The following is a 57,671-nucleotide window of genomic DNA, read 5'->3' as shown; positions in this document are numbered from 1 at the left end:
CGATTCTAACAACTGGCAGGATGCTCCGGATGGCATCGACAAGACCGGTTATCGTGTCTGGCGTTATGTGACAGAAAACACGATTCCTTCTCCGCGCAGACAAATGAACGGTATTTCGACCGGTATTGTATTTAAAGGACATATTATCGCTACAGATAATAATCCTGTCGTGAGAGCTGCTATGGCACAAAGAGAACCTCTTTATGTGTACAACAATGCATTGTATATTCAGAGTATGTTCGCAGATTTATCGGAAAACACTGCCGTTAAGAATGAGTATAATGCAGTGATGGCTGCAGCTGGCAACGGCAAGCCAACGGATAAGATGTGGACGGACCACGGTTTTACTATCTACACACCCAATAACAACGGTGAGTATGAAGTGTTTTACTATTATTGGAACCGTCACAACAACAACGGAATGCCTGCAGAAATGGGCATCATGGAGTTTGCTGTGGTCCGCAACAATGTTTATAAATTGTGCGTAGACAAGATTTCCATATTGGGACATCCCACAGATCCGGGCAAAGATCCTGATCCGGTAGATCCGAACGAGCCGGACGAAAACAGTGATGTATACTTCACAGTGTCTGTACAAGTGTTGCCATGGGTAGTTCGCGTCAATAGCATCACATTTGATTGATTAAAACAATGCAAAGTAGAAAACAAAATATAATTTCAAGACTTATGGCTGCGGTGTTTGGTGCCGCAGCTATGGGGCTTGTTTTTTCTTCGTGCGAACGCATCTACGAGGATCTTGATCCTTGTCCGCATGGTGTGTCGTTACGCTTTATCTACGATTATAACCTGGAGTTTGCCAACGCATTCCCGAACCAGGTAGATTGTCTTACTTTGTTTATTTACGACGAAGAAGGCAACTACGTAGACCGCCGTATCGTCACAGGCGCCGCATTGCAAAATGAGGACTACCGGATGCAGCTCGACTTGAAGAAAGGCACATATCGCTTTGTGGCCTATGGTGGATTGGCATGTAAGGAGAAAACCTTCTCGCTGCTTCAAGAGCCTGACGCCGGAAGCAATTATACCGATCTGCGGGTAGAAGCCGACTGGCGTCGCGTCGAGTCTGATCTTCCTGAAAAGCGTAAATTGCATGATATGTTTTGGGGTGAGCTCACTCTTGCCACATCCGACCTTTATCAGAAAGGGGTGGTGAAGATGATGAAGAACACCAACAACATCCGTATCGTATTGCAACAAATGAACGGTGAACCGGTGGATGACAAAGAGTATGAGTTTGAAATCACCGACGACAATACTTTGTTTTCGTATGACAACGACTTGCTTCCGAATGGTCCGGTCACCTATACCCCGTGGTCGCAAGGACAAGCTTCGACGGGAGTCATTGAAGGAAACAAAGAGGAAGTGGTGGCTTATGCAGAGTTTTCCACGTCGCGGTTGATGACGAAGAATAGTCCGAAGATGATTATCAAGCGTAAAGCAGACGGAAAGGAAGTGGTCAACATCCCTTTGATTAATTATCTGTTAATACTCAAAAGTGATCATTTTGCCGCGATGCCCCCACAGGAGTTTTTGGACCGGGGATATTACTGGTCGATGATATTTTTCCTTGATTCAAGCCACGAGTGGTTTAAGGTGACTATAAAAGTAAACGATTGGGTAGTCAGAGTCAATAATATAAAATATGAATAAATTCGTATATATTATCCTATTCAGTTTCGTTGTCTGTCTGTTGTCTGCTTGCGGCAGTGACAAAGAGGAGATGAGCCGATTCGGTGGCGATGATGATGCGGTGTGGGTAAATCTCGATATCAATGTTTCGCTTACAGATGTGATGCATTCGGGCATTACCCGCGCCGAAGGCGACGGATACGAAGATGCCGCCAATGGTTACGAATTGATGAGCACACTGCGCATCATCGTAGTGCGTCCTGATAACACTGTAGAAGAAAACCGGTTTATCTCTTTCCGGGATGTCCTGCAACATTATGGGGATGAACGCTTCAAAGTGCGCGGCAGGGAAACCAAGCGAGTTTATCTGTTTGCAAATGAAAACTCATCAATAGACATCCAGTCGGAAGACGGGGTTCGGATCCGGTTGAAAGACGAACTGGAGCGGATTAAAAAAGGAGATGCGTTTCCAGTAGAGAAGATCGGCAAGCTGATGGTAAAGCTGGATGAAGGCAAACAACTGGAGGTGAAACCTAACTATGTGCCCATGAACGAATGTCATACGGTGGAGGTGGGAGAGACCGACCGGAAAGCTGATTTGTTCATCATAAGAGCTGCTGTCAAATACTCATTCTATGTCAAGAATGAAAGTTCGCTAGACAAGACTGTCACGGGATATTCCGTTCATAATATGGCAAGACAGGCATATCTCTTGCCACGAGGTGTGAGGTATCGGGACGTAGAGGGAAGCGACGGGACAATTTATAAAGAAATTGAAGCATTTGAGGTGCCCGAAACGGAATATTATACCTATCGCTTTAATGCCAGCTACTCTTTGCCAAAAAATAAAGAGATCACCCTGTCGCCTTCCTGCTATTTTTTGGAAGGCAAACACGTGTATGAAGATGAAGGAGGAGCGGACGAGAAGAAAAACTATTCGGTAAGCCTTTGGGTAGACGGTGCGGAGCTGAAAGGCTTTTTGGAGAACGTGCCCCAATTGCCGCGTAATACGCACGTAAAAGTATACATTACCATTAAAGATACAAGCACGGACTGGAAGGTAGATGTGCGTCCATATACCGAAGTCACATTAGATCCCGATTTCGGGCTATAACCAACGAAGAGAGGATTTCCTTAAAATAATTTTATGCAGGAAAATATGAAACGAAATATTCTTTATAGTCTTACGGGTATGCTGATATTTGTTTTGGCTGCCTGCACGGACGATTGGTTCAACAACAGATACGAACAAATGCCCGAAGGGGAAACCGACGTAAATGCAACGGTAGAGTTTCTTCCTCTTCGCCCGGCTTTGGACGTAAAGACACGCACAGCAGGGGATGCCATCAAAGACATCAACAACCTGTGTGTGCTGCTGTATGATAAAGAAGGAACCCTAACGAAAGTATATTACCTCCTTCCCGACGGTTCTGCTTCTACAGAAGGTAACGACGGTTCTTTCAAGGTGAAAGATGAAGACCGCACAAGCGACGACGCAGAAGGGGGGCCAACCGCAGAAAGCCGGACCCAGCAAGCCTCATTCCGATTATCCGGGGTGCCTTACGGCAATCATTATATATATGCAGTGGCCAATATGGGAAATCTGATGAAAACATCTCATTACCCTGCCATCAGGACTAGGGAAGGACTGAAATCTATCGGCCTGGCATGGCAGGCAGAGAACTGGGTGTCGACGGAAGACGGTGCAAAAAGCAAAGCCATCGCCAACAACCAGATGTTCGGTCATTTCACCACGCTGCCGGATGCCCCCACAGGAGCCAACCGCAATACGGAAGATGCGCTGGTAGCCATCAACAAGAAAGGTATGACGCTGCATGCATGGATACGCCGCGCAGCCTCCAAAGTAACTGTTGCATACGATGCAAGCGCGTTGAAAGAAGGGGTTTTCATTTACCTGAAGTCGGTGCAGATTAAAGATATTCCGACTCATTGCTATTTGGGAAAAGACAATAAGGTGGGAGCGGAAGATGAAGGATATGACTTGCCCTTTCCTGCAAAGGGAGAGGATATGCCTGACGGAGAGGTGATCAAATACTACGAAGGAGATACGGAACCGACAGTGTTTGATGCATCCTATCCGGTACGTTTGTCCACTGGTAAATCTTATTATCCGTGGCCTGTTGAAGAAAACGGAGTGTTGCACAAAAAAGGACACGAAGAAACTGCCGACGCCTTGTTTTTCTTCGAAAATATGCAAGGAAAAGGCCCCAGCAAATTGCAGGATGCCGATGGTAATGGAGAACTGGATCATCCCGGATTGCCGGGAGATAATATATTATATCCCGATTATCTGCCGAAAGATGACGTGCCTTATGGCACTTACATCGAAGTAGATGCTTATTACGTTTCCGTCAACCCTGAAAAAGTGGGGAGCGGGAATATCAAATATCGTTTTATGCTTGGAAAAGATGTAAAGACCGACTACAACGCCGAGCGTAACCATCATTATAAACTCACACTGAAATTCAAAAACTTCGCGAATGATGCCGACTGGCACATAGAATATCAGGAGCCGGAACCGGGTATTGAGGTGCCGAATCCTTATTATATATCTTATCTGTATAATCATTCGATGATGTTGCCGCTGAAAGTCAGAACAGGAGGACGTAAACTGGGTAAAATAGAGGCAAGGATTGTAGACAATCGATGGGGCCCCTATAATGCATTAAAAACTTTCGATTATTACGATAAGATGGATATAGCTAATGCCAACCCGTGGAATGGTTTTCTGTCCCTGCGTGCGACCAAGGATTTGGTTATAACCGGAACAGCTCCGTATATTGAAACCTCCAACCAATCTTATTATGAAGAGCATAAAAGAGGAGAACGCACATATCCCATCGGAGATATTACAGACGAAGAGGAACATAGTTTCTTTGGTGAAGCAGGAGAGGAAAAAGACGGAGAATACAAAGTAAGAAAAGAAGGTGATAGCATATATCATATGCTGCTTCCTATGTACACCCGCGCCAAACAGCTAATTAAAGCAACCGCATATACTGGGAATAATCCCTATGTGGCCTATCAACGCAGATCGGAAGTGGAGATAAAAGCGACGTTATTGAATCCGGACGGTACAGTATGGAAAACGATTTCTACAAATTCTTCCGTTACAAACTCCGCCAAAGGGAATGAAAACCCTGTTATTTATCAAGTGCGTCGTATTGTCAACCCCAAAGGAATTTGGCGCAGCCATGACAATGACGCAGGATTCGACGTACTATTGAAACGATTACCTCAAGAGAATGGAACAAAATTTGAGGTATTCGCTTCCGAAGGTCCGTGGAAAGCCTATGTGGTTTGTGGGGATAAAAGCTTTATCAATTTAGGTGTCGGCAAGAAACATAGCGAAGTAAGCAACGACACCGTTTATGGGAAAACCGGTTCGAATATAGATTTCAGAATTGACTTTAATGGCGGCTGCGGAGAGAATGAAAATCGATATGCCATCATACGGGTAGAGTATCACAACTATACTTGCTACCACTTGATATTTGTACGTCAAGGAGATGCTCCCGATGCATTGATTGATGGAGGGACCGAATGGCATGCGCGTAACATGAAGACTAAAGATACAGAAACCGCTTCTCCGCTGGAAGAAGGTTCGTTGTTCAAATGGGGTAACATGACCGAGCCAATCGACGCGGTCAATAATAAGACCCCGGGGCCATATTGGATAAACGTTACACCAGAATCTTTCCAAGGGCCAGGAACCCAAAAATTAACCATTGCAGGCACAAGTGGAGAAAAGGCATGGGGAGAGATAAAACCTGTAAACGCGCCGTCGGACGACAAGAGTGGTTTCGATGCTGCGTTTGTCGATTCATCGCAGCTTCCTTCAAATACAAGAATTGCTTCTTATGATGATTTTAAAGCATTATATGACCATATAGACATCAAACAAGGATATGGTATACTGTATGGAGATGGATCGACAAGTACTGAAGATGATATAAACGACGCGTACGGTTATGACTACAATCATACAAAGCGCGGAATGCGTGGTTGTTTTGTCTACAATCAACAAACCGGAAAAAGTCTGTTCTTTCCTATTGGAGCTTCTGGATATGGACATAGAAAAGAAAAAGATGCCAAAGGCGCGGGCACATTAAGATATGCAGCAACTCGAGCCGAACGATTCCCCAGTGGATGGCTTAGCGAGAGCTACCCCGTGGGTGTCGCGGGCGCTCCTCTCTTTTATGACGTATATATGCGTCCCGGAGCAATCTACTGGTTGAGTCATTATGTAAAGGCTGAAAAGCCCGGAGATGGGAATGCAACCGGATGGGATTTCAATTACTTTACTTTTGATTTCTATCCCATCACCCGTAGTTCAACCGGCGGTGCACAAGATGCCTGCTTCGTACGATGCGTAGAAGATAAGTAGAATAAGATGCATAATGTAGAATAAACGTGAGTTCGACATATCGAACTCACGTTTATTTATATAGAGTACTAAATGATAGGAATCTTTTTCCCGTGTGCGATAACGTAAACGCAAAAAATAACAATTTATTATGTAGAAAAAGTTGGGGGAATGCTTCGTAGTTCATAAATAATGATTAAATTTGCCGCGATTTGTAATGCGGAGTTTGCAAAATGACGAATAATACTATAAAGCATCTAGGTATTGTGGAAAACATACAAGGTTCTCATCTGTTGGTGAGGATTGTCCAGACATCGGCTTGCGCGGCTTGTAGCGCAAAGGGGCATTGTTCCTCGGCGGATAGTAAGGACAAAATCATAGATATTATAGATACCGCGGCTTCTTCCTATCAGGTGGGAGAGAAGGTGATGGTGGTCGGCGAAACGTCGATGGGCATGATGGCAGTGGTATTGGCTTTCGTACTTCCTTTCGTACTTCTTATATTTTCATTGTTTCTTTTGATGGCGTGGATAGAGAATGAGTTGTATGCAGCACTTCTTTCTCTGGCTGTCCTTATACCTTATTATTTCGTTTTGTGGCTCAATAAAACGCGACTCAAACAACAATTTTCATTTACTATAAAACCAATAAATAACTAAAAACATTATGAATTTGATTCTGATTGCAGTGATTTCATTGGGAGCTATAGCGCTCGTGCTGGCCGCTATTCTTTATGTGGCTTCCAAGAAATTTGCCGTGTATGAAGACCCGCGGATTGCTCAGGTGGGAGAAGTGCTTCCCCAGGCTAATTGTGGTGGATGTGGCTATCCCGGTTGTAGCGGCTTTGCCGACGCTTGCGTCAAAGCCGGTTCGCTGGATGGTAAATTCTGCCCCGTAGGTGGACAACCTGTCATGGCACAAATTGCTGATATCCTCGGACTTGCAGCCGGTGAAGCTGAACCGATGGTAGCAGTGGTAAGATGTAACGGAACGTGTGCCAATCGTCCGCGTACCAACCAATATGATGGTGCGAAGAGTTGTGCTATTGCCGCTTCGCTGTATGGTGGGGAAACGGGATGTAGTTACGGATGTCTGGGGTGTGGTGACTGTGTGGCGGCTTGTCAGTTCGATGCCATCCACATGAATCCTGAAACGGGACTTCCGGAAGTGGATGAAGCGAAATGTACCGCTTGTGGCGCTTGTGTGAAGGCTTGCCCGAAGGCGATCATCGAAATCCGTCCGCAAGGAAAGAAGTCACGCCGCGTGTATGTCTCTTGTGTGAATAAAGACAAGGGAGCGGTGGCACGTAAGGCTTGTACAGTGAGCTGTATCGGCTGTGGCAAGTGTGTGAAGACTTGTCCGTTCGAAGCTATTACGCTGGAAAACAACTTGGCTTACATTGATCCGAACAAGTGTAAATCTTGCCGGAAATGTGTGGAAGTTTGTCCGCAGAATAGCATTGTCGAGTTGAATTTCCCGCCACGGAAACCGAAAGAAGAAGCTCCGGCTGCTCCGAAACCGGCTGCTGTTTCTAAAGAAGCGGTGGAGACTCCTGCATCGGCTGCAAAAGTGGAAACTCCTGCTGCAAAGGCTACAGAAGCTCCGAAAGTAACAGAATAATAACAGAAAAAAATACAGAACTGTATGTTAAAGACATTTTCAATTGGTGGAGTTCATCCACACGAAAATAAATTGTCGGCACATCAACCTATTATCACAGCGGAAGTTCCTGCAAAGGCTGTTATTTTGCTGGGGCAGCACATCGGTGCGCCTGCAAAACCGGTTGTAGCAAAAGGGGATGTGGTAAAGGTAGGCACACGGATTGCCGAACCTGCCGGCTTTGTTTCGGCAGCAATTCACTCTTCGGTCAGTGGTAAAGTGGCGAAGATTGATACCATAGTCGATGCCAGCGGTTATGCGAAACCTGCCATCTTTATTGATGTGGAAGGCGACGAATGGGAAGAAACAATCGACCGTAGCACCACACTGGTGAAAGAGTGTGAACTTTCCGCAGAAGAGATCGTGAAGAAGATTGCCGATGCCGGAATCGTAGGTCTGGGCGGTGCTTGTTTCCCTACACAGGTGAAACTTTGTCCTCCTCCTTCTTTCAAGGCTGAATGTGTGATTATCAATGCCGTAGAGTGTGAACCTTATCTGACTGCCGACCATCAGCTGATGCTGGAACACGCGGAAGAAATTATGGTGGGTGTTTCTATCCTGATGAAAGCGGTGAAAGTGAACAAGGCATTTATCGGAATCGAAAATAATAAGCCGGATGCTATCGAACTGATGACCAAAGTGGCTTCTAGCTATGCAGGTATCGAAGTAGTGCCCTTGAAGGTGAAATATCCGCAAGGAGGTGAAAAACAACTGATTGACGCGATTACCAAACGTCAGGTGGCGAGCGGTGCATTGCCTATCTCTACGGGAGCAGTCGTGCAGAACGTGGGAACAGCATTTGCCGTTTATGAAGCTGTACAGAAAAATAAGCCGTTGTTCGAACGTGTGATTACCGTGACAGGAAAGTCGGTTGCGAAACCTTCCAACTTCCTGGCTCGTATCGGTACACCGATGAAACAGTTGATTGATGCTTGCGGTGGTCTGCCCGAAGATACGGGTAAGGTGATCGGTGGCGGTCCGATGATGGGTAAGGCGCTCGTAAATATCGAGGTTCCTACTGCGAAGGGCAGTTCCGGTATCCTGATTATGAATCAGAAGGAAGCCAAACGCGGCGAAGCTCAAACCTGTATCCGTTGCGCGAAGTGCGTGAGTGCCTGTCCGATGGGACTGGAACCGTACTTGCTCGGAGCTTTGTCCGAAAACGGAGATTTTGAAACAATGGAAAAAGAAAGAATCATGGATTGTATCGAGTGCGGCTCTTGCCAGTTCACTTGTCCTGCCAACCGTCCGTTGCTCGACTACTGTCGTCTGGGCAAAGGCAAAGTTGGTGCTATGATTCGTGCACGTCAAGCTAAAAAATAATGAATATGGAAAATAAATTAATCGTATCACTATCGCCCCACGTTCATGGCGGAGACAGCGTACAGAAAAATATGTATGGCGTGCTGATCGCACTGATTCCGGCTTTTCTGGTGTCTCTCTATTTCTTCGGACTGGGTGCCCTGATTGTCACGGCTACTTCCGTTGCAGCTTGTTTGTTCTTCGAATGGGCGATCGGGAAATATTTAATGAAGAAACCTACCACCACCATCTGCGACGGCTCTGCCATCATCACAGGTGTGTTGCTGGCATTCAACTTACCGTCTAATCTTCCTATCTGGATTATCATTCTGGGTGCACTGTTTGCTATTGGTGTAGGCAAAATGTCTTTCGGCGGATTAGGCTGCAATCCTTTTAATCCGGCACTGGCAGGACGTGTGTTCCTGTTGCTTTCTTTCCCGGTGCAGATGACCAGCTGGCCGGTAGTCGGACAGTTGACTGCTTATACGGATGCTACCACCGGTGCCACTCCGCTGGCATTGATGAAACAAGCGATTCATGCTGCAGATAAGAGTGCGGCTATGGATGCTTTAAACCAGATTCCGGATGCATTGAGTTTGCTGATCGGACAGAATGGCGGATGCTTGGGTGAAGTGAGTGCATTGGCTCTATTGATCGGACTGGTTTATATGCTCTGGAAGAAGATCATCACCTGGCATATTCCTGTGTCTATCCTGGCTACCGTGTTTATCTTTGCAGGTATCATGCACCTGGCAGATCCGGAAAAATATGTTTCTCCGGTATTGCAGTTGCTCTCCGGTGGTCTGATGCTGGGTGCTGTCTTTATGGCAACCGACTATGTGACTTCTCCGATGAGTAAGAAAGGAATGTTGATTTATGGTGTATGTATCGGTCTGCTGACGGTTGTCATCCGTCTGTTCGGTGCTTATCCCGAGGGTATGTCGTTCGCCATCCTGATTATGAATGCGTTCACTCCGCTGATTAACACCTATTGTAAACCAAAACGCTTTGGGGAGGTAGCGAAGAAGAAATGAAAAAGTTAGAATCATCTTTAAAGAATATGTTGCTGGTACTTACGGGCGTGACTGCTGTCTCCGTAGCGTTGCTGGCTTATGTAAATGAACTGACAAAAGGCCCCATTGCCGAAGCGAATGCGAAGACACTGAACGAGGCTTTGAAAAAGGTTCTTCCCGAATTTACCAATAATCCGGTAGCGGAAAGCGATACGATCTTCAGCGAGAAAGACGGAAAGAAGAACGTTGACTTTATCGTTTATCCGGCTAAGAACGGCGAAGAACTTGTAGGAACGGCCGTCGAAGCTAAATCAATGGGATTTGGCGGCGAACTGAAAGTGTTGGTAGGCTTTAACGCCGAAGGTAAAATCTATAATTACTCGTTACTCGCTCACGCAGAAACTCCGGGACTGGGCTCTAAAGCCGACAAATGGTTTGGAGCATACGATCCTGCCAAGGGGGAACAGGCTGTGTCTCACGAAGAGAGTAAAAAGTCTATTTTGGGGATGAATCCGGGTGAAACTCCGTTGACTGTCAGCAAGGATGGGGGAGCGGTGGATGCCATTACAGCTTCTACCATTACTTCACGTGCGTTTCTGAATGCTGTAAATGCTGCTTATCAGGCTTATAAGGCCGAAGGTGGTGAGGTGAACGGTGTCAGCGGTGCTTCTCAAAAGGCTACAGGTGCAGACGCTGCTACGGGAGCTACGATAAAAGTTGAACTTACTGATTCGGTCAGTGCTAAATAAGAAAGGAGACAGATATGAATAACTTTAAAGTAATGATGAACGGGATTATCAAAGAGAATCCTACGTTTGTACTCCTGCTCGGTATGTGTCCTACATTGGGTACGACTTCGTCGGCCATCAATGGTATGGGTATGGGACTTGCTACCATGTTCGTTTTGATCTGCTCGAATGTGGTGATCTCTTTAATCAAGAACCTGATTCCGGATATGGTGCGTATCCCGTCGTTTATCGTGGTGATCGCGTCTTTCGTAACCTTGCTTCAAATGGTAATGCAGGCATACGTGCCTGGACTGTACGCTACGCTCGGACTTTTCATCCCGTTGATTGTAGTGAACTGTATTGTGTTGGGACGTGCCGAAGCCTTTGCTGCCAAGAATAACGCAGTTGCTTCTATGTTCGACGGTATCGGCATGGGACTTGGTTTCACCATTGCCCTGACATTGCTGGGTGCTGTCCGCGAATTTCTGGGAACCGGTAAGATTTTCGATCTGACCATCATGCCGGAAGAATATGGAATGTTGGTATTTGTATTGGCTCCGGGTGCTTTCATCGCTTTGGGATATCTCATTGCGCTGATTAACAGTTTCAAGAAAGCCTAATTCAATTAAATAAGAAAAGAATATGGAATATATATTGATATTTATTTCGGCAATCTTTGTAAACAACATCGTGTTGTCGCAGTTCCTGGGTATCTGTCCGTTCCTGGGCGTATCCAAGAAGGTGGAAACTGCGATGGGTATGAGCGCTGCAGTTGCTTTCGTGTTGACCATCGCTACCATCGTTACCTTCCTGATTCAGAAGTTTGTGTTGGATGTCTTCGGGCTGGGATATTTGCAGACCATTACGTTCATTCTGGTCATTGCCGGATTGGTGCAGATGGTGGAAATCATTCTGAAAAAAGTATCGCCTGCTCTGTATCAGGCTTTGGGCGTGTTCTTGCCTTTGATTACAACCAACTGTTGTATTCTTGGTGTGGCTATCCTGGTGATTCAGAAAGACTACGACTTGCTGACAGGTGTTGTGTACGCGTTTTCTACGGCCATCGGCTTCGGTCTGGCATTGGTGCTTTTTGCCGGATTGCGCGAACAGATGAGTCTTGTGAAAGTTCCGAAAGGAATGCAAGGCACTCCGATTGCTTTGATTACCGCCGGTTTGCTTGCTATGGCATTCATGGGATTCTCCGGCGTGGTGTAAGGATTTACAGTTGATAATTAAATAGGGGATTGGAAACTCTGCTGTATGGCGACATACAGCAGAGTTTCCAATTCTTTTTTATACCTGATTGCCACCAAATCGTACCTAAATTACTTTTCAGCAAATAAAATTGTGGCAAATTATTGCTATTCCATTTTATTTCCATACATTTGTAACTCAAACAATAATAAGCCGAGAAACTAACCATTTTTATAAAGTATATGAAAGAAAGAATTTTAGTAACAGGCGGGACAGGATACATAGGGTCTCATACTGTTGTAGAACTACAAAACAGTGGATATGAAGTAATCATCATCGATAATTTATCAAATTCAAGTGCTGACGTTGTTGACAATATAGAGAAAGTTTCCGGTATTCGCCCAGTTTTTGAAAAGCTGGATTGCCTGGACTTTGCTGGTCTTGATGCAGTATTTACAAAATATAAAGGAATTAAGGCGATCATTCACTTTGCAGCGAGCAAAGCAGTAGGAGAATCGGTACAGAAACCGTTGCTTTACTACCGTAATAACCTGGTTTCTTTGATTAACCTTCTCGAACTGATGCCAAAACATGGAGTAGAAGGTATTGTGTTCTCTTCTTCCTGTACAGTATACGGCCAGCCGGATGAACTGCCGGTAACGGAAAAGGCTCCGATTAAGAAAGCGGAATCGCCATACGGAAATACGAAACAGATCAATGAAGAGATTATTCGTGATACGGTAGCTTCAGGTGCTCCGATCAATGCGATTATGCTGCGCTATTTCAATCCGATTGGTGCGCATCCTACGGCATTGCTGGGTGAACTGCCTAATGGGGTTCCTCAAAACCTGATTCCATATCTGACCCAAACCGCCATCGGTCTCCGTGAGAAACTAAGTGTGTTTGGTGATGATTATGATACACCGGACGGTTCTTGTATCCGTGACTTTATCAATGTCGTTGACTTGGCTAAAGCCCATGTGATTGCTATCCGTCGTATCTTGGAAAAGACACAAAAAGAAAAAGTGGAAGTGTTCAATATCGGTACAGGACGTGGCGTTTCTGTATTGGAATTAATAAATGGCTTTGAAAAAGCCACCGGCGTAAAATTGAATTATCAGATTGTCGGACGTCGTGCAGGCGACATTGAAAAAGTTTGGGCGAATCCGGATTTCGCAAATCAGGAACTGGGTTGGAAGGCTGTAGAAACTTTGGAAGATACTTTACGTTCTGCATGGAACTGGCAGCTGAAACTCCGTGAAAGAGGGATTCAATAAAAGAGATTTGTTTTAAAATAAACATAAAAGATTAAACAAATCGTGCATGCGATTTGTTTATCTGATGCTAATCGACCTGAAGCTGTTTATGAGTATGCGAATATACGTAAATGGTACTTATGCCTCCCCGGCATAGACAGGAAAGATTGCATAGTAGTTTTGTCGTGTTTTATTTTGTGTTTGTGTTGTGACGGTACTACGACGTGAGTCGTGGTACCGTTTTTTTGTTCGCCCAGTATGGGCGAACAAAACTATGTTTATAGCTTTCCTTTGAAACAGAAAACGTCGCTTTCTCCCATTGTTTTCGGTAAAGAAGTTCCGGGGGCGAACAGTCCGAACACTGAAGAGCCGGAGCCGCTCATGGAGGCGTAGATCGCTCCTTGATGATAGAGTTCTCTTTTAATTTCCCCAATAACGGGATGTTGCGGGAATACACTTGCTTCAAAATCATTGATTAGGATATCCTTCCATTCTGCAACTGGACGCAGGATTGCCTCTTTGACCGGATATTCCGGGCGGTGCGGGTGGATATTTGAAAAAGCTTCCCGGGTAGAAACGAAAACGTTCGGTTTGACAATCATGATTTGGTAACCGCTTAATGAAAGCTCGATTGGTGAGAACAGGTTTCCGATCCCTTCGGCATAGGTCGGCTTGTTTTTGATAAAGAAAGCGCAGTCCGCTCCCAAAGTGGCGGCATATACCTCCAGCTGCTCTTCGGATAATTCCAGCTGAAAATGATCGTTGAGCAACTTTAGCATAAAAGCGGCATCGGATGAACCGCCCCCCAGTCCGGCTCCCGAGGGAATATGCTTATATAAATGAATTTCGACAGGGGGAAGATGAAACTCCTTATCCAGCAATGAATAGGCCTTTGCCACCAGGTTGTCTTCCGGATTGCCGGCTATCTCCATGCCATACTGGTGGAGGGTAATCTTCTTTTCTGTTTCAGAAGAAGTACGGATTTCGAGAGCGTCCTCGAGGGCTACCGGATAGAAAACGGTTTCCAGATTGTGATATCCGTCCGGGCGTTTTTCCGTGATGGAAAGTCCCAGGTTTATTTTGATATTAGGAAAAGCGAGCATTTGATTTATGATTTATGAATTATGATTTATGGGTTGCTAAATTGCGATGTTGTGGCAAAGATACTAAAATCTTCATTTTTCTTTATTCATTCTTCATTATTATATTCTATCTTTGTCGTTCCGATTGGAAAAAGCCTGCCAATGGAAGCCATCCAATCATAAATCATAAATCAAAATTCATAAATCATAAAAGTTTTTCATGGCCGAACAGAAAAGAAATACCCGCAATACAAAGTCTACTAAGGTACAACCGGTAAATGATTATGGACGTATTCAGCCACAGGCACCTGAACTGGAAGAAGCAGTTCTGGGAGCTTTGATGATTGAAAAGGATGCTTACTCATTGGTGAGTGAGATTCTTCGTCCCGAATCTTTTTACGAACACCGGCATCAGTTGATTTATTCTGCTATCACCGATCTTGCGGTGAATCAGAAACCGGTGGATATTCTGACTGTAAAGGAACAACTTAGCAAACGCGGAGAATTGGAAGAGGTGGGAGGCCCGTTCTATATTACTCAATTGAGTAGTAAGGTGGCTTCATCAGCGCATATTGAGTATCACGCTCGTATTATTGCACAGAAATCTCTGGCGCGTGAGCTGATTACGTTTACGAGCAATATCCAGAGTAAGGCGTTTGATGAAACGCTGGATGTGGACGACTTGATGCAGGAGGCGGAAGGTAAACTTTTTGAGATTTCGCAGCAGAATATGAAAAAGGATTATACGCAGATCAATCCGGTGATTGACGAAGCCTATAAGCTGATTCAGAAGGCTGCGGCGCGAACCGACGGTTTGAGTGGTCTTGAGAGTGGTTTTACAAAGCTCGACAAGATGACTTCCGGTTGGCAAAATTCCGACCTTATCATTATTGCTGCACGTCCTGCGATGGGTAAGACCGCCTTTGTCCTTTCTATGGCTAAGAATATTGCTGTCGATTATCGGAACCCGGTGGCGTTGTTTTCTCTTGAAATGAGTAACGTTCAGCTGGTGAACCGTTTGATTGCGAATGTTTGCGAGATTGAGAGTGGAAAGATCAAGAGCGGACAGTTGGCTGGTTATGAGTGGCAACAGTTGGACTATAAACTGAAGAATCTGATGGATGCACCGCTTTACGTGGATGATACTCCGTCTCTGTCTGTATTTGAACTTCGAACGAAAGCGCGTCGTCTGGTACGTGAACATGGAGTGAGAATCATTATTATTGACTACCTTCAGTTGATGAATGCGAGCGGTATGGCGTTTGGTAGCCGTCAGGAAGAGGTTAGTACCATTTCCCGTTCGTTGAAAGGACTGGCGAAAGAGTTGAATATTCCGATCATCGCACTGTCGCAGTTGAATCGTGGTGTGGAAAGTCGTGAAGGTATTGATGGTAAACGTCCGCAGTTGAGTGACCTTCGTGAATCGGGAGCCATCGAGCAGGATGCCGATATGGTGTGCTTTATCCACCGTCCGGAATACTATAAGATTTATCAGGATGATCGTGGTAATGACCTGCGTGGTATGGCGGAGATTGTCATCGCCAAGCATCGTAATGGTGCGGTAGGCGAGGTGTTGCTCCGGTTTAAGGGAGAATTTACCCGTTTCTCCAATCCGGAGGACGATATGGTTATCCCGATGCCGGGTGAGCCTGCCGGGGCTATGCTAGGATCGAAAATGAATACAGGTAGTGCAGGTTCCGTACCTCCTCCCGCGCCTGATTTTGCGCCACAGACAGACAATCCGTTCGGAGCACCGGGGGATGGACCTTTGCCGTTCTAGTTGCGTCCCTGTGGTGAAATAACGCGCAATTTTTTATCAAACCTTCTCGGTCAACCGAAAAATCTTATTAACTTTGCGAATCTTTTTGAGAAACAATAAAAAATTAAGTATATGAATATCTCTTATAACTGGCTGAAAGAGTATGTCAACTTCGACCTGACGCCCGATGAAACGGCTGCTGCGTTGACTTCTATCGGCTTGGAAACAGGTGGTGTAGAAGAAGTGCAAACCATTAAAGGTGGTTTGGAAGGACTTGTGATTGGTGAAGTGCTGACCTGCACGGAACATCCTAATTCTGACCATTTGCATATTACTACTGTTAATCTGGGAGACGGTGAACCGGTACAGATTGTTTGTGGTGCCCCGAATGTGGCTGCCGGACAGAAAGTGGTGGTAGCTACTTTAGGTACGAAACTTTATGACGGTGACGAATGTTTTACCATCAAGAAATCAAAAATCCGTGGGGTAGAATCTACAGGTATGATTTGTGCTGAAGACGAAATTGGGATCGGTACGGATCATGCAGGTATCATCGTATTGCCGGAAACTGCTGTTCCGGGTACGCTTGCCAAGGATTATTATAATATCAAGAGCGATTATGTACTGGAAGTGGATATCACGCCTAACCGTGCGGATGCCTGCTCTCACTATGGGGTAGCTCGTGACCTGTATGCTTATCTGATTCAGAACGGTCGTCAGGCAACTTTACAGCGCCCGTCAGTGGATGGCTTTAAAGTGGAAAACCATGACTTGAATATCGAAGTGAAGGTTGAAAACAGCGAAGCTTGTCCGCATTATGCCGGTGTTACTGTGAAAGGTGTAACGGTGAAGGAGAGTCCGGAATGGCTGCAAAACAAATTGCGCCTGATCGGTGTGCGTCCTATTAATAATGTAGTGGATATTACGAACTATATCGTTCATGCTTTCGGTCAGCCGTTGCATTGCTTCGATGCCGGAAAGATTAAAGGCAATGAAGTGATTGTGAAAACAATGCCCGAAGGTACTCCGTTCGTTACGTTGGATGAAGTGGAGCGTAAGTTGAACGAACGCGACCTGATGATTTGCAACAAGGAAGAGGCCATGTGTATTGCCGGCGTATTCGGCGGACTGGACTCCGGCTCTACGGAAGCTACGACAGACGTATTCATCGAAAGTGCTTATTTCCATCCTACATGGGTGCGTAAGACGGCTCGTCGTCATGGCTTGAATACGGATGCTTCTTTCCGTTTCGAACGTGGTATCGATCCGAACGGCGTGATTTATTGCCTGAAACTAGCTGCTTTGATGGTGAAAGAACTGGCTGGCGGTACGATTTCTTCTGAAATAAAAGATGTATTCACTACTCCTGCACAGGATTTTATCGTCGATCTTGCTTACGAAAAAGTACATTCTTTGGTAGGTAAAGTGATTCCGGTAGAGACAATCAAGAGCATTGTGATCAGCCTGGAAATGAAGATTACCAATGAAACGGCAGAAGGACTGACACTGGCTGTTCCTCCTTATCGTGTAGACGTGCAGCGTGATTGCGATGTGATTGAAGATATTCTTCGCATCTATGGATATAATAATGTGGAAATTCCGACTACGCTGAACTCCAGTCTGACTACAAAGGGGGAGCACGACAAGTCGAATAAATTGCAGAACCTGATTGCAGAACAACTGGTGGGTTGTGGATTCAATGAAATTCTGAACAACTCACTGACTCGTGCTGCTTATTATGATGGGTTGGAGGCTTATCCGTCCAATCACCTGGTGATGTTGCTCAATCCGTTGAGTGCTGATCTGAACGCTATGCGTCAGACTTTGCTGTTCGGCGGACTGGAAAGCATTGCTCATAACGCCAATCGTAAGAACGCTGATTTGAAATTCTTCGAATTCGGTAACTGTTATTATTTCAATGCTGACAAGAAGAACGAAGAGAAGGTACTGGCTCCTTATTCGGAAGATTATCACCTGGGCTTGTGGGTAACCGGTAAGAAGGTTTCCAACTCATGGGCGCATGCGGATGAGAACAGTTCGGTGTATGAATTGAAGGCTTATGTAGAAAATATATTGAAGCGTCTGGGACTGGATTTGCACAATCTGGTTGTCGGTAATCTGACAGACGATGTTTTTGCTGCCGCACTCTCTGTCAACACAAAGGGCGGAAAACGTCTTGCTTCTTTCGGTATTGTAACTAAGAAGTTGTTGAAAGCATTTGATATCGACAATGAAGTATATTACGCCGACTTGAACTGGAAGGAATTGATGAAAGCCATCCGTTCTGTGAAGATCAGCTACAAGGAAATATCCAAATTCCCTGCTGTGAAACGCGACTTGGCATTGTTGCTTGATAAGAATATACAATTTGCTGAAATCGAAAAGATTGCATACGAAACAGAGAAGAAGCTGTTGAAAGAAGTGGAACTCTTCGATGTATATGAAGGTAAGAACCTCGAAGCGGGTAAGAAGTCGTATGCGGTGAGCTTCCTGCTTCAGGATGAAAACCAGACTTTGAATGATAAGATGATTGATAAGATCATGTCGAAACTGGTGAAGAACCTGGAAGATAAACTGGGTGCCAAACTTAGATAAACTTAAAATTGTCATTATTAAAAATATAAACCAATGGGAAGAGCATTTGAATATAGAAAGGCCGCTAAACTGAAAAGATGGGGCCACATGGCTAAAACTTTTACAAGACTGGGTAAACAAATCGCTATCGCTGTAAAGGCAGGCGGTCCGGAACCAGAAAACAACCCGACGCTGCGTTCGGTGATCGCTACTTGTAAGCGTGAAAACATGCCGAAGGATAACATTGAACGTGCTATCAAAAACGCAATGGGTAAAGACCAGAGCGACTACAAGAGCATGACTTATGAAGGATACGGCCCTCACGGTATTGCTGTGTTTGTAGACACATTGACAGACAACACAACTCGTACGGTGGCTGATGTTCGTTCGGTATTTAATAAGTTCGGTGGCAATCTGGGTACAATGGGTTCTCTTGCGTTCCTTTTCGACCACAAATGTGTGTTCACTTTCAAGAAGAAAGACGGATTGGATATGGAAGAACTGATTCTCGATCTGATCGACTATGACGTGGAAGATGAATATGAAGAAGATGATGAAGAGGGAACAATTACTATCTATGGTAATCCTAAGAGCTACGCCGCTATTCAGAAGCATTTGGAAGAATGTGGCTTTGAAGATGTCGGTGGAGACTTTACTTATATCCCGAACGACTTGAAAGAGGTTACTCCGGAACAACGCGAAACATTGGATAAGATGATCGAACGTCTGGAAGAATTTGATGACGTGCAGACTGTCTATACCAATATGCAACCGGAAGAGGGGGAAGAGTAAAGTAAGGTTATGGAATATGTTTATAAGACCCAGGGAACTTGCAGCACGAATATCGAACTGAATGTGGAAGATGGAGTGGTGAAGGAAGTTGCTTTCTGGGGAGGATGTAATGGTAACCTTCAAGGTATTTCCCGCCTTGTGAGAGGAATGAAGGTGGAGGAGGTGATCGCAAAACTTGAAGGAGTGCGTTGTGGTGGCAGGCCGACATCTTGTCCCGATCAATTATGTCATGCATTGCATGAGATGGGATATTGATTGATCTTCATTTATGTAAATTATATATTGATTTGTGACCTCTGGCAATTGGTTTGTCGGAGGTCATTTTTTTTGCAGAAAGTCCTTATTTCCTTTTCTCGAGTAGTCCTTACTCAATCCTTTTATAATAATGTCCTCATAATTAGTGTATCATCTGTGTTCATAGGTCATCTACTTATTGGTCGGTATTTTGAACTAAAATTGATTCTCACTCGTTATTTATAAGTATATTTGTACTGGATAAACTATTATGCAAAAATGAAGAATATTTTTCAAGACTTAAGACGGAAAGATCATAAACGCTATCTGGGTGGACTGGATGTTTTTAAATATATTGGTCCGGGGCTGCTGGTTACTGTAGGATTTATTGATCCGGGAAACTGGGCTTCTAATTTCGCCGCCGGTTCCGAATTCGGCTATTCCTTGCTTTGGGTGGTTACCTTGTCTACCATCATGCTGATTGTCCTTCAGCACAACGTTGCTCACTTGGGAATCGTTACCGGACTTTGCCTTTCGGAGGCGGCCACTAAGTACACCCCTAAATGGGTGTCACGACCTATTCTTGGCACAGCAGTACTGGCGTCAATCTCTACTTCCCTAGCGGAAATTCTGGGAGGTGCCATCGCGTTGGAAATGTTATTGGATATTCCTATTATATGGGGAGCTGTATTGACTACGCTTTTTGTCTCCATCATGCTTTTCACTAATTCGTATAAAAAGATAGAACGTTCCATCATTGCGTTCGTTTCTGTTATCGGGCTTTCATTTATTTATGAGTTGTTTCTGGTGGAAATAGACTGGCCGGCTGCAACGGCGGGGTGGGTGACTCCTGCTTTCCCGAAAGGTAGTATGCTGATTATCATGAGTGTGCTGGGAGCGGTAGTGATGCCTCATAATTTGTTTCTTCATTCGGAGGTGATACAGAGTCACGAGTACAATAAGAAGGATGATGTTTCTATTAAGAAGGTATTGAAATATGAGTTGTTTGACACTCTTTTCTCAATGATTGTCGGTTGGGCGATTAACAGTGCCATGATTCTGCTGGCGGCCGCCACTTTCTTTAAGAGCGGTATTCAGGTAGAGGAACTGCAACAGGCTAAGTCTTTGCTCGAACCTTTATTGGGAAGTAATGCGGCAATTGTATTTGCATTGGCATTGCTGATGGCGGGTATTTCGTCAACTATTACGAGCGGAATGGCGGCAGGTTCTATTTTTGCAGGTATTTTCGGCGAGTCTTATCATATCAAGGACAGTCACTCGCAGGTGGGAGTTCTCTTGTCTTTGGGAATTGCCTTATTGCTGATTTTCTTTATTGGAGATCCGTTTAAAGGATTGATTATTTCGCAGATGGTACTTAGTATTCAATTGCCTTTCACCGTGTTCTTACAGGTGGGACTGACGTCTTCCCGAAAGGTGATGGGTGATTATGTCAATAGCCGTTGGAGTACGTTTGTGTTGTATTCGATTGCTATTATTGTTTCGGTACTGAACATTATGCTTTTGTTTTCATAAAATGAACATGAACTTATAAATATAGAATGATGAAGATTATTACTTATAACGTGAACGGACTACGTGCTGCCGTATCTAAAGGGTTACCGGAATGGCTGGCACAGGAGAATCCTGATATTCTTTGTCTGCAAGAGACGAAACTGCAACCGGACCAATATCCGGGAGAAGTGTTTGAAGCATTGGGCTACAAGTCTTATTTGTACTCGGCACAGAAGAAGGGGTACAGTGGAGTGGCCATACTTACCAAGCGGGAACCAGACCATGTGGAATATGGGATGGGAATGGAAGCATACGATAATGAAGGACGTTTCATCCGTGCGGACTTCGGAGACTTGTCGGTAGTCAGTGTTTATCATCCTTCGGGAACGAGCGGGGATGAACGTCAGGCCTTTAAAATGGTGTGGTTGGAAGATTTCCAGAAATATGTGATGGAGTTGCAGAAGTCTCGTCCCAATTTGATTCTTTGCGGTGATTATAATATCTGTCACGAGCCGATTGATATTCATGACCCTGTCCGGAATGCGACTAACAGCGGTTTCCTTCCTGAAGAACGGGAATGGATGACGCGTTTCCTGTCTGCGGGATATGTGGACTCTTTCCGTACGCTTTGTCCGGAGAAACAGGAATATACCTGGTGGAGCTATCGTTTTAATTCGCGTGCCAAGAATAAAGGCTGGAGAATTGATTATTGTATGGTCAGCGAGCCGGTACGCCCGCTGTTGAAACGGGCGTATATCTTGAATGAGGCCGTACATTCCGACCATTGTCCGATGGCTCTGGAAATATTATAGAATGGTAATACTCAATTTACGGGTGTCTCCTCCGTCGCGAAACTCGCCGAGGTAGACGCCTTGCCATGTACCTAAGTTCAAACGGTGGTTTTTGATGGGGATGGTGACCGAGCTTCCTATCAGGGAGGCTTTTATATGGGCACTCATATCGTCAGGGCCTTCAAGGGTATGGATGAAGTAGGGAGCACCGTCGGGAACGAGTTTATTAAAAAACGTCTGAAAGTCATGCCGTACGTCCGGGTCTGCATTTTCGTTGATAGTCAGTCCGGCAGAAGTGTGTTTGATAAAGACTACCAGCAGACCGCTTTCAGGAAGTGGGGGTAGCTGTGAGACAATATCGCGCGTGATTAGATGAAATCCGCGCGAATAATGAGGTAGTTGGATGTCAAATGTTGTAGCCATATATATTTTAGCTTTTTAAAATTTGGATGGTGGATTCAGATCCACATACGGATCTTTGACGGCTGATTCCATCATCGCGTTGATTGTGATTCCTGTATCTTCTTTATAATTCCTTCTTTTGTTCCATTCACGTATGTCCTTGAGAGTGACATCACGTTTCTTTCTGTTTTGAGGGAAATTACTCTTTTTTTTCCTATCGGCATATTCATCCTTTCTGGCTGCGCTCATCATAGCTTGGATGGCAATGGCTGTCGATTCTTTATATGAAATAGTTTTGTTCATATTTTCTTTTTTTTGATTTTAATCTTTACGCCCTATCCGGTACAAAGATACTTTTTTATACTTTTGCACAAAATAAAAATGCAAAATAGTTTATGGAAGATAGAATACAGAAAGCAGTGGAGCTTTTTAGGAGTGGATATAACTGCTCACAGTCGGTGGTAGCGGCTTTTGCGGACATGTATGGATTTACACAGGAACAGGCATTGCGTATGAGTGCTTCTTTTGGCGGGGGCATCGGACGAATGCGTGAAACGTGTGGAGCTGCCTGCGGCATGTTTCTGGTGGCAGGCTTGGAAACCGGTGCTACGGAAGCAACTGACCGGGAAGGTAAAGCTGCCAATTATGCGGTAGTGCAAGAACTGGCGGCTGAATTTAAGAAGCGTAACGGCTCGCTGATTTGTGGCGAATTGTTGGGATTAAAGAAAAAAGAGCCCGTCTCCACTATTCCGGAAGAGCGTACTGCTCAATATTATAGCAAGCGTCCCTGTGCAAAAATGGTTGAAGAAGCGGCAAGAATTTGGTCGGAATATCTCGAAAAGCATCCAAAATGAGCTCCTAAAATGCTTTTTTATTACAAAAACGGTAAAAAAGTGCTCAATAAAGTGTTATATAACATAAAAATAACTATCTTTGCCTCCGAAATAAAATCTGAAAGTCTTTATGGCTGGAAAGATTTTAAGCATGTCTAACTAAAATTGCAAAGCAAATGTTGAAAGAAAAAGCTGGTGTAATTGCAGGTACTATCTGGAATGCACTGAACGAAACAGAAGGAATGACTGCCAAGCAGCTTAAAAAAGCAACTAAATTGGTTGACAAAGATCTGTTTCTCGGCCTTGGCTGGTTATTGAGAGAAGACAAAGTCTCTGTGGAAGAAGTTGAAGGTGAACTCTTCATCAAATTGATCTAAGCGAGTAACTCACTTAAGCAATAAAAAAATGCGTTGGTACATAATCATAATGTTATCAACGCATTTTTTTTTATTCCGCCATTTACGTATCTTTGCACACCAAAAAGATAAAATAATAAGAATTCAGAATGAAGAATATACGCAACTTTTGCATTATTGCTCATATTGACCACGGTAAGTCGACTTTGGCTGACCGTTTGTTGGAGTTTACACATACCATTCAGGTGACTTCCGGGCAGATGCTTGATAATATGGATCTGGAGAAGGAAAGAGGGATCACTATCAAGAGCCATGCTATCCAGATGGAATATACTTATCAGGGTGAAAAGTATATCCTTAACTTGATTGACACCCCGGGACATGTGGACTTTTCGTATGAGGTATCGCGTTCTATTGCTGCGTGTGAAGGTGCGTTGCTGATTGTCGATGCTTCCCAGGGAGTGCAGGCGCAGACGATTTCAAATCTGTATATGGCCATTGAGCATGACCTTGAGATTATTCCGGTGATTAATAAATGTGACATGGCGAGCGCCAATCCCGAAGAAGTGGAAGATGAGATCGTTGAATTGTTGGGCTGCAAACGGGAGGAAGTAATCCGTGCGTCCGGCAAAACGGGGATGGGAGTGGAAGAGATACTGGCGGCTGTGATTGAGCGGATTCCTCATCCGGAAGGAGATGAAGAGGCTCCGTTGCAGGCTTTGATTTTCGATTCTGTATTTAATTCTTTCCGCGGAATTATTGCTTATTTCAAGATCGAAAACGGTATGATTCGCAAGGGAGACAAGGTGAAGTTCTTCAATACGGGAAAAGAGTATGACGCCGATGAAGTAGGGGTGTTGAAAATGGATATGGTGCCTCGTAACGAACTTCGTACGGGAGATGTAGGATATATTATTTCCGGTATCAAGACTTCCAAAGAGGTGAAAGTGGGAGATACCATTACGCATATTGCCCGTCCGTGTGAAAAGGCTATTGCCGGTTTTGAGGAAGTGAAGCCGATGGTGTTTGCCGGAGTTTATCCGATTGAAGCGGAGGATTTTGAAGATCTCCGTGCGTCTTTGGAGAAGTTGCAGTTGAATGACGCGTCTTTGACTTTCCAGCCGGAATCTTCGTTGGCTTTGGGTTTTGGCTTCCGTTGTGGTTTCCTCGGATTGCTCCACATGGAGATTGTGCAGGAGCGCTTGGACCGTGAGTTTGATATGAATGTGATTACTACGGTGCCGAACGTTTCTTACCATATATATGATAAACAAGGTAATATGAAGGAAGTGCACAACCCCGGTGGTATGCCTGACCCGACCATGATTGACCATATCGAAGAGCCGTATATCAAAGCATCTATTATTACTACTACCGATTATATCGGTCCTATCATGACGCTTTGTCTGGGTAAACGTGGTGAATTGATTAAACAGGAATATATCTCCGGTAACCGGGTGGAAATCTATTATAATATGCCTTTGGGAGAAATTGTGATTGACTTTTATGATAAGTTGAAGAGTATTTCCAAAGGGTATGCTTCGTTTGATTATCATCCGAATGGTTTCCGTACTTCTAAACTGGTGAAGTTGGATATTCTCTTGAACGGTGAGCCTGTGGATGCGCTTTCCACTTTGACGCATATTGACAATGCTTACGATATGGGACGCCGGATGTGTGAGAAGTTGAAGGAACTTATTCCGCGTCAACAGTTTGATATTGCCATTCAGGCAGCTATCGGAGCGAAGATTATTTCTCGCGAAACCATTAAGGCGGTTCGTAAGGATGTGACCGCGAAGTGTTATGGTGGCGACGTGAGCCGTAAACGTAAACTGCTTGAAAAACAGAAAAGAGGTAAAAAACGAATGAAACAAATCGGTAACGTGGAAGTGCCACAGAAAGCCTTCCTCGCCGTACTGAAGCTGGATTAAAAAACACTGCCGCAAGCAATTTTTCAGAGATATGTTCTGAACAAATTGACTTGCGGTTAGTTTTTAATACACCAGGTGATTGCCTTCTGTCTGCAGAGCTTTCCTTGGCAATCACTTTTTAGGAACAAACAACTATAAATATGAGAAAAGTTCTGTCTTTTTCGGGCTTCCTGATGCTGGGGCTCGTCGTTTCGCAATTCCTGCCGATGATGGCAGGGGATGGCTATGGAGCTGTTAAATCCATATCGAATGTATTGCTCTATGTATGCCTTAGTTTTATAATGATTAATGTAGGCCGTGAATTTGTTCTTGATAAGACACGGTGGAAAAGTTACGCCCAGGATTATTTTATTGCCATGGCTACGGCTGCTTTGCCGTGGTTTATGATTGCCATTTATTATGTGTTTGTATTGCTTCCACCCGATTTTTGGAATAGTTGGGAAGCCTGGAAGGAGAATTTGCTGTTGAGCCGTTTTGCCGCACCGACATCAGCCGGTATTTTGTTTACAATGTTGGCGGCTATCGGGTTAAAGTCCAGTTGGATTTATAAGAAGATACAGGTGTTGGCTATTTTCGATGATTTGGATACGATTCTTTTGATGATTCCTCTTCAGATTATGATGATCGGGCTGCGCTGGCAGTTGATTATTGTGGTGGTGATTGTGTTCCTGTTATTATCGATCGGCTGGCAAAGGCTGAATAAGTACGATTGGCGTCAGGATTGGAAGGCTATCCTCTTTTATTCAATAATCATATTTTTGGCTACTCAAATTCTTTATCTAGGTAGTAAGGAATTGTATGGGGAGGAGGGAAGTATTCATATTGAAGTCCTGCTGCCTGCATTTGTGCTGGGTATGATTATGAAACATAAGGAACATGACACGCCCGTGGAACGAAAGGTGTCTACCGGAATCTCATTTTTCTTCATGTTCCTGGTGGGGATGAGTATGCCGCATTTTATTGGTGTGAACTTTGCGGAGACTCATGCAGGTGCTTATTCCGTCACCGGTTCGCAGGAGATGATGTCGTGGGGGATGATTATGTTTCATGTAGTGATTGTCTCTTTATTGTCGAATATAGGAAAGCTTTGCCCGATGTTCTTTTACCGTGACCGGAAATTAAGCGAGCGACTGGCTCTTTCTATCGGTATGTTTACCCGTGGTGAGGTAGGAGCCGGAATTATTTTCATAGCGTTAGGGTATAACTTGGGTGGGCCGGCATTGGTAATTTCTGTTCTTACCTTGGTACTGAATCTGATTTTGACAGGAATTTTTGTACTTTGGGTCAAAAATCTTGCTTTAAGGAGTTATACTAATTAGAAAATTCTGTATATTGCAAAACTAATATTATAAAAACATTTCGTTATGACTATTTTGCGGACTATGCGGAACTTCTCGTCTATGAATATCACGGCGAGTATTCTTTTATTCCTGGCTGCTATCTCGGCAGCCATTATTGCGAACTCTTCTGTGGCTCCGGTATATCAGGAATTTTTGTCGCATGAACTTCATTTACAGATAGGAAATTTTAATTTGCTTTCGCATGGTGGGGAAAATCTGCGAATGATTGAGTTTATCAATGATGGTTTGATGACGATTTTCTTTTTATTGGTTGGACTGGAAATCAAACGTGAGCTATTGGTAGGTGAGCTTTCCTCTTTCCGTAAGGCGGCGTTGCCTTTCATTGCCGCTTGTGGTGGGATGTTGTTGCCTGTGATGATCTATTCGCTTATTTGTGTTCCGGGTAGTGAAGGCGGACATGGACTCGCCATTCCTATGGCTACGGATATTGCTTTTTCATTGGGGGTGTTGAGCTTATTAGGTAGCCGTGTGCCGTTGAGTTTGAAGATTTTTTTGACTGCTTTTGCGGTAGTCGATGATATCGGGGGAATTTTGGTGATCGCTCTTTTTTATAGTTCACATGTTGCCTATGGTTATCTTTTGGTAGCTATACTCTTTTATATTTTACTTTATTTTATAGGAAAGTATGGAACGACAAATAAGGTATTCTTCTTGGTGATTGGGGTGATTATCTGGTATTTATTTTTGCAATCCGGTATTCATAGCACTATTTCGGGAGTTATTCTTGCTTTTGTTATTCCCGCTAAACCTCGTCTGAATGTAGGGAAGTACATCGAAAAAATTCGTCATACCATTGCCGATTTTCCGGCAATGCAATCTGAAAGCATTGTGCTGACTAATGAGCAAATAGCCAAGTTGAAAGAGGTCGAATCGGCTTCCGACCGTGTAATTAGTCCGTTGCAGTCATTAGAAGATAATTTGCATGGAACAGTCAATTATTTGATTCTTCCTCTTTTTGCATTTGTCAATGCCGGCGTTGTGTTTAGTGGGGGAGGCGAATTAGTGGGAGCTGTCAGTATTGCTGTTGCTGCCGGTCTGTTACTGGGAAAATTTATTGGAATATATTTCTTTACCTGGCTGGCTATAAAAATAAGATTGACTCCCATGCCTTTAGGGATGACCTGGAAGAATCTTTCCGGAGTTGCATTGTTGGGAGGTATTGGCTTTACTGTATCACTCTTTATCGCTAATCTTTCTTTTGGGGTAGACTATCCTGTATTATTGAATCAGGCCAAATTTGGTGTATTGACCGGAACCGTACTTTCCGGCTTACTGGGATATGTCGTACTTCGGATTTCGCTTTAATCTGTCGATTCATCGTCTCCATCATCTATCGGAAGAATTTTCATGCTTTCTTCATGTGGCAATTGTTCAACTTGGCGGAGTTTTCGTTCGATAGCGCGAGTCCGCTTACCCATTACTTCTTCTAGTTGGTCGCCGGCATTTTGAAGGTTTTTCTGTACTTTTTCGAGTAGTCCTCCGAATTTGCTGAATTCTGTTTTTACAGCTCCTAATACCGTCCAAACCTCTCCCGTTCGCTTTTGAATAGCTAACGTGCGGAATCCCATTTGCAGGCTATTTAGGATAGCCCCTAGTGTAGTAGGTCCTGTGACAACTATTTTGTAATCTTTTTGTAGAGTTTCTACCAGACTTGTTCTTCGGATTACTTCGGCATAAATGCTTTCAAAAGGCAGAAACATAATGGCGAAGTCTGTGGTAAAAGGAGGATCTACATATTTGTCGTGAATGTCTTTCGCCATTTTTTTGATGGTTGTTTCCAATTGCTTGCCGGACGATTCTATCAATGCAGTATCTCCTGCTTCAAAAGCATCATAATATTGTTCGTACACATCTTTGGGAAATTTAGCGTCGATAGGCAGATAGACGGTGCTGTTCGCATCATCCTTTCCCGGAAGTTTGATTGCGAACTCAACGAATTCGGTTCCGCTTTTCTTGGTTTTTACATTAGCGTCGTATTGTTCCGGACTCATCATCTGCTCTAATAATGCTCCTAACTGAACTTCGCCGAATGTACCACGCATTTTTACATTGCTCAACACCTTCTTTAATCCGCCTACGTCTTGAGCCAGAGATTTCATTTCGCCTAGTCCTTTCTGCACATTCTCAAGTTGTGAGCGGACAATTTCAAATGATTGGCCAATGCGTTCGTTCAATGTCTTTTGCAATTTTTCTTCCACCATTGTCCTCATGTCATCCAACCTCTTTTCGGTCGATTTAATCAATGATTCCTGTTGACGGGCCATCATATCGAATTTCTGACGCTGCAGCTCTCCGTTAGTCAACATATTTTTATGCAATACGTCTTGCAATTGCTGCATATTCTGATTCAGCGTTTGAGTCATCTCCAGGCGGAGTTCCCGGATGCTGCGATTCAGTTCTTCGCGATTCTCCTGCATTTGTTGACGCAAAGCTGTTTGCAGTTGTTCCGCTTGCGTTTGATTATTACCTTTTGTAAGTGACAGTATTAGTAAGACTATCACTAATGCGGCAACAACGATAAGTAAAATTAATTCCATTAATAAGTAAGAATTTCGTTTCCGTTTTCAGTAATCAGAATCATGTTTTCCCATTGGGCGGAGGGGAGTCCGTCGTCGGTGCAGACAGTCCATCCGTCGGCATCATCTATAAAGACTTCGTAGGTTCCCATGTTAATCATGGGTTCGATGGTAAAGGTCATTCCCGGTACGATCATCATGCCTGTACCCCGTCGGCCGAAATGCTCTACGTCCGGTTCCTCATGGAATTGCATCCCTACGCCATGTCCGCAGAGATCACGAACTACGCTGAAACCGTTCTTTTCTGCATGTTCCTGGATGGCTGCGCCTACATCACCCAGTTGTTTCCAGGGTTGTGCGGCGGCAATACCTATTTCCATGCACTCTTTGGTGACTTGTACTAATCTTTGCATGTCAGGATTGACATCGCCAATCATAAACATACGGGATGCATCGGAGAAATATCCTTTGTAAATGGTAGAAACGTCCACATTGATAATGTCTCCGCTTTTTAGAATCTCATTTTTGTTGGGAATACCGTGACAAACCACGTCGTTAATGCTTGTGCAGACGCTTTTGGGAAATCCTTCGTAGTTGAGTGGGGCAGGGATAGCGCCGTGGCTGGTGGTGAAATCATATACCAATACATCAATCTCTTCGGTGGACATTCCTTCCCGGATATTTTCTGAAATGTAATCCAGCAGTGCTGTATTGATTTTTGCACTTTCCCGGATGCCTTCCAGTTGTTCGGGGGTACGGAGTACTTTACGCGGTGGAAGTTTGTAACCTTGTTTTCTGTATTTCTGTATTTTTGCTTCTACTTCTGCCGGATAATTAGAGGGGGTAAACCGGAATCCCTTGATAAAGTTCTTCATTATGATAGCATATTTAATCGTATGACAAAGGTACGAGAATAAATGGAAAATATGCTTTCTTGCTTTCTAAAACTTTTCGATCCTCAATTATCAATAGGATTTACCATTCGTATGAAACGCTAACTTGAGGTATCCATTCCCATCTTTTTCGTATAGCATTATATTGGTATTGCATCCCTGTTTTGATTTTCCAGTTTTTATTTATTTTGAAAACGACATTACTTCCCAATTTGGTTGGTTCCACTTCGGAGGGGAGTCCTCGGTATCTTCGGGTATCGAGGTTTTGTGAACCATATATATCGAGAGACCATCTGGAGGATAATTTATATTCCATTTGGCTTTGGATATGGAAATGATTGGAATTTTCTGCAAAGTCGCTTTTACTATGCAGAATAAGATTCTTGTTTATTCTTAGCCAGGAATAAGTGGGTAAAAAGGTGGAACCTGGCTTTTGGAACATCTTGTATGTGTGAATAGAAGGTTTCGAAAAGATTGTGGAAGATTTTAAAGTGGGTAGTGTGGGATCAAAATCTACAAATGGTTTTCGAGAGTACATTTTTTGCTCTATTTTTTCGATAAGCTTTCTGTTTTTCTTGATTTCCTGATCGGATTCCAACATTTGCTGAAGTCTCAATGAGTCCTGTTTGCTCCATTCTTGCCCTGTTGCGGATAAGGGGAACAATAATAAACAAAGAATATTCAATTGATATTTCCGAATGTCCATACACTGTGCTAGTAAAGTTTATTGTATGGACGGTGAAAAACAGGATATGCTGCTTTGAACGATTAGTGAATAGTAATTATTTCACATAATATGGGAATACTTTTCTTTTGTTTATGATAATTTTCTAGCTTTGAAAACCGGTTGTATCTTCTGAATTTCCGATTCAAAGCCAAACCAGTAGCCATGTCCTTCTTCATCGACAGGGAGGAAACATAGTCGTAGATTTTCGCGGTATGCACCGTATACTACTTCCCAACTTTCAGGAGGTAACTGTCTTTTGGTTCTTACTTTTTCTGCCGGAGCTTTTTTTAATGACATACCTGCTTCTATCCATGCAATACTGACTTGTGTCAGGTAGTCGGGATAATGATTCTTGCAGAAATCATAAAGGATTAATCCTCTTCTTTCCAGGCTAAGAGGAGTGTCGATGACATCTGTCCGGACCAGATGGTCGAGTAGGTCATGTATGAAATGGGGGTTCTCCAAAATTAGTATACGGGTGATATTTCGCCAGGTAGGAGTGTTATAGAAACCGTCTAACAGGCGTGACAGATAATGGGCTGTTTGTAACTCATCTACCGTGATTTCACGGGTTTGAAGTACTTCGTATGGAGGAAGTGGAGAATACTGTATACCTAATTCATCCGCTCTTCTTCGCATTTCGGTGCCCGGAAGTAATTTCAGAGATTCCAGTTGGATTTCTCCTGCGCCATACTCGGTTAAGGTACGGACGTCGTCGAAAATCTCTGATAGATGGTAGAGTGGGAGTCCGGCTATCAAGTCGGCATGAGTTTCCATGTTTTCAAGTGAACATAGATAGTGGAGTCCGGCCAGAGCATCGGAGAGTTTTCCTATTCTTCGACTTTGTTCAAGCACGTTTTCCCGAAGGCTTTGGATACCGGCTTCCAGGTGCAGCAGACCTTTAGGCAGAGTGGTTAATTCCTGTTTGAGTTCATCGGAAAGTAGTGCCGGATGAATTTCCAGATGGAAACAGATGTCCGGGTATTCGCGGAATAAGTTTAATAGCTCTTTTGCCCGTTTATTATTGTAATTGAAAGTACGATCCAGTACTCGCACGTTTTTGATTCCGTGTTCGTGTATCACGTCGAGACGTTCTTTGATTGTTTCGAGAAATAAGGTACGAACCGGCTTTTCACCTCCACTGACACAAAAAGCACAGGTGTTAAAACATCCCCGGGTAGTTTCTAACTGTACAAATGGTTTGCTCCAATTGAAGAAACGGCTTTTTTCGGGAGGAACCAATTCAGAAAAGTTCATGACACGGGCAAGTCCGTTGTCCTGATATTCTCCTGATTCATTCAGGTAACAAAGTCCTGTGATTGATTTCCATTCCTTTCTTGGCTGATTCCACACTTTTAACCATAATGGAAATACTTCTTCGCCTTCTCCGCGAAACACTCCGCTTACAAATTTGTTCTTATATAAGAAAGCTTCATTATCTCCTAAAAACTCGGGACCTCCGAGTATAACACAGCAGTGAGGTAGTAATGCTTTTGCGCGTGAAACGATGTGCAGGAGTTGCTCATGATTGAATAGCCAATTGGTAGCTGCAATGATATCCGGTTGATGGCGGTAGATTTGGTTGACGACACTGCCGGTGTTTTCATTGATCGTGGCGGAAACCGTACACCATTCAATGTCTGTATTATTTGCTATTTGGGCATGTAAGGCAGGTAATGCCAACGAAGAATGAGCGTACGAACTATTTAAATCAAGCCAAAGAAGTTTCATGCGGAAATTTTAATATTATCTTCGCAAAGGTACAAAAAACTTGTGGCTTGTGATGTATAGTAAATAAAAAACGCTAATTTTGTATTAATAAACGCAATAAACTAGAGAATTATGGAAATGATAAAGAGATATGCGGGTATCTTGATGATGCTGACTTTATTGGTTGGCTTTACTTCGTGTGAAAGTGAAGACGAGACAGAATTTAATCTGCCTGGTGAGTGGTATACGAATGAAGAGATTGATTTCGGGGCATATACCTGGGGAAGAGGTACGCTTATGACTTTTAACGCGAGAAATCAAGGAACAATTGGTTCTGCCGGTGATCCGAATTATTTGGTTTTTGAGTGGAGATGGATTGATGGAGGATATAATTCAATGGAATTATATTTTTATGGTGATGGCACTTATGCCTATATTTGGGGTGCGGAAGCTACCGATAGAACTTTTAGTGGAACATGGTATAATAATTGGCGGGATTTTAGGGATAGAATAGATGGACAACCATTCTATATGCGTCGTCAATAAAACAGTGATAAAGATTAAAAATAAAGCCAGAGTCAATCATGATTCTGGCTTTGTTTTTTGAATATAGGAATTTATTTTTTCAAAAACAACTTCTTAAATTCCGCCGGATAAGGCGTCTCGAACTCCATTAAATCTCCCGTTACCGGATGATAGAAACAAAGTTTGAAGGCATGGAGTGCCAATCGTCCGATAGGGTTGGGAGAATCTTCTCTTCCATATCTTCCGTCGCCGATAATAGGATGGCCTAAATCCTGCATGTGTACACGAATCTGATTCTTTCGGCCAGTTTCCAAATCGAGTTCCAACAGAGAATATCCGTTAGCGCGTTTGATTGTCTTATAGTGGGTAATAGATTTTGATCCACCGTCATCATATTCACTGGAACTTACGTAAAGCGTTTTATCAGTCAGCCAGGAAACGACCGTATCATAGTCTTTTTCCATACTACCTTCCACTACGGCTACATATCGGCGGTCGGTCACTATCTCATGCCAGTTGTCGCGTAGCGTCCGCTGCGTTTTTTCATCTTTGGCAAACATCATCAAACCGGAAGTATCTCTATCTAAGCGGTGAACGATAAACACACGGAATTGACGTCCGGAGCGTTGCACATATTCATTCAGTATCGTGTAGGCAGTGCGCTCTTTCTGACGCTCCGTATTGACGGATAGAAGTCCTTGCATCTTTTCGACGACAATGATATAGGCGTCTTCATATACAATCTTCAGCAATCTGTTATTAAATTCTTTCTTTCCCTTTTGCTTGCTGATTTTCACTTTCATGCCTGCTTCAAGGGGAAAGTTGAATTGCGTGGTTATCACATTATCAACAAACACGACCCGCTTGCTTAACAACGATTTTAATTTCGTGCGACTTGCATCCGGCATCTTGGCAGCCAGGAACTCCATTAATTCCATGGGCTCTTTGACTGCATAATTGGTATATTGAGCACGTGCTTTTTCAGCAGGAGTTCTTCTAGGTCTTTTTTTCATTTCTTTTTTCTTTTGAGAATTTATTTTTCACCACAGATTACACAGATTAACACAGATTTTTATTACTGATTATTATAATCTGTGCTAATCTGTGGTGAACTCTTTATCGAAGTTCCAGCAACACCACATTTTCTACGTGGTGAGTGTGAGGGAACATATCTACGGGTTGAACAGCCTTCACCTTATACTTTTCATCCAGTAATTGCAGATCCCGCGCTTGAGTAGCAGGATTACAACTAACATATACAATTCGTTTCGGTTCCGCAAACAAAATGACATCAATCACATCCTGGTGCATACCGGCACGGGGAGGGTCTGTGATGATTACGTCGGGGCGCCCATGCTGATTGATGAAATCCTGCGTCAGCATATCTTTCATATCACCGGCATAAAAAATTGCGTTCTTGATATCATTGATTTCTGCATTCACCTTTGCGTCTTCAATAGCTTCCGGCACGTATTCGATACCGATCACCTGACGGGCTTGGCGTGAAACGAAATTGGCAATTGTTCCTGTTCCTGTATAAAGGTCATATACCAGTTCGTTTCCTGTTAATCCGGCAAAGTTACGGGCTATCTTATATAAATTATAAGCCTGTTCCGAGTTAGTCTGATAGAATGATTTCGGGCCAACCTTGAAACGCAAGCCTTCCATTTCTTCAAAGATGTGGTCTTTCCCTTTAAATACGTGAACGTCCAAATCGTTGATGGTATCGTTGCACTTATTATTAATAATGTATAGAAGCGAAGTGATTTCGGGGAAAGAGTCCGCTACGAATTGGAGTAATTGCTTGAACAGTTCCATTTCGTGATCTTCTGTAATCTTGCAAATGACGATTACCATCAGTTCCCCTGTGGAAGATGTGCGTATAATCATATTCCGCAGCATACCTTCCTGTGTGCGCAGATTGATGAAAGAATAATCGTGTTCGTAAGCGTAGTCACGTACTGCGTTCCGGATGCGGTTGGATATATCATCCTGCAACCAGCATTTCTCAATAGCCAGTACTTTGTCGAATGCTCCCGGAATGTGGAAACCTACCGCATTCATCTGATCGTATTTCACGTCCTGACGAACTTCCTCGTTTGTCAACCAGCGCTTATTTGAAAAGGTGAATTCCAGTTTGTTTCTGTAAAACTCCGTTTTGTCAGAACCGAGAATCGGAGAAATCTCGGGAAGTTCGATCTTTCCGATACGTCTCAAATTATCTTCCACTTGCTTTTGCTTATATCTGATCTGCTCTGAATAGGGGAGCACTTGCCACTTGCAGCCACCGCATACGCCATAATGTTGGCAGAAAGGAACAGCGCGATTGGGCGACAGCTCGTGAAACTTTACCGCTTCAGCTTCGGCATATTTATTCTTTTTACGCTTGATTTGCAGGTCTACAACATCACCCGGCACTACATAAGGAACAAAAATCACTAGGTCGTTTACTTTTGCTATGGCTTTTCCTTCGGCAGCCACATCCATGATTGTTACCTTCTCCAATAAGGGAAGCTCTTTTTTCTTTCTTGCCACTTTTACACCAGTCTAATAATTACTTTGCAAAAGTAGGTATTTTTTTTGGAAAAAATTCGGGTATACAGAAATATTCCGGATTGTAATGTCGAAATTGCATTTTGATAGAAAGTTTTTTCGCAAAAAGTTTTCAAGTTTGCGAAATATCCTTAGATTTGCGAACAGAAAAAAGTCATAATGTAACTTTAAACACAATATTATGGATAAAAAAAGAGTTTATACCTTTGGTAATGGTCAGGCAGAAGGAAAGGCTGACATGAAGAATTTGCTCGGTGGTAAGGGAGCCAACCTTGCTGAAATGAATTTAATCGGAATTCCTGTCCCTCCCGGATTCACAATAACTACAGATGTTTGTACGGAATACAATACGTTAGGACGTGATAAAGTGGTTGAGTTGCTGAAAGATGAAGTTGTAAAAGCGATCGCTCATGTGGAAGCGTTGATGAAATCTAAATTCGGTGATGTTGAAAATCCTTTGTTGGTATCTGTACGTTCCGGTGCACGCGCATCTATGCCGGGTATGATGGATACGATCCTGAACCTCGGATTGAATGATGAAGTGGTGGAAGGTATTATCCGTAAGACGGGTAATGCACGTTTTGCATGGGACTCTTACCGTCGTTTCGTACAGATGTACGGTGACGTTGTGTTGGGCATGAAGCCTACCAATAAAGATGATATTGACCCGTTCGAAGCTATCATCGAAGAGGTGAAGAAAGCGAAAGGGGTAGAACTGGATAACGAGTTGAAAGTGGAAGACTTGCAGGAACTCGTAAAGAAATTCAAGGCCGCTGTAAAAGAACAGACCGGAAAAGATTTCCCGACTTGTGCATACGAACAACTTTGGGGAGCTATCTGTGCTGTATTTGATTCATGGATGAATGAACGCGCTATTCTTTATCGTAAGATGGAAGGTATACCTGATGAATGGGGTACAGCTGTCAATGTACAGGCTATGGTGTTCGGTAATATGGGTGATACATCGGCTACAGGTGTTTGTTTCTCACGAGATGCCGGTACAGGCGAAGACCTTTTCAATGGTGAATACCTGATTAACGCACAAGGTGAAGATGTAGTGGCAGGTATCCGTACTCCACAGCAGATCACTAAGATTGGTTCTCAACGTTGGGCTGTATTGGCTGGCGTTACCGAAGATGTTCGTGCTGCGAAATTCCCTTCAATGGAAGAAGCAATGCCGGAAATCTATAAAGAACTGGATGCTCTCCAGACTAAACTGGAAAATCATTATAAAGATATGCAGGACATGGAGTTCACCGTACAGGAAGGTAAACTCTGGTTCCTCCAGACACGTAACGGTAAGCGTACAGGTGCTGCCATGGTAAAGATTGCTATGGACTTGCTCCGTCAGGGTATGATCGACGAAAAGACTGCTTTGATGCGCGTGGAACCGAATAAACTTGATGAATTGCTCCACCCTGTATTCGATAAGGATGCTTTGAAGAAAGCCAAAGTGTTGACCCGTGGTCTTCCGGCTTCTCCGGGTGCTGCAACCGGTCAGATCGTATTCTTTGCTGATGACGCTGCCGAATGGCATGCTGCCGGTAAACGTGTGGTGATGGTTCGTATCGAAACTTCTCCGGAAGACTTGGCCGGTATGGCAGTTGCCGAAGGTATTCTTACGGCTCGTGGCGGTATGACTTCTCACGCGGCTGTTGTGGCTCGTGGTATGGGTAAATGCTGCGTATCGGGTGCAGGTGCATTGAACATTGATTATAAAAACCGTACGGTAGAGATTGATGGTGTGTTGCTGAAAGAAGGTGACTATATCTCTTTGAACGGAAGTACAGGTGTAGTATATAATGGTAAGGTAGAAACGAAAGCTGCAGAGCTTTCCGGCGACTTTGCCGAATTGATGACACTGGCTGATAAATATACTCGTTTGCAGGTACGTACCAATGCGGATACTCCTCATGATGCGGAAGTTGCACGTAACTTCGGTGCAGTAGGTATCGGCCTTTGCCGTACAGAACACATGTTCTTCGAAGGCGAAAAGATCAAAGCAATGCGTGAAATGATCCTGGCGGAAAATGCAGAAGGACGTCGGAAAGCATTGGCTAAGATTCTTCCATATCAACAAGAAGACTTCAAAGGTATCTTTAAAGCAATGGCTGGTTGCCCGGTAACCGTTCGTTTGCTTGATCCTCCTTTGCATGAGTTCGTTCCTCACGATTTGAAGGGACAGCAAGAAATGGCGGATACGATGGGTGTAAGCCTGCAATATATCCAGCAACGTGTAGAATCACTGTGTGAACATAACCCGATGTTGGGTCACCGTGGTTGCCGTTTAGGAAATACTTATCCTGAAATTACTCAAATGCAGACACGTGCAATTTTGGGTGCTGCATTGGAACTGAAGAAAGAAGGAGTGGAAACTCATCCGGAAATCATGGTTCCGTTAACCGGTATCTTGTATGAATTCAAGGAACAGGAAAATGTGATTCGCTCAGAAGCTAAGAAATTGTTTGAGGAAGTAGGAGATAATATTGACTTCAAAGTAGGTACAATGATTGAAATCCCGCGTGCTGCTTTGACTGCCGACCGTATTGCTTCTTCTGCCGAGTTCTTCTCGTTCGGTACAAATGACTTGACGCAGATGACCTTCGGTTATTCTCGTGATGATATAGCTTCTTTCCTTCCTGTTTATTTGGAAAAGAAGATTTTGAAAGTAGACCCGTTCCAGGTTCTCGACCAGAATGGTGTGGGACAGCTGGTACGTATGGCGACAGAAAAAGGCCGTGCTATCCGTCCGGATTTGAAATGTGGTATCTGTGGTGAACATGGTGGTGAGCCTTCTTCTGTGAAGTTCTGTCACCGGGTAGGTTTGAACTATGTTAGTTGTTCTCCATTTAGAGTGCCGATTGCCAGACTGGCGGCGGCGCAGGCAGCGATAGAAGGATAGTCAAATACGCTGGTTAGGTACTTAACTATCTGATAAATAGGCTGTAAATACTTGTGAAAGTATTTGCAGTCTATTTTATTTTAGATTATCATTGATTTTTAGTTGGGATTAATAGTATTTCTCTATTCCGCCAAATCCTCTGATTTTTTTATTTTCTTTCGTTTTATTGATAAAGTTGTTTAATCGCTTTTCAAATTCTTCAGGTCGTTTTCTGGCTGCTTCAATGTATGCAATTCGGATACGTTTATATGCGTCGGAAAAATGGAGATAATTTTCCCAGATTGTCTTATCTTCCTTCAATCTTTCAATTATATCATTGGGGAAAATGAAAGGATCAGACAATACATTTCGTATTTTATCTTCAAATTTGGGGTGTATCATTTTATTTTCCAATAGCCACTTAAGTCTTTCTTTGTTAGCTTGCGAATAGGTACTTTTAGGGTTTCTGGGTGTGAAATGCTGAATTTTATGTTCTTTGTCGAGCGATTTTATTGTACTGTCAATCCACTCGAAACAAAGAGCTTCTTCAACAGCGTCGTTGTATGTGATACTTTTTTCGCCTGAAGATTTGCTGGGAAATACAAACCAAACTTCATTGGCAGTCTCAAAGTTGTCATTCAACCACTTTCGCCAATCTTTTCTGTTCTCGAAATACTTTATTTCTATTGACATAACAAATCGTTTAAACTAACTTTTTATTGCCTTTACTTTCATAATAACGAAGCATTTTACACTATACAATGTCAGTCAAGCGCGTCTGTGTCTGATGGCTGAAAGGCTTACCACCCGTCAAAGATACTAAATCTTAAAGAAACAGTCCTCATTTACTTCTTAAATCCTTTGGCTTATTATGGTATGACGACACTCACTACATGTAATATATTTGAATAAGAATCGATAGCAAGAATTTTGTGTTGCTATATAATATGATGTACAGAGTCTCCGTTAAACATTTATTTGGTGTTTATTATAAAAAACTAACTAAATATTTGTTTGTTCATAAAAACTGCTTTACATTTGCACCCTAGAAATCAATCGACCGAATTGGGGTCTAACGTTTAATTTAAAAAACAAAGAAAATGAAAAAGGGTTTATTATTGGTAGTTGTGATGTTAGCAACTATCGCTGTAAAAGCACAAGACATTTACGTAGGCGGATCTTTGAACGTTTGGCGTAACAGCACAGGCAACACTACTTCTTTTAAAATTGCTCCGGAAATCGGATATAACTTTAATGAAACATGGGCGCTGGGTGCTGAATTAGACTATTCACACAATTATGATGGAGGAGTAACTAAAAATTCAGTATTTGTAGCTCCGTACATTCGTTGGTCTTACTGCGAAACAGGCGCTGTTCGTTTGTTCTTGGACGGAACTGCTGCTGTTGGTTTCGTGAAAGTTAAAGACGGAGACACTAGCAAAGCAGGACAAGTGGGACTTAGACCGGGTATTGCTGTTAAATTGAACGATCACTTCTCTTTTATTGCCAAGTATGGTTTCCTTGGATATCGTAGAAATATAAACACTCTTGGAGATTCTTTTGGTCTTCAACTTACTAGCGAAGACCTTTCAATTGGTTTCCACTACGCATTCTGATAAGAAGAAAAGTAATTCAACAAAATAGGAAAGGGAGTTCTCAAAAATAGGGAATTCCCTTTTTTTATGTATAATCTCTATAAATTACGCACTTGTTAACGAAAAAGTTGTTTAATACAAATTACAATTATACATTTGCATTGTTAAACAATAAGGTCAATAAAAACCTTTAGTATTAATTTAAAACTTTAAAATTATGAAGAAGAGTGTTTTGTTTGTTTTATTTGCGCTGATTTCAGTAGCAGGTTTTTCTCAAATTACAGGTTGGAATGCCAAGGTAGGTATGAACATCAGTAATTACACTGGAGATACTGATATGAATGCTAAGATTGGTTTCAAACTTGGTGGAGGTTTTGAATATGCTTTTAATGATACATGGTCATTGCAGCCTTCATTATACCTGACTAGCAAAGGTGCCAAAAAAGATGAATTGACTATCAACGCTTATTATTTGGAATTACCTGTAATGGCTGCTGCTCGTTTTAATGTTGCAGACAATACTAATCTTGTGGTTAATGCAGGTCCTTATTTGGCATGTGGAATTGCAGGAAAATCGAAAATGGATATGGGTAATGTAGAGTATAAGGAAGATACGTTTGGTGACGATGCTTTGAAGCGTTTTGATGCAGGTCTTGGTGTAGGAGTTGCATTGGAATTTGGTAAAATCATTGCAGGTTTGGAAGGTCAGTTCGGTTTAGTTGACGTACAAAAAGTTGGTAATCCTAAAAACATGAACTTTTCTATTGTTGTAGGATATAAGTTCTGATAAGAAAACACTGAAAAAATAGAGAGCCGTTGCAGAAGGTAATTCGCAACGGCTTTTTTAATATTTCATGATTGGGAAAAACACTTCTCTTATTGGATAAAATGAGGAAGCATAACCAGTTAGTTTTATGATCGGTTATATTTATTAATCTGATAGTTTCTTCAGCTTTTTGAAATGCTCGATTACGGCTAAATAATTTTGGTCCTGACAAGCGTCGAATCTATTCCAGAGATCTCCTAAGACGACAGCCCCTCCGAAACCGAAATCCTTAATCTCCAATAAATTGTCTTCATTGATACCTCCCAATGCCATCACTTTCGAGTCGATAATCTTGGCTCTTTGTGCTTCGCGTAACTCTTCGGCAGTGTATGTTGAATAGTAATTCACTTTAGAGATACTGTCATAGATAGGGCTCATAAAAACATAGTCGTAAAAGTGCTTTCTGTTTTTTACCTCCTCCACTGAATGGCAGGAACAACTGATATGACCATAATAATCATGCGGTTCTTTGGGGTTACGTGCATTCAGGTGGATTCCCATCAGGTTGAATTCTTCTTTCAGATAAAAATGCTCATGTGTAACGATGCGACGGTGATATTTATCCGGAATAAGTGTCAATAGCCGTTCCGAATACATAGCCGGAGTCTCCGGCTTCCTAAGATGTAGGACATCCAGCCCCTCTTCGAAAAGAGCGGTAATAATCTTATCTTCTTCGACGAAGAAAGTAGGGGTGGTAACTACAATTAGTTTCATTTCTTTTGTTAAAATTGGATTGTTTAGCAAAGTTACTAATTAACTATGTCAGAAACCAACCTTTATAGTGAAAATTTGTTAGATTGCAGTGTCCGCAGGTCAATTGTCCATAGTTCGCCGGCTAAAACATCACCAAAACCACAGATTATTTTCAGTACTTCTGTAGCTTCAATGCTCCCTACAATGGCAGGAGTAACCCCCATCACTCCTTTGGGCGGAGGAGGCATCCGTTGCATTTCTTCTTCATCAGGATAAAGATCCCGGTAGTTTTTCTTTTGATTTCCGTAGTTGAACACAGAAACCTGTCCTTCAAAACCGCAGATAGCACCATATACGTAGGGCTTTTTCTGTTCAATGCAAATGTCGTTAATCAGGTAGCGGGTGGCAAAGTTGTCGCAGCCATCCACCACTATATCATATTCCTGAATGATATCATACGCATTGTCTTTCGTCAGCCGGGTAGCGTAGGGATGTATTTCGATTTCACTGTTGAGAGCGGAGAGCCGTTCCGCAGCACAGATAGCTTTTGGTTTACCTAACTCCTTTTCGGAATAGAGCACTTGTCGTTGTAGGTTGGTGATGCTTACCAAGTCATCATCTACCAGCCCCAGGCATCCCACACCAGCACCTGCTAGGTAGAGGGCGATGGGAGAGCCCAGCCCTCCCACGCCTACAATAAGCACTTTGGCTTCCTGCAGTTTCTTCTGACCTTCTTCTCCGATTTCGGGAAGTATAATTTGTCTGTCGTATCGCATCTGTTTATCTTTTAAAATCAAAAGACTGATCCCAATCTTTCCAGACGGGTTCACGACCCAGTTTTTTCAAATCACGTTCCACTTCAACCGCCTTTCGCTCATCACTTACGTGAAATTGTTCCAGGGTTTGAGGATAACTGAAATATCCTCCCGGTTCAGTTTTACTTTCCGCACTCATTGTGGTTACGCCAAGTGTTGCCATGTGGTTTCGGATTTCTGCGCTCTCACGGGTAGAATAAGAGATATCTACATCATGGTCGAAGATTCGCATGGCGAATGTAAGTTGGGCGAGTTCCCGGTCATTCATGACTACATTCGGCTGGAATCCGCCGTTTTCAGACGGGCGCATACGCGGGAAGTTTACGCTGTATTTCGTTTTCCAGTAATGCTTCTGTAAATAACGCAGATGATAAGCCATCATCGTTACGTCGGTTCGCCATTCCTCCAGGCCGATCAGGACACCCATACCAATCTTGTGTACACCTGCCTGTCCCATGCGGTCGAAGCCGTCTACACGCCATTCGAATTTTGACTTCATGCCTCTTGGATGATACGTTTTGTAATTTGCTTTATGGTAAGTCTCTTGAAAACAGATCACTCCGTTCAGGCCATGATTGGTTAGCTCCTTGTATTCTTCCGCTTTAAGAGGCATTACTTCAATTTGCAGGTTGCTGAAATAAGGCTTTGCCAAATCCAACGCCCGGGCAATGTATGGAACACCTGCTGCGGCCGGGTTTTCACCGGTTACAAGCAGTAGATTCTCAAAAGGAGCCAACCGTTTGATGGCTTTGTATTCATTGACAATCTCTTCCTCTGTCAATATCGTTCTCTTCATCGGATTGCTGATGTGAAAACCGCAATAGACACAGGAATTGGTACATGAATTAGTCAGGTAGAGCGGTACAAACATAGAGATTGTCTTACCGAACCGTTCCATTGTATATTTCTGACTAAGGCGTGCCATCACTTCCAGATAAGGAGTGGCGGCAGGTGAAATCAGCGCCATAAAGTCGTTGACATCCAGATGCTCTTTTTTACCCAACGCACGGCGTACGTCAGCATCTGTTTTGGAATAGATGGCTTTTGTCGTCTCTTCCCAGGATATTTTTTCTAATTCGTCTGAGAACATTTTATCCAATTATAAATTTAAAATTGAAAATTAAAATGAGGGGAGAGGTAGGTCAGTGGCCCGACGTTTTGTTTCTCCCCACTCATTATTTATTGCTTTTGGCACTTTTCTTTAAATCGCGTGACAATCTCATTGCACAGAAATTAGGTCCGCACATCGTACAATATTCTCCATCGATATGGTGTCCTGCACGGAAATAGGTCTGCGCCCGTTCCGGATCGAGAGACAGGTCGAACTGGTCTTTCCAGCGGAACTCATAACGAGCTTTACTCAATGCGTTGTCGCGTACTTGTGCACCCGGGTGTCCTTTTGCCAAATCGGCGGCATGAGCGGCTATCTTGTAAGTGATTACTCCTACGCGTACGTCTTCTTTGTCAGGTAAGGCAAGATGCTCTTTCGGGGTGACATAACAAAGCATAGCCGTACCCAACCATCCGATTTGTGCGGCACCGATAGCAGAAGTGATATGGTCGTATCCGGGAGCAATATCCGTCACCAACGGGCCGAGCGTGTAGAAAGGGGCGTCATGGCATTTTTCAATCTGACGTTCCATGTTCTCTTTAATTTTATGCATCGGAACGTGTCCGGGGCCTTCAATAAATGCCTGAACATTTTTATCCCAGGCACGGAGCACCAGCTCTCCCATGGTATCGAGTTCGGCAAACTGCGCTTCATCGTTTGCGTCGTAGATAGAACCCGGGCGAAGTCCGTCACCTAATGACACGGCTACGTCATATTGTGCCAGAATATCACAGATATCGTCAAAATGATCGTATAAGAAACTTTCCTGATCGTGTACGAGGCACCATTTACTCATAATACTTCCTCCACGGCTGACAATGCCGCACAAGCGATTATCGGCAAGATGAACATTATGACGGCGAATCCCTGCATGGATGGTAAAGTAATCTACCCCTTGTTCACATTGTTCAATCAATGTGTCCCGGTAGATTTCCCAGGTGAGGTCTTCCACTATGCCATTCACTTTTTCAAGTGCCTGATAAATAGGAACAGTGCCTACCGGTACGGGACAATTGCGGATAATCCATTCACGTGTTTCATGGATGTTTTCTCCTGTGGAAAGATCCATCAACGTGTCTCCACCCCATTTACAGCTCCACAGTGCTTTCTCCACTTCTTCATCAATGCTGGAGGTAGTAGCCGAATTTCCGATGTTCGTATTGATTTTTACAAGGAAGTTACGTCCGATAATCATCGGTTCAGCTTCCGGGTGGTTGATGTTGGCCGGTAGTACAGCACGTCCCTCCGCAATCTCCTGACGAACAAATTCGGGGGTAATGTGAGTTTTAATTCCCAGTTCCTCACAATTCATATTTTCGCGGATCGCTACGTATTCCATTTCAGGAGTGATAATTCCTCTTTTGGCATACGCCATTTGGGTGATTGCTTCCCCTTTTTTAGCGCGATAGGGCAGGGCGATGTGTTCGAAACGTAAGTGATCGAGACTTTTATCATCTCTTCTCATTTGTCCGTATTCCGAAGTAATTTCAGGCAACTGTTCCACGTCACCACGACTCACGATCCATTCTTCACGCATGCGGGGCAGTCCTTTTTTGAGGTCAATGTTCATTTCCGCATCACTGAACGGTCCGCTGGTATCATATACATATATTTCCGGATTTGGTGTTGCTATCTTTTCTTCGCCTTCAAAGCTGACACTGGGCACTTGCTCCACTTTCCGCATGGCAACGCGGATATTCGGATAAAGTTTACCGGGTAAATAGACTTTCTGCGAACGGGGGAATTTTATTTTTTGTTCCATAGTTTATTTGTTTTAATCAAGAAAAGCCGTTAGAGGTGAACTTGCTTCTGCTACGAAGTCGACGGCTTGTAATCCTAATCCTGCTTTGTAAGCCTGTCTTCCGGCTTCTGTAGCTGCTTTGAATGCTTTAGCCATTTCTACCGGATTTCCGGCAACGGCTATTGCAGTATTCACTAATACAGCGGAAGCTCCCAGTTCCATTGCTTCGGCAGCATGGCTTGGCGCGCCGATACCGGCATCCACTACCACCGGGATACCTGCCTGTTCGATAATGATTTGCAGGAATTCTTTTGTCTGCAATCCTTTGTTCGTACCGATGGGTGCACCGAGCGGCATAACGGTAGCTGCGCCTGCTTCTTCCAGCCGTTTGCAGAGTACAGGGTCAGCCTGGCAATAAGGTAACACGATAAAGCCCAGTTTCACCAGTTCTTCCGTAGCTTTCAGTGTTTCGATAGAGTCGGGGAGCAGATAGCGCGGGTCCGGATGAATTTCCAGTTTCAGCCAGTTTGTTCCAAAGGCTTCGCGAGCCAGTTGCGCGGCGAAAACAGCCTCTTCCGCGTTACGTACACCGGAGGTGTTGGGCAATAACTGAATATTCGGATGAATGATATGTTTCATCATGTCGTCCTCTTTGTTATCCATGTCGATTCGTTTCATGGCAACAGTTACCATTTCCGTACCCGAAGCCAGAATAGCTTGTTCCATTACTTCATTGGAATTGAATTTTCCTGTTCCTAGAAAAAGACGGGAGTTAAATTCGCGTCCCGCAATTACTAACTTTTCCATTCTATATATTTTAGTTGATTATTTAAATGCTGATTTTTTGAGACAGAAGAACATAAGAACAAAAATAAAACAGTAGTTTAATAACAGTAGAAATAATTATCTAAGTGCAGCTTTTATGTTCTTTTGTTCTTCTGTCTGAATTAAAATTCCATTTATCATTTGACAAATTATAGATCACTTTCAATGATTCTACGTGTTTCTTCTACCGGATTATCTGCTCCGAGAATAGTTCCTGACAGGGCTATTCCATTTACTCCTGTATGAAGTATGGCAGGAATATCCTCAAAAGTGATTCCCCCGATAGCTACAACGGGGATTTCGATATTCGCTTCCTTCATCTGTGAAAGAATAGAAGAATAGCCCTCCAAACCCAGTACAGGGCTTAGATTCTTTTTAGTGGTAGTAAACCGGAAAGGACCGATGCCGAGATAATCGGCTCCGGCACGATAGTGTTGTACGACATCTTCGAAAGTGTTTGCAGTGCCGCCGATAATAAAGGCTTCACCAAGTATTTGGCGGGCCTGGTCGATAGGCATATCCTTTTTGCCTAGATGCACACCGTCCACTTCCAGCTTTTTGGCCAGTTCGACGTGGTCATCCAGAATCAGGATTGCTTCGTGCTCTTTGCAAAGTGGCTTCAGTTGTAGGGCTACTGCTTCCACTTCTTCGAGAGGAACGTCTTTCATACGTAGCTGGATCCATTTGCACCCGCCTTCGAGTGCCATACGTGCCGATTCGAGGTACGAATACCGTTCGGTCTGATGCGTGATAAATTGTAGACTAATCATCTCCTTATCCTCCGCAAGCCGCTTTGATAATCACCAGGTTATCGTTCTCGTGTAGAATGAAACACTCCCATTCGATACGGGGAATCATTTTGTTGTTTACGGCGATAGCAATGCCTTGAACCGGAAGTTCGAGCTGTGCTGTCAGTTGCGTAAGGGTAGAAGCAGGAGTCATTTCCACCTCTTTGTTGTTCACTTGTACTTTCATTGTCCTATCAGAATAAATAAGTTGAAAGTAAATACAAAGAGCGTGCTTAAATGGAAAGGCGATAAGAAGAAACACAATCCCTACGTCAGTATTAACTGCCTCAGGTTCCTAGGGTATAATCTCAGCCCCTCATGGGGCACCCCTTTGTCTTTACGGGAGCAAAGTAAGCGAAAAAGAAACAGAAAAACACTAAATCAGTCGATTTTTTTTCATTTTTCTGTTTATTCCTGTTTTTTGATGGGATGAGAAAAGATAAATCGGGCACCATTTTTGTAACTCTTGTCAATCCATATATCACCTCCCATATATTGGATGGTCAGTTTGCAGATAGCCAGTCCCAACCCTGTACCCTGCACGAATTCATTCAGCTTTTCGAAACGTTGGAATACGAGTTCCTGTTTATCTTCGGGGATTCCCGTGCCGGTATCTGTCACCGAGAACAGCATACATTGCTTTTCTTCGTCCACTTCATAATCCAGCGTGATACTTCCTCCGGCAGGAGTGAATTTCAAGGCATTATTCAGCAGGTTGATAATAATCTGTTGCAGACGCAACGGGTCCGTGTAGAGCATGTAAGGCTCCTTAGGCATTTGGAGTTTGATGTCTACATCCACTGTCTTGTTCCGGTTGGTGAGAGTAATCATATTCTGGCAATGGTTCACCAGCTCGCACCATTCATAGTTGAATTGCAGCTTTCCTGATTCCAGGCGTGATATATCCAGTACATCGCTAATCAGTTGGAGCAATAAATTGGAATTAGTCTGGACGATATCCGCATATTCTTTTAATTCATCATTTTGCTCTACCGAACCGATAATCAGGCTGGAGAAACCGACAATTGCGTTTAAAGGTGTCCGTATCTCATGGCTCATATTCGAGACAAAAGCACTTTTTAATTGATTAGCTTCTTCGGCGCGCTCTTTGGCGTCACGTAATTCGATTTCAGACTCTTCCAGTTTCTTTTTATCTTCCCGCAATTGTTGCGTGGTTCTTTCAAGGTGATTTTTCAGGATTTTCGTCCGGTAATAGTAATACAGGGAAATCATCAGACTTCCTACTAATACGAGGAAGATAATCAGGATAAATTGCACTTCTGTCTTGTAGGCTACAAAGAAGGGGATAGGCTGATTGATAACCATTGAGTTGACAGGCAACTTCTTGTTTTCAAATCCCCATTCCTTTAGTTTCTTCGCGTCAAATTTATATCGGTTGGGTAAGACATTGATGCTGCTGATACCCGTTTCCTTCTGGTCTAAAAAGCGGTAAGCATATTCTCCCATATTTTTTCCCACTCCTTCATATTGCGGGACATATCCTCCGATGGCCCAATAGCCTATTGCGGTGGAAGTCATACTGAACACAGGCAGGAGTGGATTGGCTTTGGAAAAAGCATAAACGGAGTTGTTCATGTAAGTGATTCCCCGGCTGTCAATTCTCCAGATACCAAGAAGCATTGCTGTGTTTCTGGGAAGATTGCGCAATTGATTGGCAGCCATATCGAGTGTGTGGATGCGGCCGTCAATATAGGTGATGGATAACTGCGGGAAATGTTGCAGGTTTTTCTTGAACCATGCCAGTTCGGCAAGTCCGTTATAGGTATTATCCGATACAAATACCAGGTGCTCTGTGTTCGGATAGAAATCCTGTATCATTTCGATATCTTTGCTGATGTTATATTCGTATGTATCACAGTATTTTACGTTGTACTCCTTCATTCGTTCCGTTAAGTTGATACTTACAGGATTATAGTTCCGCATATCGATTGAATCCTCCGGAATACGGATGCCGTTGCGTGATGCCATTGCGCAGAAAACAGGAAGCTGCTTATATTTCTCATCTTCAAGATGAAGGAAACTGCTCCATGCTTCACCACCCAAAAGAATCACTAATTTAGCTTTCGGATGTTTGTCTAAAATATCGGTTAATGTTTTTTTCCATTGGTGCGCCTGCGTTAAATCCGTCGCATTCATGTTTTCTACAATGGTCGAGTATCTTCCTCCCAATTGGGTGTAGGTTTCTATAAATGTGCTGATGTTATCGTAGGTATATTTAGTGTCAGAATTGTATGAGGTAATGAACAGGATCTCTTCCTCTGGTTCTTCTGTGGCGGCAGCGTTGCAGAAAAGGGGGAAGAAAAGAAGAACGGCAATGGAGACAATAAATCGTATCTCTTTTCTTTTATATAGTACCATAATTGTTTGTTATGCTAGTTTATGGGTTGCAAAAATACAACTAATGCGTTTGATATACAATAAAAGTTTGTTTTTTTAGTCTGTAAAAAAGGTCGCTGTGAAAACACAACGACCTTTTTCATGAGTATAGTTTTGCTAGTAAATCCAGTTACATTCTTTTTTCAACCACATCCCAGTCGATGATGTCCCACAGGGCATTTACGTGGTCGGCGCGGCGGTTCTGATAATCCAGATAATAGGAGTGTTCCCAAACGTCAAATCCGAGAAGCGGTTTCAAACCGGCACGTACCGGATTGCTGCCGTTGGCTTCTTTCGTGATTTTCAGTTTACCGTCTTTCCCAACGGATAGCCAGGCCCATCCTGAACCGAACAATCCGACTGCTGCTGCGTTGAATTCTTTCTTGAAATTTTCAAAGCTACCGAAGTCACGTTTGATGGCTTCTCCCAGTTTGCCTGACGGTTCCTTCTTTGAGGGTTTCGGGGCAAATTGCAGGAAGTACAGATTGTGATTCAATACTTGTCCGGCGTTATTGAATATAGCTCCGTCCGGTGCGGTTGCAACGATTTCTTCTACCGTTTTACCTTCATATTCTGTTCCGGGAACGAGGCTATTCAGATTATTTACATACGTTTGTAGATGTTTTCCGTAATGGAAATCTATTGTTTGCTGACTGATTACAGGTTCCAACGCATTGTTTGCGTAAGGAAGTTTAGGCATTTCGTAAGTCATGGTCATCATAATTAAAGACATTAATATAGTATTCATAATGTTACAAGTTTTAATTGGCTTGTTATACTATAATAACAGAAGCCTTCTGCAAAATGTTCACAGCATCTTACTTTATTTGTAAATGTACTGTATACGTTCCACCTCTTTCGGGTGATCGCGGTTGGTCCGGCAGATCCATTGGCCCGTATTGTCATATTCATAATAAGAATTGCCGTCAATCCGGTTCCCGTATTTATCATACAGGCAAGTCAGGCATCCGGACGTTTTTTGGTTATTACCCAAAATCCGTTGGTAGACAATCTGCGACAGATAACCGTATTTATCGTATTCATAAGCCTCTTTTTGTGAAATAACCTGATCCGGAGAATTGGCAAAAAGCAAGTTTTGATGTTGGGATGAAACCAATCTTCCTTTATCATCATATTTGTTGGCGGTGTATGCCTGAAGTTCTCCGTTCTTATTATATTCTTTGGTTTCGGTCAATAATCCCTGTTTGTTGTAGGAGCTTATGATGACTCTTCCGTCTGCATACTTGAGCGAATCACTCTCAATACTTCCATCGGTACCGATGCGGCGTGTCCGCCGATAGAGATCCGTTTTGGTTTTCGGATTCGTTTGTACCTCAAAGATGCAGTGACCTTGCGGGTCGTATAATCTATTCGTCTGTATTTCATTGCCTGGCTGCCCGTTCTTCATGGTAAGTGCCAAGGTGGAGACGAGCTGTCCTTTATCGTCATACGAATAAGTGGTCGAGGTGGTTCCTGTGCTGTCGTTTTCCGCAGACTTTATCAATCGCCCTCCATTATAGTATTTCACGGAAGTAGGGGTGGATATGATTGTTTGCAGAATAAAAGGTGCCCGCAGTGCGTTGGCCTGGTCGCGAAATTCCTTGTATCTGTGTGTGCAAAGAAAATCCTGCAACATACTTAACGATTCGGAACTGACAATGGCAGGTTTTAAAAGCTCAAAATCAGCTTTTTCACTCAGATATTCAAGGTCATCCAGGTGTGTACGTGCTGTGGAAGTCAGGTAAGGTGATTGCTTATACTCGTCAATAATCTGCCGGATAGCTGTTGCGTTTCCTTTCTCCCGGAGGCTGTCAATCCCTTGAAACAGAAAGTCGTCGTATAACGTGCGGACTTCCGAAAGGAAGGGACGTGTATCTTTATCAGTGAAGAATTTCTGCATGGCGGCATTATCAAAGAATGCTTTGAAATTCGCAGAGGTCGGATTACTCTTTACGATCTGATAAAGCCGTTTGTTTTCCGCAGTGTTGATTTGAGAGATAAACTTGCCGTTCGGATATTCCGCGATATACGTTTGATAGGTGTTCAGCGCAGGTGTTTTCAGCATCCCTTCCAGTAGGGCCAGTTCACGGATGTCCCGCACCTTCTGCAAGAGGGCGGAGTCTGCCGGATAGCCGCTTGATTGGATGCTGTCCATCAATGTCTTGCTAAAGGGAATCTGCTCTTTCGATGCTTCCAGGATGGATAGAACAGCTTGTTCCGCTTTGTCTTGTACGTTGGAAAGCTGTATTTTCTCTTCTTCGCAGATATTCGGAAAATAAGCTTTCGTAGCTTGTTCGTAACAGCCGAAATAGTTGGTGGCGGCTTGCTCACTTTGTTTGTTCCACAATTCGTTGAGAACGTCCAACAATGCCAGTTCTTCGGCATAATAGGTTTGCGTCTCGTCATCTATCTTATCACGGTTTTTCTGCCATTTGTCGGCGTCATTATCGTTCAGATACCTTAGCAGCTTTTCCAAGCGGCTCTGTTTTTGTGCCATTGCCTGTGGAATGCAGGCAACCAGAAACAAACTTAAAATAATTGATAAAAATATACTCCTTTTCATTGCTTTTTGGGGTTAGGTTAAAATAGTTAGTGATGAAAATTCATAAAAATACCTTCATTCTCGAATGAATATTATACTTTTGTATTGAGAACAAATTTGAGTGCCAAGGGTTTGTTAAAAATCCACATTGTTTTTATAATGCTGTTATGAATACCAATTATATAGATGAATTGAACGAGAGTCAGTGTGCAGCAGTGACTTATAATGACGGTCCTTCGCTGGTGATAGCCGGTGCGGGTTCGGGGAAGACGCGTGTGTTGACTTATAAAATCGCTTACTTGCTGGAGCAGGAGAACGGGTATAATCCGTGGAATATCCTTGCGCTGACCTTTACTAATAAGGCTGCGCGCGAGATGAAAGAGCGTATTGCCCGGCAGGTAGGTATGGAACGGGCACGTTATTTGTGGATGGGTACTTTCCATTCCATTTTCTCACGTATTCTTCGTGCTGAAGCACAATATATTGGATTTACTTCCCAGTTTACCATTTATGATACGGCTGATAGTAAGAGCCTGCTCCGTTCCATCATCAAAGAGATGGGGTTGGACGAGAAAACTTATAAGCCGGGAGTAGTGCAGGCACGCATCTCCAATGCAAAAAACCATTTGGTCACTCCTACGGGGTACGCTGCCAATAAAGAGGCTTACGAAGGAGATATGGCTGCCAAGATGCCTGCTATCCGTGACATCTATACCCGTTATTGGGACAGATGCCGTCAGGCGGGAGCGATGGATTTTGATGATTTATTGGTATATACTTATATTCTGTTTCGTGACTTTCCGGAAGTGCTGGCACGCTATCGGGAACAGTTCCGTTATGTGTTGGTGGATGAGTATCAGGATACGAATTATGCGCAGCATAGCATTGTTCTGCAACTGACAAAGGAGAATCAACGTGTCTGTGTGGTGGGAGATGATGCGCAAAGTATCTATTCTTTCCGTGGGGCGGATATTGATAATATTCTCTATTTTACGAAAATCTATCCCAACACGAAAGTCTTTAAACTGGAACAGAATTACCGTTCTACGCAAACCATTGTTTGTGCTGCCAATAGTCTGATTGAAAAGAACGAACGTCAGATTCGGAAAGCCGTGTTCTCGGAGAAAGAAAAAGGGGAACCCATCGGTGTGTTTCAGGCGTATAGTGATGTAGAAGAGGGTGATATTGTGGCTAATAAGATTGCGGAACTGCGTCGGGAATATCACTACGGATATGCTGAATTTGCCATCCTATATCGTACGAATGCGCAAAGCCGTATTTTCGAAGAGGCTCTTCGGAAACGGAGTATGCCTTATAAGATTTACGGGGGACTCTCGTTCTATCAGCGGAAAGAGATAAAAGATGTGATTGCTTATTTCCGTTTGGTGGTGAACCCGAATGATGAAGAAGCATTTAAACGAATCATCAATTATCCGGCTCGTGGCATTGGAGATACCACAGTCGGGAAGATTATATCAGCGGCTACCGATCATGGCGTAAGTCTTTGGGCGGCAGTCTGCGAACCCTTAAGTTACGGACTGGATATAAATAAGGGAACTCATGCAAAACTGCAGGGCTTTCGTGAACTGATTGAAGGTTTTATTGCCGATCAGGCGGATAAGAACGCTTATGAAATAGGAACGGATATTATCCGTCAGTCCGGTATTATCAATGATGTTTGTCAGGACACATCCCCCGAGAATCTAAGTCGTAAGGAAAATATAGAAGAGTTGGTGAATGGTATGAATGACTTCTGCGCTTTGCGGCAGGAGGAAGGCAATCCGAATGTGTCTCTTACTGATTTCCTTTCGGAGATTGCATTGCTTACCGATCAGGACTCCGACAAGGCGGATGATGGGGAAAAGGTAACGTTGATGACCGTCCATTCTGCTAAAGGATTGGAGTTTAAGAATGTGTTTGTGGTTGGTCTGGAAGAAAATCTGTTCCCTAGTGGGATGGTCGGAGATTCTCCCCGGGCGCTGGAAGAAGAACGTCGCTTGTTCTATGTAGCTATTACCCGTGCGGAAGAACATTGTTATCTGTCTTTTGCCAAAACACGTTTCCGTTACGGAAAGATGGAGTTTGGAAGTCCCAGTCGTTTCCTGCGTGATATTGATGTTGATTATTTGCGGTTGCCGCATGAAGCAGGAGTGAGCCGTGCTGTGGATGAAGGTGCGGGACGTTTCCGCAGGGAGATTGAAGGGGGATTTGCCCGTTCTACTTCTCCGTCGCGTGCGCCTTTCGGTAGTAATTCATCCGAGCAGCGTGAACGTCCGAAAGCACAGATTATTGCTCCCAGTGTACCGAGAAATTTGAAGAAGGTAAGTGCTGTTGGTGGAAGTAGCAGTGCGCAGATGGCGTCTTCCGGTTCGGCATCGGTAGCAGGAGTACAAGCCGGACAGATGATAGAGCACGAACGTTTCGGATTGGGCGAAGTGCTGAAAGTGGAAGGAACGGGAGACAATGCGAAAGCCACTATTCATTTTAAAAATGCGGGTGACAAACAACTATTGTTGCGTTTCGCTCGTTTTAAAGTGGTAGAATAAATAATAACACTAAATAGAGAGGCTCATGAAGAAACAACTAACAGTAATTTTGCTTTCCGCTTTGCTTTTGAGTGGATGTGCGTCGGGGCGTATGGGAAATCCGGGAGCTATCATGGCAGGTGCTTCTATCGGAGGTAGTCTGGGAAGTTCGATAGGCGGACTTATCGGAGATAATAATCATGGCTGGAGGGGCGGTTATCGTGGCTCTGCTATTGGAAATATTGTAGGAACCATTGCCGGTGCGGCTATTGGAAACGCATTGACGGCACCGAGACAGGAGCAGATAGAGGAGGATGCGTATATTCCTGAAGTACGGGAAGTACGTGTGCAAAAGTATAAGAAGCAGCCGCAAGTGCAGCCACCCATTTCTCAACTGAAGTTGCGCAAAATCCGTTTCATTGATGATAATCGTAGTCATGTGATTGATGCGGGAGAAAATAGCAAGATTATTTTTGAGATTATGAATGAAGGGAGAAAGCCTGTCTATAATGTGGTTCCTGTGGTAGAAACGGTAGGAAAGGTGAAGCATCTCGGCATCTCTCCTTCGGTGATGATTGAGGAAATTCTTCCGGGTGAGGGGATCCGTTATACGGCTTCGATCCATGCCGGTGAAAGGTTGAAAGACGGTGAAGTGACATTCCGTGTCGCAGTGGCGGACGAGAATGGGGTGATTTGTGATTCGCAGGAATTTACCTTGCCTACACAGCGCGGAAACTAGAGTTAAAAGCCCGAAATATCCGGTTTAAATATAGTGACGGTATATGCCTTGGATAGTGACGCTATCCTGTGCATATACCGTCACTATGTTGGTGGGATAGCGTCACTATCTTATATAATCATTTTGTTTGCACAGCCAATGTTTGAAGTCATGATTAGAAGTAACCTCTATTTCAGGGCGGGGCATACAAGTGTTTGGTGAAACCTAAAGCTATGCTTTAGCATCTGTAAAGCGTAGCTTTAGATAGGACAAAGCTACGCTTTTTACAGTCTTACCAATTGTTCCCTGCATTACTGCTACCGATAAGCATTTCCACACGTTGTTTATACAAATTTGCTCCTTCAGCGATATTCTTGCCGGCGTCTGCTGTTCCCATTCCGTAAACCACAATAGGGGTTTGCCATGACATTCCCGAATGAATGGCACTTACCTGATAAGGACGTAATAATTCGTCCGTAGTGAAACGGTTTCTGCCTCCACTGCGATAAGCTTCGTATTCGGATCCCGTGGTCGTTACTACTGTCAGCGGTTTGCCGGCGACAGCCGGAGTTTTGGATAGAAAAGTAAAGACTTCATCCTGCCATTTCTTTAGTAATGACGGTGCAGACATCCAATAGAAAGGAAATTGATAGATGACAGCCGAGGCATCGGAAATGATTTTACTCCATTCGTCTATATTGAAAACGATTTCCTGCGACAGCTCGTAAAGATTGAAAACCGCCACTCCTTCCATGTCACTGACAGCATCAACTAATGCTTTGTTTGCTTGTGATTCTTTGATGTTAGGATGTGCCAGTAGAATCACTACTTTTCTTAAATCTTTATTCATTTTAATCGGGTATTTAGGATGATACAATACTTACTATAATATATAAGGTGTAAAAATAAGAAAAAGTTCGCGAAAACCAATATCTTAATTAAAAATAAAACAATCCCTCTTTGCTTTTGAATTTGTATTTTTGCATCCACGTTCGTAAGGCGTCAGTTTAGATAATAATTTTATATATGATAGATTTTAATCAGTTTCCTTCTCCTTGTTATATCATGGAAGAAGAACTTTTAAGAAAGAACCTGTGTTTAATAAAAAACGTAGCCGACAGGGCGGGAGTGGAGATTATTCTTGCTTTCAAGTCGTTTGCCATGTGGCGTTCTTTCCCTATATTCCGTGAATATATAGCTCATTCTACGGCAAGTTCGGTGTATGAAGCCCGTTTGGCACTGGAAGAATTCGGCAGTAAGGCACATACATATTCTCCAGCTTATACGGAACAGGATTTTCCTGAAATAATGCGTTGCAGCAGTCATATCACTTTCAACTCGATGCAGCAGTTCGAGCGTTTTTATCCGATGGTGGTGGCAGAAGGAAGTGGTATTTCTTGTGGTATTCGTGTAAATCCCGAATACTCGGAAGTGGAAACAGAACTTTATAATCCATGTGCACCCGGCACACGTTTTGGGATAACAGCCGATTTGTTGCCCGATGCATTGCCGCAGGGAATTGAAGGCTTCCATTGCCATTGTCACTGTGAATCTTCTTCCTATGAGTTGGAACGTACATTGGAACATCTCGAAGCCAAATTTTCCCGTTGGTTTCCACAGATAAAGTGGTTGAATCTCGGTGGCGGACATCTGATGACCCGTAAAGACTATGATACCGAACATTTGATAACACTGTTGCAAGGATTAAAAGCACGCCATCCTCATCTGCGAATTATCCTGGAACCCGGTTCGGCTTTTACTTGGCAGACGGGAGTGCTGACTTCCGAAGTGGTGGATATTGTGGAAAGTCGTGGAATCAAGACGGCTATTTTGAATGTCAGTTTCACTTGCCACATGCCTGATTGTTTGGAAATGCCCTATCAGCCTGCCGTGCGTGGTGCGGAAATGGGAAACGAAGGAAAATATATTTATCGTCTCGGAGGAAATTCCTGTTTGAGCGGTGACTATATGGGATTGTGGAGTTTCGATCATCCTTTGCAAATCGGAGAACGTATTGTGTTCGAAGATATGATTCATTATACGATGGTCAAGACAAATATGTTTAACGGAATTCATCATCCTGCCATTGCTATCTGGACCAAAGAGGGGAAAGCTGAAATATACAAGCAATTTTCTTATGAAGATTATCGTGACCGAATGAGTTGATAATCAAAATGATTGTTTTGCGGTCGATGCAAAGTGAACAGATTTCTGTGAAAAAAGTAGGCAGAATGTTTGCAGGTTTACGGAAAATCCCTACCTTTGCAACCGCAAACGAAAAAATGCGGAAATAGCTCAGTTGGTAGAGCATAACCTTGCCAAGGTTAGGGTCGCGAGTTCGAGTCTCGTTTTCCGCTCATGTTTCTTTGAAATGTTGGAACAATAATCTTTGCCCAGGTGGCGGAATTGGTAGACGCGCACGTTTCAGGTGCGTGTGTCGAGAGGCATGCAGGTTCGAGTCCTGTTCTGGGCAC

51 protein-coding genes, 2 tRNA genes, 1 pseudogene and 1 riboswitch (1 of these 55 running past the window's edge) are annotated in these 57,671 nt (G+C 43.5%); of the genes and pseudogenes, 32 read left to right on the top strand and 22 right to left on the bottom strand.

The features are described 5' to 3' along the window. The 12 genes from KTR06_RS14910 to galE all read left to right on the top strand — a co-directional run. On the top strand, nt 1–643 hold the 3' end of the coding sequence (locus KTR06_RS14910) for an Mfa1 family fimbria major subunit (protein ID WP_217290498.1). 1,070 nt of this gene lie to the left of the window's left edge; the window shows 643 of its 1,713 coding nt (coding positions 1,071–1,713); the start codon falls outside the window, past its left edge; it ends in the stop codon at nt 641–643. Between the two features lie 44 nt (nt 644–687). After that, nucleotides 688–1,671 (top strand): FimB/Mfa2 family fimbrial subunit, encoded by a 984-nt coding sequence (locus KTR06_RS14905; protein ID WP_254306430.1) that lies wholly within the window; start codon nt 688–690, stop codon nt 1,669–1,671. Then, a complete protein-coding gene (locus KTR06_RS14900) occupies nt 1,664–2,764 on the top strand; it encodes a hypothetical protein (RefSeq protein WP_217290496.1) in 1,101 nt (366 codons plus the stop codon). The genes KTR06_RS14905 and KTR06_RS14900 overlap by 8 nt, the downstream gene beginning before the upstream one ends. A gap of 45 nt (nt 2,765–2,809) precedes the next feature. After that, the gene (locus KTR06_RS14895) at nt 2,810–6,058 is read left to right on the top strand and encodes a DUF4906 domain-containing protein (protein WP_217290495.1); all 3,249 of its coding nucleotides are present in this window, start codon (nt 2,810–2,812) and stop codon (nt 6,056–6,058) included. Between the two features lie 212 nt (nt 6,059–6,270). Then, the gene (locus KTR06_RS14890; protein ID WP_217290494.1) at nt 6,271–6,696 is read left to right on the top strand and encodes a SoxR reducing system RseC family protein; all 426 of its coding nucleotides are present in this window, start codon (nt 6,271–6,273) and stop codon (nt 6,694–6,696) included. Nucleotides 6,697–6,703: 7 nt separating this feature from the next. After that, nucleotides 6,704–7,657 carry a Fe-S cluster domain-containing protein gene (locus tag KTR06_RS14885; protein ID WP_217290493.1) on the top strand — a complete coding sequence of 318 codons (954 nt, stop codon included), beginning with the start codon at nt 6,704–6,706 and terminating at the stop codon, nt 7,655–7,657. Nucleotides 7,658–7,681: 24 nt separating this feature from the next. Continuing rightward, the gene (gene rsxC, locus KTR06_RS14880; protein WP_004309220.1) at nt 7,682–9,019 is read left to right on the top strand and encodes an electron transport complex subunit RsxC; all 1,338 of its coding nucleotides are present in this window, start codon (nt 7,682–7,684) and stop codon (nt 9,017–9,019) included. 5 nt (nt 9,020–9,024) lie between these two features. Continuing rightward, complete coding sequence (locus KTR06_RS14875) at nt 9,025–10,032, top strand: RnfABCDGE type electron transport complex subunit D (protein WP_004309219.1); 1,008 nt, start codon at nt 9,025–9,027, stop codon at nt 10,030–10,032. Beyond that, nucleotides 10,029–10,760, top strand: a complete 732-nt coding sequence (locus KTR06_RS14870; RefSeq protein WP_044133520.1) for an RnfABCDGE type electron transport complex subunit G — start codon at nt 10,029–10,031, stop codon at nt 10,758–10,760. The genes KTR06_RS14875 and KTR06_RS14870 overlap by 4 nt, the downstream gene beginning before the upstream one ends. Before the next feature lie 14 nt (nt 10,761–10,774). Continuing rightward, the gene (gene rsxE, locus KTR06_RS14865; RefSeq protein WP_004295586.1) at nt 10,775–11,359 is read left to right on the top strand and encodes an electron transport complex subunit RsxE; all 585 of its coding nucleotides are present in this window, start codon (nt 10,775–10,777) and stop codon (nt 11,357–11,359) included. 22 nt (nt 11,360–11,381) lie between these two features. Beyond that, nucleotides 11,382–11,954, top strand: a complete 573-nt coding sequence (gene rsxA, locus KTR06_RS14860) for an electron transport complex subunit RsxA (protein ID WP_004303570.1) — start codon at nt 11,382–11,384, stop codon at nt 11,952–11,954. A 221-nt stretch (nt 11,955–12,175) separates the two neighbouring features. Continuing rightward, nucleotides 12,176–13,210 carry a UDP-glucose 4-epimerase GalE gene (gene galE, locus KTR06_RS14855; RefSeq protein WP_015530999.1) on the top strand — a complete coding sequence of 345 codons (1,035 nt, stop codon included), beginning with the start codon at nt 12,176–12,178 and terminating at the stop codon, nt 13,208–13,210. Nucleotides 13,211–13,467: 257 nt separating this feature from the next. On the opposite strand, the gene ispE is transcribed toward galE, so the two are convergent. Continuing rightward, nucleotides 13,468–14,292: a 4-(cytidine 5'-diphospho)-2-C-methyl-D-erythritol kinase gene (gene ispE, locus KTR06_RS14850; RefSeq protein WP_217290492.1), complete on the bottom strand. Its 825-nt coding sequence runs from the start codon at nt 14,290–14,292 to the stop codon at nt 13,468–13,470. Nucleotides 14,293–14,491: 199 nt separating this feature from the next. On the opposite strand from ispE, the gene dnaB reads away from it, so the two are divergent. The 4 genes from dnaB (at nt 14,492) to KTR06_RS14830 (ending at nt 19,651) form a co-directional block, all read left to right on the top strand. Further along, on the top strand, nt 14,492–16,051 hold the full coding sequence (gene dnaB, locus KTR06_RS14845; protein WP_217290491.1) for a replicative DNA helicase: 1,560 nt from the start codon (nt 14,492–14,494) through the stop codon (nt 16,049–16,051). 111 nt (nt 16,052–16,162) lie between these two features. Next, the gene (gene pheT, locus KTR06_RS14840) at nt 16,163–18,625 is read left to right on the top strand and encodes a phenylalanine--tRNA ligase subunit beta (RefSeq protein WP_217290490.1); all 2,463 of its coding nucleotides are present in this window, start codon (nt 16,163–16,165) and stop codon (nt 18,623–18,625) included. Between the two features lie 33 nt (nt 18,626–18,658). Further along, nucleotides 18,659–19,396, top strand: a complete 738-nt coding sequence (locus KTR06_RS14835) for a YebC/PmpR family DNA-binding transcriptional regulator (RefSeq protein ID WP_008643715.1) — start codon at nt 18,659–18,661, stop codon at nt 19,394–19,396. Between the two features lie 9 nt (nt 19,397–19,405). After that, nucleotides 19,406–19,651 carry a TIGR03905 family TSCPD domain-containing protein gene (locus tag KTR06_RS14830; RefSeq protein ID WP_032843626.1) on the top strand — a complete coding sequence of 82 codons (246 nt, stop codon included), beginning with the start codon at nt 19,406–19,408 and terminating at the stop codon, nt 19,649–19,651. Nucleotides 19,652–19,859: 208 nt separating this feature from the next. Here the strand turns inward: KTR06_RS14830 and KTR06_RS24770 are convergent. Further along, nucleotides 19,860–19,931, bottom strand: a pseudogene (locus tag KTR06_RS24770) (hypothetical protein); the annotation flags it as partial. Between KTR06_RS24770 and KTR06_RS14825 the strand changes: the two are divergent. Both KTR06_RS14825 and KTR06_RS14820 read left to right on the top strand, forming a co-directional pair. Beyond that, the gene (locus tag KTR06_RS14825; RefSeq protein ID WP_217290489.1) at nt 19,910–21,163 is read left to right on the top strand and encodes an Nramp family divalent metal transporter; all 1,254 of its coding nucleotides are present in this window, start codon (nt 19,910–19,912) and stop codon (nt 21,161–21,163) included. The pseudogene KTR06_RS24770 and the gene KTR06_RS14825 sit on opposite strands and share 22 nt — an antisense overlap. Before the next feature lie 29 nt (nt 21,164–21,192). After that, nucleotides 21,193–21,954, top strand: a complete 762-nt coding sequence (locus tag KTR06_RS14820) for an exodeoxyribonuclease III (protein WP_008016274.1) — start codon at nt 21,193–21,195, stop codon at nt 21,952–21,954. Here KTR06_RS14820 and KTR06_RS14815 read toward each other — a convergent pair. Continuing rightward, the gene (locus KTR06_RS14815) at nt 21,949–22,356 is read right to left on the bottom strand and encodes a secondary thiamine-phosphate synthase enzyme YjbQ (protein ID WP_004312772.1); all 408 of its coding nucleotides are present in this window, start codon (nt 22,354–22,356) and stop codon (nt 21,949–21,951) included. The genes KTR06_RS14820 and KTR06_RS14815 overlap by 6 nt on opposite strands. A 15-nt stretch (nt 22,357–22,371) precedes the next feature. Further along, nucleotides 22,372–22,638: a hypothetical protein gene (locus tag KTR06_RS14810; protein WP_128858981.1), complete on the bottom strand. Its 267-nt coding sequence runs from the start codon at nt 22,636–22,638 to the stop codon at nt 22,372–22,374. A 92-nt stretch (nt 22,639–22,730) separates the two neighbouring features. On the opposite strand from KTR06_RS14810, the gene KTR06_RS14805 reads away from it, so the two are divergent. The 5 genes from KTR06_RS14805 to nhaA all read left to right on the top strand — a co-directional run bounded on the left by KTR06_RS14805 (nt 22,731) and on the right by nhaA (nt 28,121). Beyond that, entirely contained in the window at nt 22,731–23,189 is a 459-nt protein-coding gene (locus KTR06_RS14805; protein WP_009039492.1) for a C-GCAxxG-C-C family (seleno)protein, read from the top strand. Between the two features lie 155 nt (nt 23,190–23,344). Beyond that, nucleotides 23,345–23,545, top strand: a complete 201-nt coding sequence (locus KTR06_RS14800; RefSeq protein WP_004295603.1) for a winged helix-turn-helix domain-containing protein — start codon at nt 23,345–23,347, stop codon at nt 23,543–23,545. 128 nt (nt 23,546–23,673) lie between these two features. Then, entirely contained in the window at nt 23,674–25,455 is a 1,782-nt protein-coding gene (gene lepA / locus KTR06_RS14795) for a translation elongation factor 4 (RefSeq protein ID WP_004312779.1), read from the top strand. A 140-nt stretch (nt 25,456–25,595) separates the two neighbouring features. Then, the gene (locus tag KTR06_RS14790) at nt 25,596–26,774 is read left to right on the top strand and encodes a hypothetical protein (RefSeq protein WP_004312781.1); all 1,179 of its coding nucleotides are present in this window, start codon (nt 25,596–25,598) and stop codon (nt 26,772–26,774) included. Between the two features lie 45 nt (nt 26,775–26,819). Next, on the top strand, nt 26,820–28,121 hold the full coding sequence (nhaA, locus tag KTR06_RS14785; protein ID WP_004312783.1) for a Na+/H+ antiporter NhaA: 1,302 nt from the start codon (nt 26,820–26,822) through the stop codon (nt 28,119–28,121). Here the strand turns inward: nhaA and KTR06_RS14780 are convergent. The 4 genes from KTR06_RS14780 to KTR06_RS14765 all read right to left on the bottom strand — a co-directional run bounded on the left by KTR06_RS14780 (nt 28,118) and on the right by KTR06_RS14765 (nt 32,683). Continuing rightward, on the bottom strand, nt 28,118–29,353 hold the full coding sequence (locus KTR06_RS14780; RefSeq protein ID WP_074909194.1) for a DNA recombination protein RmuC: 1,236 nt from the start codon (nt 29,351–29,353) through the stop codon (nt 28,118–28,120). The two genes, nhaA and KTR06_RS14780, sit on opposite strands and share 4 nt — an antisense overlap. Further along, nucleotides 29,353–30,207 (bottom strand): type I methionyl aminopeptidase, encoded by an 855-nt coding sequence (gene map / locus KTR06_RS14775; RefSeq protein ID WP_008022681.1) that lies wholly within the window; start codon nt 30,205–30,207, stop codon nt 29,353–29,355. The genes KTR06_RS14780 and map overlap by 1 nt, the downstream gene beginning before the upstream one ends. 100 nt (nt 30,208–30,307) lie before the next feature. Continuing rightward, complete coding sequence (locus KTR06_RS14770; protein ID WP_008643701.1) at nt 30,308–30,931, bottom strand: DUF4858 domain-containing protein; 624 nt, start codon at nt 30,929–30,931, stop codon at nt 30,308–30,310. Nucleotides 30,932–31,042: 111 nt separating this feature from the next. Continuing rightward, a complete protein-coding gene (locus KTR06_RS14765) occupies nt 31,043–32,683 on the bottom strand; it encodes a B12-binding domain-containing radical SAM protein (RefSeq protein WP_217290488.1) in 1,641 nt (546 codons plus the stop codon). Between the two features lie 111 nt (nt 32,684–32,794). On the opposite strand from KTR06_RS14765, the gene KTR06_RS14760 reads away from it, so the two are divergent. Beyond that, a complete protein-coding gene (locus KTR06_RS14760; protein ID WP_032843607.1) occupies nt 32,795–33,208 on the top strand; it encodes a hypothetical protein in 414 nt (137 codons plus the stop codon). 71 nt (nt 33,209–33,279) lie between these two features. Here the strand turns inward: KTR06_RS14760 and KTR06_RS14755 are convergent, their stop codons facing one another. Both KTR06_RS14755 and rlmD read right to left on the bottom strand, forming a co-directional pair. Beyond that, a complete protein-coding gene (locus KTR06_RS14755) occupies nt 33,280–34,200 on the bottom strand; it encodes an RluA family pseudouridine synthase (RefSeq protein WP_004312314.1) in 921 nt (306 codons plus the stop codon). A gap of 103 nt (nt 34,201–34,303) precedes the next feature. Continuing rightward, nucleotides 34,304–35,674, bottom strand: coding sequence for a 23S rRNA (uracil(1939)-C(5))-methyltransferase RlmD (gene rlmD, locus KTR06_RS14750; protein WP_254306432.1), 1,371 nt, complete (start codon nt 35,672–35,674; stop codon nt 34,304–34,306). A gap of 247 nt (nt 35,675–35,921) precedes the next feature. On the opposite strand from rlmD, the gene ppdK reads away from it, so the two are divergent. After that, a complete protein-coding gene (ppdK, locus tag KTR06_RS14745; protein WP_151920950.1) occupies nt 35,922–38,642 on the top strand; it encodes a pyruvate, phosphate dikinase in 2,721 nt (906 codons plus the stop codon). Between the two features lie 108 nt (nt 38,643–38,750). Here ppdK and KTR06_RS14740 read toward each other — a convergent pair whose 3' ends face one another. After that, nucleotides 38,751–39,314: a YdeI family protein gene (locus KTR06_RS14740; protein WP_120069912.1), complete on the bottom strand. Its 564-nt coding sequence runs from the start codon at nt 39,312–39,314 to the stop codon at nt 38,751–38,753. A 407-nt stretch (nt 39,315–39,721) separates the two neighbouring features. On the opposite strand from KTR06_RS14740, the gene KTR06_RS14735 reads away from it, so the two are divergent. Next, nucleotides 39,722–40,237, top strand: a complete 516-nt coding sequence (locus tag KTR06_RS14735; protein ID WP_004313171.1) for an outer membrane beta-barrel protein — start codon at nt 39,722–39,724, stop codon at nt 40,235–40,237. Between the two features lie 196 nt (nt 40,238–40,433). Continuing rightward, complete coding sequence (locus KTR06_RS14730; protein WP_004313170.1) at nt 40,434–41,003, top strand: porin family protein; 570 nt, start codon at nt 40,434–40,436, stop codon at nt 41,001–41,003. A 144-nt stretch (nt 41,004–41,147) separates the two neighbouring features. Here KTR06_RS14730 and KTR06_RS14725 read toward each other — a convergent pair whose 3' ends face one another. The 10 genes from KTR06_RS14725 to KTR06_RS14680 form a co-directional block, all read right to left on the bottom strand. Then, complete coding sequence (locus KTR06_RS14725) at nt 41,148–41,756, bottom strand: thiamine phosphate synthase (RefSeq protein WP_004313169.1); 609 nt, start codon at nt 41,754–41,756, stop codon at nt 41,148–41,150. A 62-nt stretch (nt 41,757–41,818) separates the two neighbouring features. Continuing rightward, nucleotides 41,819–42,511, bottom strand: coding sequence for a HesA/MoeB/ThiF family protein (locus KTR06_RS14720; RefSeq protein WP_217290487.1), 693 nt, complete (start codon nt 42,509–42,511; stop codon nt 41,819–41,821). Nucleotides 42,512–42,515: 4 nt separating this feature from the next. Then, nucleotides 42,516–43,640 (bottom strand): 2-iminoacetate synthase ThiH, encoded by a 1,125-nt coding sequence (gene thiH, locus KTR06_RS14715; protein ID WP_151920948.1) that lies wholly within the window; start codon nt 43,638–43,640, stop codon nt 42,516–42,518. A gap of 85 nt (nt 43,641–43,725) precedes the next feature. After that, nucleotides 43,726–45,423, bottom strand: coding sequence for a phosphomethylpyrimidine synthase ThiC (gene thiC / locus KTR06_RS14710; RefSeq protein WP_217290486.1), 1,698 nt, complete (start codon nt 45,421–45,423; stop codon nt 43,726–43,728). A 12-nt stretch (nt 45,424–45,435) separates the two neighbouring features. Beyond that, on the bottom strand, nt 45,436–46,209 hold the full coding sequence (locus KTR06_RS14705; RefSeq protein ID WP_004313165.1) for a thiazole synthase: 774 nt from the start codon (nt 46,207–46,209) through the stop codon (nt 45,436–45,438). 167 nt (nt 46,210–46,376) lie between these two features. After that, nucleotides 46,377–46,997 carry a thiamine phosphate synthase gene (locus KTR06_RS14700; RefSeq protein WP_151920946.1) on the bottom strand — a complete coding sequence of 207 codons (621 nt, stop codon included), beginning with the start codon at nt 46,995–46,997 and terminating at the stop codon, nt 46,377–46,379. A gap of 4 nt (nt 46,998–47,001) precedes the next feature. After that, entirely contained in the window at nt 47,002–47,202 is a 201-nt protein-coding gene (thiS, locus tag KTR06_RS14695) for a sulfur carrier protein ThiS (RefSeq protein WP_008017057.1), read from the bottom strand. 60 nt (nt 47,203–47,262) lie between these two features. Continuing rightward, a riboswitch (TPP riboswitch) is annotated at nt 47,263–47,356 on the bottom strand. Nucleotides 47,357–47,423: 67 nt separating this feature from the next. Next, complete coding sequence (locus KTR06_RS14690; protein ID WP_217290485.1) at nt 47,424–49,394, bottom strand: ATP-binding protein; 1,971 nt, start codon at nt 49,392–49,394, stop codon at nt 47,424–47,426. A 148-nt stretch (nt 49,395–49,542) separates the two neighbouring features. Continuing rightward, the gene (locus KTR06_RS14685) at nt 49,543–50,160 is read right to left on the bottom strand and encodes a superoxide dismutase (RefSeq protein ID WP_049702641.1); all 618 of its coding nucleotides are present in this window, start codon (nt 50,158–50,160) and stop codon (nt 49,543–49,545) included. A 75-nt stretch (nt 50,161–50,235) separates the two neighbouring features. Continuing rightward, complete coding sequence (locus tag KTR06_RS14680) at nt 50,236–51,975, bottom strand: RHS repeat protein (RefSeq protein WP_217290484.1); 1,740 nt, start codon at nt 51,973–51,975, stop codon at nt 50,236–50,238. A gap of 146 nt (nt 51,976–52,121) precedes the next feature. On the opposite strand from KTR06_RS14680, the gene KTR06_RS14675 reads away from it, so the two are divergent. Together KTR06_RS14675 and KTR06_RS14670 are read left to right on the top strand one after the other, a co-directional pair. Beyond that, nucleotides 52,122–54,500, top strand: coding sequence for an ATP-dependent helicase (locus KTR06_RS14675; RefSeq protein ID WP_217290483.1), 2,379 nt, complete (start codon nt 52,122–52,124; stop codon nt 54,498–54,500). A 25-nt stretch (nt 54,501–54,525) separates the two neighbouring features. Further along, on the top strand, nt 54,526–55,218 hold the full coding sequence (locus KTR06_RS14670; protein WP_004313158.1) for a hypothetical protein: 693 nt from the start codon (nt 54,526–54,528) through the stop codon (nt 55,216–55,218). A 271-nt stretch (nt 55,219–55,489) separates the two neighbouring features. On the opposite strand, the gene KTR06_RS14665 is transcribed toward KTR06_RS14670, so the two are convergent. Next, complete coding sequence (locus KTR06_RS14665; RefSeq protein ID WP_217290482.1) at nt 55,490–56,047, bottom strand: NAD(P)H-dependent oxidoreductase; 558 nt, start codon at nt 56,045–56,047, stop codon at nt 55,490–55,492. A 176-nt stretch (nt 56,048–56,223) separates the two neighbouring features. Here KTR06_RS14665 and nspC point away from each other — a divergent pair, with 176 nt between their 5' ends. From nspC to KTR06_RS14650, 3 genes are all read left to right on the top strand, one after another. After that, entirely contained in the window at nt 56,224–57,363 is a 1,140-nt protein-coding gene (gene nspC, locus KTR06_RS14660; RefSeq protein ID WP_217290481.1) for a carboxynorspermidine decarboxylase, read from the top strand. A 118-nt stretch (nt 57,364–57,481) separates the two neighbouring features. Next, nucleotides 57,482–57,554: transfer RNA gene (locus tag KTR06_RS14655), tRNA-Gly, on the top strand. A 34-nt stretch (nt 57,555–57,588) separates the two neighbouring features. Beyond that, nucleotides 57,589–57,670 (top strand) — tRNA-Leu (locus tag KTR06_RS14650). Nucleotide 57,671: the final 1 nt, after the last annotated feature.

This window comes from Bacteroides sp. MSK.20.12, assembly GCF_019052435.1.
Taxonomy (GTDB): Bacteria; Bacteroidota; Bacteroidia; order Bacteroidales; family Bacteroidaceae; genus Bacteroides; species Bacteroides xylanisolvens.
This window is presented reverse-complemented; position numbering and strand designations above follow the sequence as displayed.

What these genes read in the sequence shown, in the direction of transcription:
- pheT (WP_217290490.1), top strand. Translation starts at nt 16,163, where the DNA reads ATGAATATCTCTTATAACTGGCTGAAAGAGTATGTCAACTTCGACCTG.
- KTR06_RS14835 (WP_008643715.1), top strand. Translation starts at nt 18,659, where the DNA reads ATGGGAAGAGCATTTGAATATAGAAAGGCCGCTAAACTGAAAAGATGG.
- KTR06_RS14875 (WP_004309219.1), top strand. Translation starts at nt 9,025, where the DNA reads ATGGAAAATAAATTAATCGTATCACTATCGCCCCACGTTCATGGCGGA.
- rsxA (WP_004303570.1), top strand. Translation starts at nt 11,382, where the DNA reads ATGGAATATATATTGATATTTATTTCGGCAATCTTTGTAAACAACATC.
- rlmD (WP_254306432.1), bottom strand. Translation starts at nt 35,674, where the DNA reads ATGGATGTGGCTGCCGAAGGAAAAGCCATAGCAAAAGTAAACGACCTA.
- KTR06_RS14790 (WP_004312781.1), top strand. Translation starts at nt 25,596, where the DNA reads ATGAGAAAAGTTCTGTCTTTTTCGGGCTTCCTGATGCTGGGGCTCGTC.
- KTR06_RS14685 (WP_049702641.1), bottom strand. Translation starts at nt 50,160, where the DNA reads ATGAATACTATATTAATGTCTTTAATTATGATGACCATGACTTACGAA.
- KTR06_RS14830 (WP_032843626.1), top strand. Translation starts at nt 19,406, where the DNA reads ATGGAATATGTTTATAAGACCCAGGGAACTTGCAGCACGAATATCGAA.
- KTR06_RS14905 (WP_254306430.1), top strand. Translation starts at nt 688, where the DNA reads ATGGCTGCGGTGTTTGGTGCCGCAGCTATGGGGCTTGTTTTTTCTTCG.
- lepA (WP_004312779.1), top strand. Translation starts at nt 23,674, where the DNA reads ATGAAGAATATACGCAACTTTTGCATTATTGCTCATATTGACCACGGT.
- KTR06_RS14825 (WP_217290489.1), top strand. Translation starts at nt 19,910, where the DNA reads ATGAAGAATATTTTTCAAGACTTAAGACGGAAAGATCATAAACGCTAT.
- map (WP_008022681.1), bottom strand. Translation starts at nt 30,207, where the DNA reads ATGAAGAACTTTATCAAGGGATTCCGGTTTACCCCCTCTAATTATCCG.
- KTR06_RS14815 (WP_004312772.1), bottom strand. Translation starts at nt 22,356, where the DNA reads ATGGCTACAACATTTGACATCCAACTACCTCATTATTCGCGCGGATTT.
- KTR06_RS14900 (WP_217290496.1), top strand. Translation starts at nt 1,664, where the DNA reads ATGAATAAATTCGTATATATTATCCTATTCAGTTTCGTTGTCTGTCTG.
- KTR06_RS14735 (WP_004313171.1), top strand. Translation starts at nt 39,722, where the DNA reads ATGAAAAAGGGTTTATTATTGGTAGTTGTGATGTTAGCAACTATCGCT.
- galE (WP_015530999.1), top strand. Translation starts at nt 12,176, where the DNA reads ATGAAAGAAAGAATTTTAGTAACAGGCGGGACAGGATACATAGGGTCT.
- thiC (WP_217290486.1), bottom strand. Translation starts at nt 45,423, where the DNA reads ATGGAACAAAAAATAAAATTCCCCCGTTCGCAGAAAGTCTATTTACCC.
- KTR06_RS14770 (WP_008643701.1), bottom strand. Translation starts at nt 30,931, where the DNA reads ATGGACATTCGGAAATATCAATTGAATATTCTTTGTTTATTATTGTTC.
- KTR06_RS14895 (WP_217290495.1), top strand. Translation starts at nt 2,810, where the DNA reads ATGAAACGAAATATTCTTTATAGTCTTACGGGTATGCTGATATTTGTT.
- KTR06_RS14670 (WP_004313158.1), top strand. Translation starts at nt 54,526, where the DNA reads ATGAAGAAACAACTAACAGTAATTTTGCTTTCCGCTTTGCTTTTGAGT.
- KTR06_RS14690 (WP_217290485.1), bottom strand. Translation starts at nt 49,394, where the DNA reads ATGGTACTATATAAAAGAAAAGAGATACGATTTATTGTCTCCATTGCC.
- KTR06_RS14800 (WP_004295603.1), top strand. Translation starts at nt 23,345, where the DNA reads ATGTTGAAAGAAAAAGCTGGTGTAATTGCAGGTACTATCTGGAATGCA.
- nhaA (WP_004312783.1), top strand. Translation starts at nt 26,820, where the DNA reads ATGACTATTTTGCGGACTATGCGGAACTTCTCGTCTATGAATATCACG.
- dnaB (WP_217290491.1), top strand. Translation starts at nt 14,492, where the DNA reads ATGGCCGAACAGAAAAGAAATACCCGCAATACAAAGTCTACTAAGGTA.
- nspC (WP_217290481.1), top strand. Translation starts at nt 56,224, where the DNA reads ATGATAGATTTTAATCAGTTTCCTTCTCCTTGTTATATCATGGAAGAA.
- thiS (WP_008017057.1), bottom strand. Translation starts at nt 47,202, where the DNA reads ATGAAAGTACAAGTGAACAACAAAGAGGTGGAAATGACTCCTGCTTCT.
- KTR06_RS14760 (WP_032843607.1), top strand. Translation starts at nt 32,795, where the DNA reads ATGGAAATGATAAAGAGATATGCGGGTATCTTGATGATGCTGACTTTA.
- KTR06_RS14700 (WP_151920946.1), bottom strand. Translation starts at nt 46,997, where the DNA reads ATGATTAGTCTACAATTTATCACGCATCAGACCGAACGGTATTCGTAC.
- thiH (WP_151920948.1), bottom strand. Translation starts at nt 43,640, where the DNA reads ATGTTCTCAGACGAATTAGAAAAAATATCCTGGGAAGAGACGACAAAA.
- KTR06_RS14665 (WP_217290482.1), bottom strand. Translation starts at nt 56,047, where the DNA reads ATGAATAAAGATTTAAGAAAAGTAGTGATTCTACTGGCACATCCTAAC.
- KTR06_RS14810 (WP_128858981.1), bottom strand. Translation starts at nt 22,638, where the DNA reads ATGAACAAAACTATTTCATATAAAGAATCGACAGCCATTGCCATCCAA.
- KTR06_RS14870 (WP_044133520.1), top strand. Translation starts at nt 10,029, where the DNA reads ATGAAAAAGTTAGAATCATCTTTAAAGAATATGTTGCTGGTACTTACG.
- KTR06_RS14705 (WP_004313165.1), bottom strand. Translation starts at nt 46,209, where the DNA reads ATGGAAAAGTTAGTAATTGCGGGACGCGAATTTAACTCCCGTCTTTTT.
- KTR06_RS14780 (WP_074909194.1), bottom strand. Translation starts at nt 29,353, where the DNA reads ATGGAATTAATTTTACTTATCGTTGTTGCCGCATTAGTGATAGTCTTA.
- KTR06_RS14725 (WP_004313169.1), bottom strand. Translation starts at nt 41,756, where the DNA reads ATGAAACTAATTGTAGTTACCACCCCTACTTTCTTCGTCGAAGAAGAT.
- KTR06_RS14740 (WP_120069912.1), bottom strand. Translation starts at nt 39,314, where the DNA reads ATGTCAATAGAAATAAAGTATTTCGAGAACAGAAAAGATTGGCGAAAG.
- KTR06_RS14890 (WP_217290494.1), top strand. Translation starts at nt 6,271, where the DNA reads ATGACGAATAATACTATAAAGCATCTAGGTATTGTGGAAAACATACAA.
- KTR06_RS14885 (WP_217290493.1), top strand. Translation starts at nt 6,704, where the DNA reads ATGAATTTGATTCTGATTGCAGTGATTTCATTGGGAGCTATAGCGCTC.
- KTR06_RS14680 (WP_217290484.1), bottom strand. Translation starts at nt 51,975, where the DNA reads ATGAAAAGGAGTATATTTTTATCAATTATTTTAAGTTTGTTTCTGGTT.
- rsxE (WP_004295586.1), top strand. Translation starts at nt 10,775, where the DNA reads ATGAATAACTTTAAAGTAATGATGAACGGGATTATCAAAGAGAATCCT.
- KTR06_RS14755 (WP_004312314.1), bottom strand. Translation starts at nt 34,200, where the DNA reads ATGAAAAAAAGACCTAGAAGAACTCCTGCTGAAAAAGCACGTGCTCAA.
- KTR06_RS14675 (WP_217290483.1), top strand. Translation starts at nt 52,122, where the DNA reads ATGAATACCAATTATATAGATGAATTGAACGAGAGTCAGTGTGCAGCA.
- rsxC (WP_004309220.1), top strand. Translation starts at nt 7,682, where the DNA reads ATGTTAAAGACATTTTCAATTGGTGGAGTTCATCCACACGAAAATAAA.
- KTR06_RS14820 (WP_008016274.1), top strand. Translation starts at nt 21,193, where the DNA reads ATGAAGATTATTACTTATAACGTGAACGGACTACGTGCTGCCGTATCT.
- KTR06_RS14765 (WP_217290488.1), bottom strand. Translation starts at nt 32,683, where the DNA reads ATGAAACTTCTTTGGCTTGATTTAAATAGTTCGTACGCTCATTCTTCG.
- ispE (WP_217290492.1), bottom strand. Translation starts at nt 14,292, where the DNA reads ATGCTCGCTTTTCCTAATATCAAAATAAACCTGGGACTTTCCATCACG.
- KTR06_RS14730 (WP_004313170.1), top strand. Translation starts at nt 40,434, where the DNA reads ATGAAGAAGAGTGTTTTGTTTGTTTTATTTGCGCTGATTTCAGTAGCA.
- ppdK (WP_151920950.1), top strand. Translation starts at nt 35,922, where the DNA reads ATGGATAAAAAAAGAGTTTATACCTTTGGTAATGGTCAGGCAGAAGGA.
- KTR06_RS14720 (WP_217290487.1), bottom strand. Translation starts at nt 42,511, where the DNA reads ATGCGATACGACAGACAAATTATACTTCCCGAAATCGGAGAAGAAGGT.
- KTR06_RS14805 (WP_009039492.1), top strand. Translation starts at nt 22,731, where the DNA reads ATGGAAGATAGAATACAGAAAGCAGTGGAGCTTTTTAGGAGTGGATAT.